55 protein-coding genes (1 of these 55 cut by a window edge) are annotated in these 56,248 nt (G+C 71.5%); 32 read left to right on the top strand and 23 right to left on the bottom strand.

Annotated elements, in window-relative coordinates; all coding sequences use genetic code 11:
* From ACIHAD_RS38175 to ACIHAD_RS38155, 5 genes are all read left to right on the top strand, one after another.
* Positions 1-14, top strand: partial view of a thiolase C-terminal domain-containing protein gene (locus ACIHAD_RS38175; protein WP_397359620.1) — the final stretch only. It extends 1,159 nt beyond the left edge of the window; the window shows 14 of its 1,173 coding nt (coding positions 1,160-1,173); the start codon falls outside the window, past its left edge; it ends in the stop codon at positions 12-14.
* A 3-nt stretch (positions 15-17) separates the two neighbouring features.
* Positions 18-461, top strand: a complete 444-nt coding sequence (locus ACIHAD_RS38170; protein ID WP_397359619.1) for a Zn-ribbon domain-containing OB-fold protein — start codon at positions 18-20, stop codon at positions 459-461.
* An 847-nt stretch (positions 462-1,308) separates the two neighbouring features.
* The gene (locus ACIHAD_RS38165; protein ID WP_352319883.1) at positions 1,309-2,061 is read left to right on the top strand and encodes a GntR family transcriptional regulator; all 753 of its coding nucleotides are present in this window, start codon (positions 1,309-1,311) and stop codon (positions 2,059-2,061) included.
* 199 nt (positions 2,062-2,260) lie between these two features.
* Complete coding sequence (locus tag ACIHAD_RS38160) at positions 2,261-2,863, top strand: GNAT family N-acetyltransferase (protein ID WP_397359618.1); 603 nt, start codon at positions 2,261-2,263, stop codon at positions 2,861-2,863.
* A 181-nt stretch (positions 2,864-3,044) separates the two neighbouring features.
* Positions 3,045-3,725, top strand: coding sequence for a copper homeostasis protein CutC (locus ACIHAD_RS38155; RefSeq protein WP_397359617.1), 681 nt, complete (start codon positions 3,045-3,047; stop codon positions 3,723-3,725).
* 19 nt (positions 3,726-3,744) lie between these two features.
* Here the strand turns inward: ACIHAD_RS38155 and ACIHAD_RS38150 are convergent, their stop codons facing one another.
* The 5 genes from ACIHAD_RS38150 to ACIHAD_RS38130 all read right to left on the bottom strand — a co-directional run bounded on the left by ACIHAD_RS38150 (position 3,745) and on the right by ACIHAD_RS38130 (position 10,049).
* Entirely contained in the window at positions 3,745-4,857 is a 1,113-nt protein-coding gene (locus ACIHAD_RS38150; protein WP_397359615.1) for a DUF6986 family protein, read from the bottom strand.
* Between the two features lie 8 nt (positions 4,858-4,865).
* The gene (locus ACIHAD_RS38145) at positions 4,866-6,188 is read right to left on the bottom strand and encodes an FAD-dependent oxidoreductase (RefSeq protein WP_397359613.1); all 1,323 of its coding nucleotides are present in this window, start codon (positions 6,186-6,188) and stop codon (positions 4,866-4,868) included.
* A 189-nt stretch (positions 6,189-6,377) separates the two neighbouring features.
* On the bottom strand, positions 6,378-7,895 hold the full coding sequence (locus ACIHAD_RS38140) for an AMP-binding protein (RefSeq protein WP_397359612.1): 1,518 nt from the start codon (positions 7,893-7,895) through the stop codon (positions 6,378-6,380).
* 16 nt (positions 7,896-7,911) lie between these two features.
* Positions 7,912-8,985 carry a hypothetical protein gene (locus tag ACIHAD_RS38135; protein WP_397359611.1) on the bottom strand — a complete coding sequence of 358 codons (1,074 nt, stop codon included), beginning with the start codon at positions 8,983-8,985 and terminating at the stop codon, positions 7,912-7,914.
* Positions 8,982-10,049: an LLM class flavin-dependent oxidoreductase gene (locus ACIHAD_RS38130; RefSeq protein WP_397359610.1), complete on the bottom strand. Its 1,068-nt coding sequence runs from the start codon at positions 10,047-10,049 to the stop codon at positions 8,982-8,984. Before ACIHAD_RS38130 ends, ACIHAD_RS38135 begins: the two co-directional genes overlap by 4 nt.
* 101 nt (positions 10,050-10,150) lie before the next feature.
* On the opposite strand from ACIHAD_RS38130, the gene ACIHAD_RS38125 reads away from it, so the two are divergent.
* Positions 10,151-10,624 carry a hypothetical protein gene (locus ACIHAD_RS38125; RefSeq protein WP_397359609.1) on the top strand — a complete coding sequence of 158 codons (474 nt, stop codon included), beginning with the start codon at positions 10,151-10,153 and terminating at the stop codon, positions 10,622-10,624.
* A gap of 6 nt (positions 10,625-10,630) precedes the next feature.
* Here the strand turns inward: ACIHAD_RS38125 and ACIHAD_RS38120 are convergent, their stop codons facing one another.
* Entirely contained in the window at positions 10,631-11,644 is a 1,014-nt protein-coding gene (locus tag ACIHAD_RS38120; RefSeq protein WP_397359608.1) for an acyl-CoA dehydrogenase family protein, read from the bottom strand.
* A 134-nt stretch (positions 11,645-11,778) separates the two neighbouring features.
* Between ACIHAD_RS38120 and ACIHAD_RS38115 the strand changes: the two genes are divergently transcribed.
* Both ACIHAD_RS38115 and ACIHAD_RS38110 read left to right on the top strand, forming a co-directional pair.
* On the top strand, positions 11,779-12,450 hold the full coding sequence (locus ACIHAD_RS38115; RefSeq protein WP_397359607.1) for a hypothetical protein: 672 nt from the start codon (positions 11,779-11,781) through the stop codon (positions 12,448-12,450).
* 117 nt (positions 12,451-12,567) lie between these two features.
* Positions 12,568-14,310 carry a proline--tRNA ligase gene (locus tag ACIHAD_RS38110; protein ID WP_397359606.1) on the top strand — a complete coding sequence of 581 codons (1,743 nt, stop codon included), beginning with the start codon at positions 12,568-12,570 and terminating at the stop codon, positions 14,308-14,310.
* 47 nt (positions 14,311-14,357) lie between these two features.
* On the opposite strand, the gene ACIHAD_RS38105 is transcribed toward ACIHAD_RS38110, so the two are convergent.
* Together ACIHAD_RS38105 and ACIHAD_RS38100 are read right to left on the bottom strand one after the other, a co-directional pair.
* Positions 14,358-14,834, bottom strand: a complete 477-nt coding sequence (locus tag ACIHAD_RS38105) for a ferritin-like domain-containing protein (protein WP_397359605.1) — start codon at positions 14,832-14,834, stop codon at positions 14,358-14,360.
* Positions 14,831-15,334 carry a hypothetical protein gene (locus ACIHAD_RS38100; RefSeq protein ID WP_397359604.1) on the bottom strand — a complete coding sequence of 168 codons (504 nt, stop codon included), beginning with the start codon at positions 15,332-15,334 and terminating at the stop codon, positions 14,831-14,833. Before ACIHAD_RS38100 ends, ACIHAD_RS38105 begins: the two co-directional genes overlap by 4 nt.
* 284 nt (positions 15,335-15,618) lie before the next feature.
* On the opposite strand from ACIHAD_RS38100, the gene rimP reads away from it, so the two are divergent.
* The 8 genes from rimP (at position 15,619) to truB (ending at position 23,443) form a co-directional block, all read left to right on the top strand.
* Complete coding sequence (rimP, locus tag ACIHAD_RS38095) at positions 15,619-16,104, top strand: ribosome maturation factor RimP (protein WP_397359603.1); 486 nt, start codon at positions 15,619-15,621, stop codon at positions 16,102-16,104.
* A gap of 12 nt (positions 16,105-16,116) precedes the next feature.
* Positions 16,117-17,121: a transcription termination factor NusA gene (nusA, locus tag ACIHAD_RS38090; protein ID WP_397359601.1), complete on the top strand. Its 1,005-nt coding sequence runs from the start codon at positions 16,117-16,119 to the stop codon at positions 17,119-17,121.
* Positions 17,105-17,404, top strand: coding sequence for a YlxR family protein (locus ACIHAD_RS38085; RefSeq protein ID WP_357694418.1), 300 nt, complete (start codon positions 17,105-17,107; stop codon positions 17,402-17,404). The genes nusA and ACIHAD_RS38085 overlap by 17 nt, the downstream gene beginning before the upstream one ends.
* Before the next feature lie 125 nt (positions 17,405-17,529).
* A complete protein-coding gene (infB, locus tag ACIHAD_RS38080; protein ID WP_397359600.1) occupies positions 17,530-20,634 on the top strand; it encodes a translation initiation factor IF-2 in 3,105 nt (1,034 codons plus the stop codon).
* A 120-nt stretch (positions 20,635-20,754) separates the two neighbouring features.
* Complete coding sequence (locus ACIHAD_RS38075) at positions 20,755-21,051, top strand: DUF503 domain-containing protein (protein ID WP_357694667.1); 297 nt, start codon at positions 20,755-20,757, stop codon at positions 21,049-21,051.
* 39 nt (positions 21,052-21,090) lie between these two features.
* A complete protein-coding gene (gene rbfA / locus ACIHAD_RS38070) occupies positions 21,091-21,531 on the top strand; it encodes a 30S ribosome-binding factor RbfA (RefSeq protein ID WP_397359599.1) in 441 nt (146 codons plus the stop codon).
* Positions 21,528-22,589 (top strand): bifunctional oligoribonuclease/PAP phosphatase NrnA, encoded by a 1,062-nt coding sequence (locus ACIHAD_RS38065; protein WP_397359598.1) that lies wholly within the window; start codon positions 21,528-21,530, stop codon positions 22,587-22,589. Before rbfA ends, ACIHAD_RS38065 begins: the two co-directional genes overlap by 4 nt.
* Positions 22,571-23,443, top strand: a complete 873-nt coding sequence (gene truB, locus ACIHAD_RS38060) for a tRNA pseudouridine(55) synthase TruB (RefSeq protein WP_397359597.1) — start codon at positions 22,571-22,573, stop codon at positions 23,441-23,443. The genes ACIHAD_RS38065 and truB overlap by 19 nt, the downstream gene beginning before the upstream one ends.
* 54 nt (positions 23,444-23,497) lie before the next feature.
* Here the strand turns inward: truB and ACIHAD_RS38055 are convergent, their stop codons facing one another.
* Positions 23,498-24,517 carry a TRM11 family SAM-dependent methyltransferase gene (locus tag ACIHAD_RS38055; protein ID WP_397359595.1) on the bottom strand — a complete coding sequence of 340 codons (1,020 nt, stop codon included), beginning with the start codon at positions 24,515-24,517 and terminating at the stop codon, positions 23,498-23,500.
* A gap of 102 nt (positions 24,518-24,619) precedes the next feature.
* On the opposite strand from ACIHAD_RS38055, the gene ACIHAD_RS38050 reads away from it, so the two are divergent.
* From ACIHAD_RS38050 to ACIHAD_RS38015, 8 genes are all read left to right on the top strand, one after another.
* The gene (locus tag ACIHAD_RS38050; protein ID WP_397359594.1) at positions 24,620-25,546 is read left to right on the top strand and encodes a bifunctional riboflavin kinase/FAD synthetase; all 927 of its coding nucleotides are present in this window, start codon (positions 24,620-24,622) and stop codon (positions 25,544-25,546) included.
* Between the two features lie 183 nt (positions 25,547-25,729).
* Positions 25,730-25,999: a 30S ribosomal protein S15 gene (rpsO, locus tag ACIHAD_RS38045; RefSeq protein ID WP_360679882.1), complete on the top strand. Its 270-nt coding sequence runs from the start codon at positions 25,730-25,732 to the stop codon at positions 25,997-25,999.
* Positions 26,000-26,395: 396 nt separating this feature from the next.
* Entirely contained in the window at positions 26,396-28,729 is a 2,334-nt protein-coding gene (locus tag ACIHAD_RS38040; RefSeq protein ID WP_397359593.1) for a polyribonucleotide nucleotidyltransferase, read from the top strand.
* 46 nt (positions 28,730-28,775) lie between these two features.
* Entirely contained in the window at positions 28,776-30,083 is a 1,308-nt protein-coding gene (locus ACIHAD_RS38035) for a M16 family metallopeptidase (RefSeq protein WP_397359592.1), read from the top strand.
* 155 nt (positions 30,084-30,238) lie between these two features.
* Positions 30,239-30,976: a 4-hydroxy-tetrahydrodipicolinate reductase gene (gene dapB / locus ACIHAD_RS38030; protein ID WP_397359591.1), complete on the top strand. Its 738-nt coding sequence runs from the start codon at positions 30,239-30,241 to the stop codon at positions 30,974-30,976.
* Between the two features lie 146 nt (positions 30,977-31,122).
* Positions 31,123-31,596: a GNAT family N-acetyltransferase gene (locus tag ACIHAD_RS38025; protein WP_397359590.1), complete on the top strand. Its 474-nt coding sequence runs from the start codon at positions 31,123-31,125 to the stop codon at positions 31,594-31,596.
* 9 nt (positions 31,597-31,605) lie between these two features.
* Positions 31,606-32,268 carry a TenA family protein gene (locus tag ACIHAD_RS38020; protein WP_397359589.1) on the top strand — a complete coding sequence of 221 codons (663 nt, stop codon included), beginning with the start codon at positions 31,606-31,608 and terminating at the stop codon, positions 32,266-32,268.
* The gene (locus ACIHAD_RS38015) at positions 32,259-33,794 is read left to right on the top strand and encodes a PucR family transcriptional regulator (RefSeq protein WP_397359588.1); all 1,536 of its coding nucleotides are present in this window, start codon (positions 32,259-32,261) and stop codon (positions 33,792-33,794) included. The genes ACIHAD_RS38020 and ACIHAD_RS38015 overlap by 10 nt, the downstream gene beginning before the upstream one ends.
* Here ACIHAD_RS38015 and ACIHAD_RS38010 read toward each other — a convergent pair.
* Positions 33,781-34,017 (bottom strand): glutaredoxin domain-containing protein, encoded by a 237-nt coding sequence (locus ACIHAD_RS38010; protein ID WP_397359587.1) that lies wholly within the window; start codon positions 34,015-34,017, stop codon positions 33,781-33,783. The genes ACIHAD_RS38015 and ACIHAD_RS38010 overlap by 14 nt on opposite strands.
* A gap of 129 nt (positions 34,018-34,146) precedes the next feature.
* Here ACIHAD_RS38010 and ACIHAD_RS38005 point away from each other — a divergent pair, with 129 nt between their 5' ends.
* Genes ACIHAD_RS38005 through ACIHAD_RS37985 form a run of 5 tightly spaced genes read left to right on the top strand, consistent with a single transcriptional unit; the run spans position 34,147 to position 41,180 of the window.
* The gene (locus ACIHAD_RS38005) at positions 34,147-35,766 is read left to right on the top strand and encodes an ABC transporter substrate-binding protein (protein ID WP_397359586.1); all 1,620 of its coding nucleotides are present in this window, start codon (positions 34,147-34,149) and stop codon (positions 35,764-35,766) included.
* Positions 35,766-37,637 (top strand): prolyl oligopeptidase family serine peptidase, encoded by a 1,872-nt coding sequence (locus ACIHAD_RS38000; RefSeq protein ID WP_397359585.1) that lies wholly within the window; start codon positions 35,766-35,768, stop codon positions 37,635-37,637. The genes ACIHAD_RS38005 and ACIHAD_RS38000 overlap by 1 nt, the downstream gene beginning before the upstream one ends.
* A complete protein-coding gene (locus ACIHAD_RS37995) occupies positions 37,637-38,590 on the top strand; it encodes an ABC transporter permease (RefSeq protein ID WP_397359584.1) in 954 nt (317 codons plus the stop codon). The genes ACIHAD_RS38000 and ACIHAD_RS37995 overlap by 1 nt, the downstream gene beginning before the upstream one ends.
* Before the next feature lie 29 nt (positions 38,591-38,619).
* The gene (locus tag ACIHAD_RS37990; RefSeq protein ID WP_397359583.1) at positions 38,620-39,429 is read left to right on the top strand and encodes an ABC transporter permease; all 810 of its coding nucleotides are present in this window, start codon (positions 38,620-38,622) and stop codon (positions 39,427-39,429) included.
* 2 nt (positions 39,430-39,431) lie between these two features.
* Positions 39,432-41,180 carry an ABC transporter ATP-binding protein gene (locus tag ACIHAD_RS37985; RefSeq protein WP_397359719.1) on the top strand — a complete coding sequence of 583 codons (1,749 nt, stop codon included), beginning with the start codon at positions 39,432-39,434 and terminating at the stop codon, positions 41,178-41,180.
* Positions 41,181-41,192: 12 nt separating this feature from the next.
* On the opposite strand, the gene ACIHAD_RS37980 is transcribed toward ACIHAD_RS37985, so the two are convergent.
* The 10 genes from ACIHAD_RS37980 to ACIHAD_RS37935 all read right to left on the bottom strand — a co-directional run bounded on the left by ACIHAD_RS37980 (position 41,193) and on the right by ACIHAD_RS37935 (position 51,144).
* The gene (locus tag ACIHAD_RS37980; protein WP_397359582.1) at positions 41,193-41,768 is read right to left on the bottom strand and encodes a helix-turn-helix domain-containing protein; all 576 of its coding nucleotides are present in this window, start codon (positions 41,766-41,768) and stop codon (positions 41,193-41,195) included.
* Positions 41,769-41,803: 35 nt separating this feature from the next.
* Complete coding sequence (locus ACIHAD_RS37975; protein ID WP_397359581.1) at positions 41,804-42,649, bottom strand: alpha/beta fold hydrolase; 846 nt, start codon at positions 42,647-42,649, stop codon at positions 41,804-41,806.
* A gap of 7 nt (positions 42,650-42,656) precedes the next feature.
* On the bottom strand, positions 42,657-43,382 hold the full coding sequence (locus tag ACIHAD_RS37970; protein WP_397359580.1) for a GAF and ANTAR domain-containing protein: 726 nt from the start codon (positions 43,380-43,382) through the stop codon (positions 42,657-42,659).
* A gap of 91 nt (positions 43,383-43,473) precedes the next feature.
* Positions 43,474-44,472, bottom strand: coding sequence for an adenosine deaminase (locus ACIHAD_RS37965; RefSeq protein WP_397359579.1), 999 nt, complete (start codon positions 44,470-44,472; stop codon positions 43,474-43,476).
* 2 nt (positions 44,473-44,474) lie between these two features.
* Positions 44,475-46,214: an adenine deaminase C-terminal domain-containing protein gene (locus ACIHAD_RS37960; protein WP_397359578.1), complete on the bottom strand. Its 1,740-nt coding sequence runs from the start codon at positions 46,212-46,214 to the stop codon at positions 44,475-44,477.
* On the bottom strand, positions 46,211-47,560 hold the full coding sequence (locus ACIHAD_RS37955; RefSeq protein WP_397359577.1) for a purine-cytosine permease family protein: 1,350 nt from the start codon (positions 47,558-47,560) through the stop codon (positions 46,211-46,213). Before ACIHAD_RS37955 ends, ACIHAD_RS37960 begins: the two co-directional genes overlap by 4 nt.
* A gap of 107 nt (positions 47,561-47,667) precedes the next feature.
* Entirely contained in the window at positions 47,668-48,543 is an 876-nt protein-coding gene (locus ACIHAD_RS37950; protein WP_397359576.1) for a 1,4-dihydroxy-2-naphthoate polyprenyltransferase, read from the bottom strand.
* 12 nt (positions 48,544-48,555) lie between these two features.
* Positions 48,556-49,164 carry a GNAT family N-acetyltransferase gene (locus ACIHAD_RS37945; protein ID WP_397359575.1) on the bottom strand — a complete coding sequence of 203 codons (609 nt, stop codon included), beginning with the start codon at positions 49,162-49,164 and terminating at the stop codon, positions 48,556-48,558.
* Between the two features lie 44 nt (positions 49,165-49,208).
* Positions 49,209-49,715: a CGNR zinc finger domain-containing protein gene (locus ACIHAD_RS37940; RefSeq protein WP_397359574.1), complete on the bottom strand. Its 507-nt coding sequence runs from the start codon at positions 49,713-49,715 to the stop codon at positions 49,209-49,211.
* Between the two features lie 25 nt (positions 49,716-49,740).
* Positions 49,741-51,144 (bottom strand): PLP-dependent aminotransferase family protein, encoded by a 1,404-nt coding sequence (locus ACIHAD_RS37935; RefSeq protein ID WP_397359573.1) that lies wholly within the window; start codon positions 51,142-51,144, stop codon positions 49,741-49,743.
* A gap of 130 nt (positions 51,145-51,274) precedes the next feature.
* On the opposite strand from ACIHAD_RS37935, the gene ACIHAD_RS37930 reads away from it, so the two are divergent.
* From ACIHAD_RS37930 to ACIHAD_RS37920, 3 genes are all read left to right on the top strand, one after another.
* A complete protein-coding gene (locus ACIHAD_RS37930; protein WP_397359572.1) occupies positions 51,275-52,291 on the top strand; it encodes a DMT family transporter in 1,017 nt (338 codons plus the stop codon).
* A 94-nt stretch (positions 52,292-52,385) separates the two neighbouring features.
* Positions 52,386-53,408 (top strand): hypothetical protein, encoded by a 1,023-nt coding sequence (locus ACIHAD_RS37925; RefSeq protein ID WP_397359571.1) that lies wholly within the window; start codon positions 52,386-52,388, stop codon positions 53,406-53,408.
* 9 nt (positions 53,409-53,417) lie between these two features.
* A complete protein-coding gene (locus tag ACIHAD_RS37920; protein WP_397359570.1) occupies positions 53,418-53,816 on the top strand; it encodes an ASCH domain-containing protein in 399 nt (132 codons plus the stop codon).
* A gap of 214 nt (positions 53,817-54,030) precedes the next feature.
* Here ACIHAD_RS37920 and ACIHAD_RS37915 read toward each other — a convergent pair whose 3' ends face one another.
* The 3 genes from ACIHAD_RS37915 to ACIHAD_RS37905 all read right to left on the bottom strand — a co-directional run bounded on the left by ACIHAD_RS37915 (position 54,031) and on the right by ACIHAD_RS37905 (position 55,895).
* Positions 54,031-54,351, bottom strand: coding sequence for a GntR family transcriptional regulator (locus tag ACIHAD_RS37915; RefSeq protein ID WP_397359569.1), 321 nt, complete (start codon positions 54,349-54,351; stop codon positions 54,031-54,033).
* A 42-nt stretch (positions 54,352-54,393) separates the two neighbouring features.
* A complete protein-coding gene (locus tag ACIHAD_RS37910; RefSeq protein ID WP_397359568.1) occupies positions 54,394-54,870 on the bottom strand; it encodes a GntR family transcriptional regulator in 477 nt (158 codons plus the stop codon).
* 731 nt (positions 54,871-55,601) lie between these two features.
* Positions 55,602-55,895, bottom strand: a complete 294-nt coding sequence (locus tag ACIHAD_RS37905; RefSeq protein ID WP_397359567.1) for a hypothetical protein — start codon at positions 55,893-55,895, stop codon at positions 55,602-55,604.
* Positions 55,896-56,248: the final 353 nt, after the last annotated feature.

Here is a 56,248-nt window from a genome sequence, read left to right as displayed (position 1 = left end):
TCAGGAGGTCGTGACCCATGACCCGCGGTCCCCGTCCCGAGCCCGACCGCGACTCCGCCGAATGGTGGGAGCGCCTGGCGCGGGAGGGGTTCGCCGTGCAGCGCTGCGACGGCTGCGGGACCGCGCGCTTCCCGGCGCGGGCCTTCTGCCCGTCCTGCCGGGGCGAGGCGTGGCGGTGGCTGCCCGTGCCGGCCGAGGGCGTGGTGGAGAGCTGGATCGTCAACCGGCAGCCGTTCATGCCGGGCGCGGGGGAGCCGTACGTCGTGGTGATGGTCCGGCTGGACGCCGTCCCCGGCTGCCTGGTGCACGGGAACTGGCGCGGCGCCGCTCCCGAGCCGGAGCCCGGCCAGCGCGTACGGGGGGTCCGCACGCGGGTCGACGACCGGCTGACCCTGCTCGACTGGGAGCCCCTGAGCGGGGATCTGGATGCCCATTCGCCCGAGCGCACATCCTCCCGCTGATCGATCTTGGTCCGGGGTTTCGATTGGTACCGGAAATTCCCACCAGTCCCACCATTGCGAAGGTGCCCCCAGGTTGGCCCGCGAGGGTTGATGATGAAGCTGAGGCGTCAAACATGGAGGCGACCCGGACGTGGCGGCGTACGTGTGCGGTAGCGACTCGGCGACAGCCGTGACCCCGAGGTCACGACCGCTGACCCCTGCCGCCGGCCCGGGCCTGAGCCGGGTGGCGCGCAGCCCTCCGGACGCGAGGGTGGTACGGCGGCGGTACGGCGGCGGAAGAGGGTCCCTCGGAGGAAGGCGCGTCCTGGCGGGCGTGGGGGACCCGCCAGGACGCGCTTCCTGCCCCGTGAGCGGCGACGCCAGGACTCCGGCGAGGGATGGAGTCCTAGGTCGTGAGTTCGCGCACGGAGTCGGTGGGGGTGTGCGAAGGCACGTGCCGCCGGTGACGAGCGGTGATGCGTCGAGCCGAACCGATCGGGTCATCAATGGGGTGCGTGACGGGGGCGCCACCCTCCTCGTTCCAGACAAAGGATCCGTCTATGCACCACATGGTCAGTTCAGTCGGCACCGAGAGCACGGACATTCCCTTTTCCTTGCTCTGGTTCGTGTGGGAGAACCCGTCGCGTCGCAACACGTAACGCAGTGAACGAGTTGCTTCACGAGGGTCCTGCCAGGGCAGGAACGGCGTGTCCGAGTGAACCGGCAACACTTGGCCTCCACCCCCTCACCGGCCTTTAGATGGATTTGTACCAACGAATGGATGATGGGCCGGTCGAGGGGCTTCGGTCAAGGGGTTGTGGCCTGCTAGAACCAGATCGTCTAAATTGTTGGAACAAAAGGGGTGAAAGTGGCAAGGTCGGTGCTGTATCAGCAGGTGGCGGCGGAGTTGCGTCGAGCCATCTACTCGGGTGTCCTCGGCCCCGGGGCACAGCTGCCGACCGAGGCGCAGCTCATGGAAGACCACGGGGTGAGCAGGAACACCGTCAGGCTGGCCCTCGGGGAGCTCGTGAACGAGGGGCTGGTCACGCGTACGCCGCGGCGTGGCACGGTGGTCCGCGACCGCAGGCCGCTGCTCATCTACCCGCAGCGCGAGCTGGAGCCGCAGCCCACCGGTGAACTGAAGGAGGCCTTCGCCTACGCCGTTGCGCAGGAAGGCCGGGCGCCCAGCCAGTACATTGAAGTGCTGACGGTTTCTCCCGTCGAGGAGATCGCCAGCAGGCTGGAACTGGCGGACGGGGAGTTGGCGGTCGTGCGCCGCCGTCTGCGATTCGTCGACGGCCAGCCGTACAACACCAACGACTCCTACTTCCCCCGTGACCTGGTCGCCGATTCCGAGATCGCCAGGCCCGGAGACATCGCACGAGGGGCGAACAGGGTCCTGGAAGAACTGGGCCATGCGCAGATACGCGTCGTGGACGACATCTGGGCCCGCATGCCCAACCAGGAGGAGGCCGAACGCCTCCAACTCGAACTCGGCACACCAGTCATGGTGTACGTCCGGGTCGGGTACGACGGGGCCGACATGCCCGTGCGTGTCGCTGTGTCGGTGCTGCCCGCCGACAAACATCTGATCAGATACGAGCTCGATCGTCGCCGCTGACGGGCTCGGTTGAAGGGGTGATCCCGCCGGCCGGGCGCAGCGAGAAAGCCGCCTCGCTGGCCTAGGGGAGTCGTGCATACTCCCCTAAATCGCCATTTATCCATATATATCGGGTTGAGGACCCATTTCGCCCCTGCGCGACATCGCGCCATCACGCTCTGTGTCGGCATGGGCACCCTACGCATCGAAGGGCTGTATTATGCACACAAACACCCTCCTTCACCCGCTCGCACTCCGGCGCGCGGAGCCCGCGGACCTTCCCGGCGTACTCAGGCTTCTCGCGGACACCGCCGAGTGGCTCTTCACGCAGGGAGTGCGGCAGTGGCCGCGGCAGGGATTCGGCCCCGAGCGGATCGAGCCGCTCATCGAGGAGCGGGTCCTGTACCTGCTCGACGACGAGCTCCGCTATCTCGACCCCGACGTCCAGGCCCCGCCCGTGGCCACCATCGCCATCGACGGCAACGCCGATCCGGAGTTCTGGACCCCGGCCGACGACCCGGGGGCCGCGCTGTACGTCCACAAGCTGGCCGTGGCGCGGCCGTGGTCCGGCAGCGGGCTCGGCGACGCGCTCCTCGACTGGGCCTGCTCGTCGGCCCGTTCCGCCGGGCTGCCCTGGCTCCGGCTCGACTGCGCCAAGGCCAACCCGCGGCTGCAGGAGTACTACCGCATGCGCGGCTTCCGGCACGTCCGTACGGTGGACCTGCCGCACCGCTCGTCCGGGGCCCTGTTCCAGCGGCCGTCGCGGGACCTGTCCACGACGGCCTTCCGTGACCTGACGGTCGCGGAGCTGATCAGCGCCTAGCGAACCCCCTGGCCGGATCCGGTCCGGAAGGGGGCCGGGTCCGGCCGCCCGCAGGAACCGCCGCCGGGCCTGCTCGTCGGTCCTCCGGCCAGTCGAGGGGGCCAAGATCATACCGCAAGGGTCCCAATGGGCACGTGCGTTTCCGGCGCAAGTGGACAGAGCACCATATAACCTCTCCTCCATGACCGGATCCCTCCTTGAGGTGATCGCGCTGAACGTGCGCGACGCCGTGGCCGCCGAGCAGGGCGGCGCCGACCGCCTGGAGGTCGTCGCCGACATGGCGGCCGACGGGCTCACCCCCGCACCGGAGACGGTCGCCGCGATCGCCGCGGAGTGCCCCCTGCCCCAGATGGTGATGCTCCGCCGCGAGGCCGGCTTCACCGCCGACCCCGACGTCCTGGACCGGCTGCGCCGCGACGCCAAGGCGCTCGCGCAGGCGGGCGCGGCCGGGTTCGTGTTCGGCTTCCTGGACGGCGCGGGCGTGGTCGATCTGGCGGCCACCGAGGCCCTCATCCACGCCGTCTCGCCGCTCCCGTGGACCTTCCACCGCGCGGTGGACCACGCCGCCGACGTGCAGGCGTCCTGGCGGGCCGTGCGGCTGCTGCCCAACCTGGCGACCGTGCTCACCTCCGGTTCCCCCCAGGGGGTCGGCGCGGGGCTGCCGACGCTGAAGTCCAGGGCCGAGGCCGGCGACGGGTCGATCATCCTGGCCGGCGGCGGGCTCAAGCCCGCCCATGTGCCCGACCTGCTGGACTACGGCATCCGCGCCTTCCACGTGGGCTCGGCCGTACGGGCGAGCTGGTCGGACCCGGTCGAGTGGCGGCTGGTCCGGCAGTGGCGCTCCCTGGTCGAGCGCGACTGAGTCCTCAGGGGCCCCGGGGTCAGGTGGACAGGGCCGCGTCGGCGCGGCGGAGGGCGGCGGCCAGCGCCTTGACGGTGGCGGGTTCGTCCATGACGCCGCCCCCGGAGGCCCGCCGCTCCTCCCAGGCCCGTACGCGCTCCCGGTAGGAGTCGTAGCGGGCCAGGTGGAAGGCGTAGACGGTGGCGAACCTGCTCACGAGCTGGGCCGGATGCATGTCCCAGCCCTGGTGGAAGCCGTGGGCCAGCGAATGGCCGACCAGCCGGGCGTGCCGGCCCCACAGGGCGTGGACGTCCTCGGCCCGGTCGGAGGCGGGCGCGGCGGCCAGCGAGCCGTCGGACAGCTCGACGCCGGTGCCCGCGAACGCCGTCTGCATGACGTGCCTGGCGTGGTCGCAGGCCGGATGGTCGAGCCGCTGCTCGTGCGGCGGCAGGCCGATGGCGGCGGTGTAGTCGAACACGCCGAAGTGCGCCGCGGCCAGCCGCCCGCCGAGCGATCCGGGCAGTTCGGGCCGCAGGAAGGGCAACGTCTGCGGCGCCTCGACCTGCATCTCGAAGCGCAGCCCGGACAGGCCGAGCCGCGCCTCCAGCCGGTCAAGGACGCCCGCGAACTGTCCGAGGTACTCCTCCATGAGCACCTTCGGGAACGTCACCGTGAACCCCGCCGGCAGCTCGCCCGCCCGCTCCAGCACCCCGGTCAGGAAGCCGCCGAGCGTGCGCACCGACCTCGCCGGGTCGCCGTCGGCGAACGACTTGACCCGCAGCCCCCACCGGCGCGGCAGGGTGCCGGCGGCGTGCAGGTCGGCCACGGCCCGCGCGGCCCGCTCGGCGTGCCCGTCCTCCTCCTCGTACGGGCGCACGCCGTAGCCGTCCTCGAAGTCGATCCGCAGGTCCTCGACCGGCTCGCGGTCCAGCTTGCCGAGCACCCGGTCGCGCACGTCGGGAGCGAACGCCTCAAGATGGTCCTTGGCCAGCGAGAACGCCTGCCCGCCCCACTCGGCGACGGTCGAGGCGGAGAAGCGGTCGGCGGGCACGTAGACGGTGTGGACCGGCTGCCAGCCCGGCTCGGCCACGGGGTAGCGGGCCTGCTGGACCGCGTGGACCTCGGCGAAGCCGGGCACGGGCTCATCGTTCACGTACGGGCTCATTCCAGGTGGGCGCAGGCGCGGAGCATGGTGTCGACACCGACCAGTTTGACGCGTTCGCCCCGGCCGAGCGATGCGGCCAGCTCACCCTCGGCCCGTTCGATGGCCAGCCAGTCGTCGTAGGTCACCGGCCGCACGCCGCGCTCCGCCAGCAGCGAGTCGACCGGCGGTCGCGACACCCGCGCGCCGCCCTCCGGGGACTCGCCCTCCAGGTCGGCCAGCAGCGTGCGGACCGTCTCGGCGGCGTCGGACTTGTTGGTGCCGATGACGCCGGTCGGGCCGCGCTTGAGCCAGCCCGCCACGTACTCGCGCGGGCGCACCCGGCCGGCCTCGTTGGGCACGGTCATCGTCCGCTCGGAGAACGGCACGCCGGGCAGCGGGACGCTCTGGTAGCCGACCGAGCGCAGGACCATGCCGACGGGCAGCGTCTCGTACTCGCCGGTGCCGACGACGCGGCCCTCCTCCGACAGGCGGGTGCGTTCCAGCCGCAGCCCCTCGACCCGGTCGGCGCCCAGGATCTCCACCGGCCGCAGCCAGAAGCGCACGTCGAGGCGGCGCGGCCGGCCCACCGGCTCGCGACCGGCCCACGACTGCAGGACCTTGATGTTGCCCTGGACCTGACGCGGGAAGTCGGCGCCGAGGACGGCCGCCTCGTCCGGGCGCACGCAGACGTCGGCGTTGGCCAGCTCGCCCAGTTCGCGCAGCTCCTTCAGGGTGAACTTGGCGTGCTCGGGCCCGCGCCTGCCGACCATGTGGATCGCCTTGACCTGGCTCTGGCTCAGGCGGTCGAGGACGTCGTGCGGCACGTCGGTGTGCCGTAGCTCCTCGGCGGTCTTGGCCAGCACCCGGACGACGTCGACGGCCACGTTGCCGACCCCGATCACCGCGACCTCGGAGCTGTCGAGCGTGAAGCGGCCGGGATCGACGTCGGGGTGGCCGCAGTACCAGTTGACGAAGTCGGTGGCCGCCACGCTGCCCGGCAGGTCCTCGCCGGGGATGCCGAGCCGCCGGTCGACCATCGCGCCCGTGCAGTAGACGACCGCGTCGTAGACGCCGAGCAGGTCCTCGACGGAGAGGTGGTCGCCCAGGGTGACGCCGCCGAGGAAGCGCACCTGGGGCAGTTCGAGCACCCTGCGCAGGTAGTTAGCGATCGACTTGATCGAGGTGTGGTCGGGCGCCACGCCGTACCTGACCAGCCCGTACGGCGTGGGCAGCCGTTCCAGGACGTCGACCTGGACGGGCTCGCCCGACTGTTTGACCAGTGCCTCGGCGGTGTAGATCCCGGCCGGGCCCGACCCGATGACCGCCACGTGCAACGCCACGCTGCCTCCTCATGCCGGTGAAGGTGCGACGCGGAGGACGCGTCCCTAGAGGTGCAACCGGCCCGTGTGCTCGATGTATCCCCGGTCGCCCGCGCGGATGAACCCGCGCGGATGAACCCGTCTCCCGTGAATACCGTCCCATCCGGATTCTCACCCACGCGGCCGCTCGTGGCAGCCCCTGAAACGCCGCTATCCGGGGACGGCCCGTAAACGCAGGGCGAGCTTGTCGATCTTGCCGTTGACGTTGACGGGCAGCGCGTCCACCACCTCGATGCGCGTGGGCACCTTGTAGTTGGACATGTTGGCCTTCGCCCAGGCCAGCAGCGCGGCGGCGGTGACGCGGGCGTCCGGCCGGGGCACCACGTACGCCACGCCGGCCTCGCCGGAGACCGCGTCCGGCACGCCGACCACGGCGGCCTGGGCCAGCGAGCCCTCGCGCAGCAGGAGCGCCTCGACCTCGGCGGGGGAGACGTTGAACCCGTTGACGATGTAGAGCTCCTTCTTCCTGTCCACGATGGCGAGGTTGCCCGCCTCGTCCAGCACGCCGACGTCGCCGGTGTGCAGCCAGCCGTCGGCGTCGATCACCTCGGCCGTCCTGGCGGGCTCGTCCCAGTAGCCGCGCATGACGCCGTAGCCGCGTTGCAGGATCTCGCCGCGCGTGCCGGGCGCGACCTGCCTGCCGTCGTCGTCCACGATCCTGATCTCGATGCCGGGGACGGCCCTGCCGGTGGTGTTCGCGACGACGTCGATGGGGTCGCCGGCCCGCGTCATGGACACGACCGTGCCCTCCATCAGCCCGTACGCGTTGATCATCCGTTCCAGGCCGACCCGCTCGACCAGCCGGGTGATCAGCGTGGCGGGCACGGACGCGGCCCCGCAGATGGCCACCCGCAGCGAGGAGACGTCCCGGTCGGCGCGGTCCAGCTCGTCCAGGATCCGGGCGAACAGGGTGGGCGGCCCGGCCAGGATAGTCACCCGCTCGGAGGAGATCAGCGACATCAGGGCGTCCGGCGAGAAGGACGGGATCGGCAACATCGTGGCCCGGCGCAGCACGCAGGCGACGAGCCCGGCGTTCAGCCCGAACCCGTGGTTGAAGGGCGCGATCACCGGATAGCGGTCGTGCTCGTCCAGCGTGACGATCTCCGCCCAGTCCCAGTAGCCGCGCAGGACCTGGGCGTGGTCGAGCATCACGCCCTTGGGCGTGCCCGTGGTGCCGGACGTGGACATGATCTCGCACAGGTCGCCGGGGCCGACCCCGAGCGCCCGTTCCTCGCCCGTCCGTACGCCCACCCCGCCCGCGTCCAGGTCGCCGGCCGTGCGGACGGTCACCCGGCCGTCCAGGGGCGGCAGCAGGCCGGCGAGCGGCGGATCGCCGACGATCACCACCTTCACCCCGGTACGGGCGATCAGCTCCGCCGCCTCGATGCCCTTGTACCGCGACGACAACGGCACGAGCACGGCCCCCGCGTCCCAGACGCCGAACGCGTGCCGCACCCAGGACGCCGAGTTCGAGCCCCAGATCGCCACCCGGTCGCCGGGCCCGACGCCGAGGGCGATCAGCCCGCGGGCCACCTCGGCGGCTCCCGCCCTGAGTTCCGACAGCGTGACGGGGACGCCGCCCTCGACGACCGCGATGGTGCCGGGATGGCGTTCGGCCTGGTCGCGCAGCATGCGGGGGAGCGTCCCCCAGTCGGGCATCGATGCCATCGGCTACTCCGTCGCGCTAGCTGAGGAGGGCTCTGTCCCGGCCGAGATGGTGGCCGCGCCGGTCGTCCACCGTGCCGGGCAGCGTGCCGGGGACGGGGGTCTCCAGGACGTCCTGGGCGATCCGCACGTCGATCGAGATCGGGGTCAGGGCCCGTACGGCCTGCTCGATCCTCGACCGCCACATGGGGTTCCTGATCAGGCTCTCCCGGCCGAACGACACGGTCAGGGCGGCGGCGTCCAGGGTGCCCTGGCGTTCGACCGACAGCTCCCAGCCGGTCACGCCGTCGACTTTCGACAGCGCCTTCTCGACCCGCGGCAACGCCAGCCACACGCCTCTGACCAGCACGTGGTCCCCCACGGTGTGCGCGGGCGCGGGCAGCTCGGAGCCGTCGGCCCTGGCCACCAGGCCGGTCCTGAGCACGGCGTCGCCCAGCGTCGGGTGCCCGGACGGCATGACGACCAGCTCGGCCAGCGCGGCCTCCTGACCGGCCCGGTCGTCCTTGGTCGGCGAGGCCAGGCCCAGCACGCCGTCCGCGAGTGGGGTGAGGGGCGCGTCCTCGGCGGTCCTGTACGCGAGCGCGCCGCCGCTGAACGGGCTGGCCAGCACCTCCGTGACCGCGCAGCCGAACTCGCCCGCCAGGTGCCCCATCGTGCGCTTGGAGGCGATCTCGCCGGTCAGGACGATGTGTTCGAGCCCGAGGTCGAGCGGGTCGAGGAGGAACTCCAGATGCAGGCGGGCCAGCAGGTCCATCGCGCCCGTCGGGGTGCTGACCAGCGTGGTCGCGCCGAGCGCGGTCAGCGCGTGGTGCAGGCGCATGCGGCCGCGCGGTCCGACCGCGGCGGCGGCCCGCGCGACGTCCGCGGCGGCGGCGGCCCACAGCGCGCCCGCCGGTTCGGCGAGCGCCACCACGACCCGGTCGCGTCCGCCGACCCCGGCCGCGCGCAGCGCCGCCCCGGTGAGCCCGGTCGCGGCCTCCCGCGGGCCGGCCGGGAACACGCTGGAGAGGTCGGGCGCCACGAACAGCAGGCCTTCGGCGGAGCGTCCGGCCGCGGCGAGGTCGTCGCGGGTCAGCCAGCGGGCGGCCGTCAACGGGCCACCTCGTCCATGAACAGCGTCATCGACTCGCAGACCCTCTCGTGGGCCAGCCCGCCGACCTGCGCCTGGATGATCAGATCCGTGGCGCCCGCCTCGGCGATCCTGGCCAGGGCCTTGCGCGAGCCCTCCACGTCGTCCACCACGACCATGAGGTGCTCGCGCAGCGTGGCCATGGCCTCCTCCGGCGGCATCCCGGCGGCGAGCTGGCCCAGCACGCGGTGGGTGGCGTGCCGGGCGTCGTAGTAGTCGGGCGGGGTGACCAGGTTGACCTGGCGGCGGATGTACCACAGGACGGCGTCGGCGGCGGTGGCGGTGGCCTCGTCCCGGGTGGGGGCGGCGAACCAGGGGATCATCAGGGCGATCCGCCGGGAGTCGGGATCGAAGCCGCTCTCGGCCAGGCAGTCCCGATATCTCGTGATGTCGGCGGCGACGTCGTCGATGCCCTTGAGCATCGTCATGCCGAGCAGGTTGTAGCCGTGCCGGGCGGCGGCCAGGTAGCCCTCCAGCGAGGTGGAGGCCACCCACACGGGCGGGTGCGGCTCCTGGGCCGGACGCGGGTAGACGGCCACGTCGGGGATCTCGAAGAACTCGTTCGACCTGCTGACCGGCTCGCCGTCGGCGCGCCAGATGGCCAGGGTGGCCTCCAGCGAGTCCTCCCAGATCTGCCGCGACTTCTCGAACGGCCGCTGGAACGCCTGGTACTCCAACGGGGAGGCGCCGCGTCCCGTGCCGAACTCGACCCGGCCGCCGCTCAGCACGTCGAGGGTGGCGACCCGCTCGGCGGTGCGGATGGGAGACTGGAAGGGCAGCAGCATCACGCCGAGCCCGAGGTGGATGCGCTCGGTGCGCTGGGAGATGGCCGCGAGGACCAGGTCGGGGGCGGAGGAGTGGGAGAAGCCCCTGGTGAAGTGGTGCTCGACGAACCAGGCCGTGTCGAACCCCAGCCGATCGCCGAGGACGACCTGCTCGATCACGTTCTGGAACGCCTGTCGCTCGACCTCGCGGGTGCGGCCGCGTACCTCCAGTTCGTACCCCAGGCTGATCCGTAGGGACGTCATCGCGCCTCCGGCGAAAGTAGTGAACCAAGCGCTCGCTTGGTAGAGACTATCAGGGCCGAAGACTTGCGGGAAGGGCGCGCCGCCGATCAGAGTGGTTGCTCGTGAGGCGAAAGCGCGCGCTGCGGCGGTCGAAGGACGGCACGTTCCACGACCATGGCGACGACGATCCCTCACTCTCCGGCGCGCGCGGTTACGAGGCGTTCGGCCGGGTGATGGCCGCCCTCGCGACCGAGGCCGACTTCATCGAGTCCTGCCGTGACCTGACGTGGTGGCGCGGCGCCGACCGGAGCTGGCACATCGAGTGGCGCGACGGGCCGTACGCCTCGGAGGTGGCCGCGCTGCTCGCCGAGCAGGCGGGCGACGACGGCGAGGCGCCGCCCACGGCCGCCGGCCACGCGGGCGCGGGCTCGGCGGTGCTGGAGGTGATGGGCGTGCGGTTCGAGCTGCGCGCGATCGACCCCATGGGCCGGGCGCGGGTGCGCGCGCGTCCCGGGTTGTGGCGCCTGGCCGAGGCCCTCGACACCACCCGCCGCACCAACACCCGCCATCCGTGGGAGGAACTGCTCGGCGGCTGAGCCGCGCTACGCCTGGCCGAAGACGTGCGGGGCCAGGCGGGCGCGGTGCGCCTGCGGCGGGCAGAGGAGCTGGGCGTCGGACGCGGCCCGCTTGAGATACCGGTGCGCGGGATGTTCCCAGGTCACCCCGATCCCGCCGTGCACCTGGATGTTCTCGCCCGCCGCCGTCAAAAACGCCTCCGCGCAGTACGACCCCGCGACGGCGGCGAAGACGTCCGACTGTGTTGCCGACTGTGTTGCCGACTGTGCTGACGGCTCTGCCGCCGACTCCGCTGTCGACTGTGCCGCCGCGCGTGCCGCCGAGCGGGCGGACTCCACGAGCAGCAGCACGTCGGCCAGCTTGTGCTTGATCGCCTGGAACGAGCCGATCGGCCGGCCGAACTGCCGCCGCGACCGCGCGTACTCGGTGGCCATCTCCAGGCAGCGCGCCGCGCCGCCGGTCTGTTCAGCCGCCAGCGCCGCGATCCCGAGGTCCCGTACGCGGGCCCACGACGTCCCCGGGCCCAGCCGCCGCGCGGGCGCGCGGTCGAAGACGAGGGAGACCAACGGCCGGGTCTCGTCCATGGTCGGGTACGCCGCCCGCCGCGTCGGCACGGCCTCCACCAGGTGTCCGCCGGCGTAGGCGAGCACGACCTCGCCCTCCAGCGCGTACGGCACCGCCCCCGAGAGCCGGTCGTCCGCCAGCAGCAGGTCCCCGTCGCCCGGGAGCACGACGGTCGCCGTCGCCGCCCCCGAGGCCAGCTCCGGCAGCAGCCGCGCCCGCGCCCGGTCGTCCCCGTCGGCCATGAGCGCGCCGACGGCCATCACGGCCGACTGCAGGAACGGGTGGGGTGACAGCGCGCGTCCCAGCTCCTCGGCCACGGCCGCCGTCTCCTGCGGGCCGCAGCCCGCGCCGCCGTACCGCTCGGGCACGAGCAGCCCCGCCGCGCCCACGTCGCGCGCGAACGCCTGCCACGTCGCGTCCGGCCGGTCGGCGAGGTAGGCGCGGACGACGGCGCCGAGCTCATCGGAGAGTGTCACCCGAGCATCTTAAACCAAGCGATTGCTTGTCTTAGATACGGATGTCCGAAATTTGCCTTTTTTGGATGGATACATAATCTGGATGCGGTCATCCCTAGACATTTCCGGGGGAGGGATTTGACCAGGGGATGAAGATGAACCGCACCGCGACCGAGTACGCCGACTTCGCCGAATGCGACCGGCGTCTGCGCCGCATGGAACACCACGTGCTGGCGGCCTTCCTGGCCGGACTGGCCGTGGGCCTGATCGGCATGCTCACCGCCGGCAAGGGCCCGGCCTGGCTCGGCCAGCTCTACGACCCGTACGCCTACCTGACCCTCGCGCTGGTCGTGGGCGCCACCGCGTCGGGGTTCGGCTGGGCGCTGCTGACCACGTTCCTGGCGGCGGTGTCCACCCTGGTCGCGGCCATGGGCGCGGGCGCGCTGCGCGGTGTGGACGGCTTCGACATCATCGGCGGCGGCGTCGCCGGGCTGAACTGGACGGTCGGCCTGCTCGTCGGCCTCGGCCTGCTCGCCTACGTCACCCGCAGGAGGGACGCCTGGGGCGACCTGGCCGCGGGCGCGATCGGCGCCCTGCTGATCGCCGACGTCGTCGACCGCGCGACCCCCGGGTTCATCGACAGCGAGCCGGCGTTCTGGCCGGGACCCGCCACGGTGGTCGCGCTGCTGGCCGTCGCCCTGGTCGCGGTGCTGCGCAGGAACAGGCGGGCACGCGTGCGCGCGCTGGCCGTCTCGGCCGTCTTCGCGGGCCTGTTCTCGGTCGGCCTGGCCGTCCTGGTGGGCGGCTGGCTCCCCCTCTCGGCCTGACCGGACGCCCCGGCGATCCCGCCCCTCAGCCGGACGCGCCGGTTAACGCCGAGCGGCAGAGCTCCCCGAGTCGATAGCCTGTAGTCCTTCACATCCAGGCCCGAGCAAGGAGTAGCCGTGTTGCTGCGTATGTCGTCGTTGTTTCTTCGCACCCTGCGGGACGACCCGGCAGACGCGGAAGTGCCGAGCCACAAGCTCCTCGTCCGCGCCGGCTACGTCCGCCGCGTGGCGCCCGGCATCTACTCGTGGCTGCCCCTCGGCAAGCTGGTGCTGGAGAACGTCACCAGGATCGTCCGCGAGGAGATGAACCGGATGGGCGGTCAGGAGGTTCTCTTCCCCGCCCTGCTGCCCCGCGAGTACTACGAGGCCACCGGCCGCTGGACCGAGTACGGCGACACCCTGTTCCGGCTCCAGGACCGCAAGGGCGCCGACTACCTCCTCGGCCCCACGCACGAGGAGCTCTTCACCGACATGGTCAAGGGCGAATACTCCTCGTACAAGGACTACCCGGTCACGCTCTACCAGATCCAGACCAAATACCGCGACGAGGCCCGGCCCAGGGCCGGCATCCTGCGCGGCCGCGAGTTCCTGATGAAGGACTCCTACTCCTTCGACCTCGACGACGACGGCCTCAAGCGCTCCTACGAGCAGCACCGCGAGACCTACATCCGCACGTTCGACCGGCTCGGCATCGAGTACAAGATCGTGTTCGCCACCTCGGGCGCGATGGGCGGCTCGGCCTCCGAGGAGTTCCTGGCGCCGACCCCCACCGGCGAGGACACGTTCGTGGCCTGCCACTCCTGCGGCTACGCCGCCAACGCCGAGGCCGTCACCACCACCGCGCCGGCCGTCCGCGACCTCGACGGCGCCGCGCCGATGCGGGTCCTCGACACGCCCGACACCCCGACCATCGACTCCCTGGTGTCCTACGTCAACGAGCGCCACGGCCTGTCCGTCACCGCCGCCGACACGCTGAAGAACGTCGTCGTCAAGGTCACGACCCCCGGCTCCGGCAAGGTCGAGACGCTGATCATCGGCGTGCCGGGTGACCGCGAGGTCGACTTCAAGCGCCTGGAGGCCGCGCTCGTGCCCGGCGAGCCCGCCATCTTCGAGGCCGCCGACTTCGCCGCCCACCCCGGTCTCGTACGCGGCTACATCGGCCCGCAGATCCTGCGCGAGCTCGGCATCCGCTACCTCGTCGACCCCCGCGTCGTCACCGGTACCTCCTGGGTCACCGGCGCCAACGAGCCCGGCAAGCACGCCGCCGACGTGGTCGCCGGGCGCGACTTCGTCCCCGACGGCACGATCGAGGCCGCCGAGGTGCGCGTGGGCGACCCCTGCCCCCGCTGCGGCTCCCCGCTGTCCATCGACCGCGGCATCGAGATCGGCCACATCTTCCAGCTCGGCCGCAAGTACGCCGACGCCGCCGGCCTCGACGCCCTCGGCCCCGACGGCAAGCCCGTCCGCATCACCATGGGCTCGTACGGCATCGGCGTCTCCAGGGCCGTGGCCGTCATCGCCGAGCAGGCCCACGACCAGCTCGGCCTGGTGTGGCCGCGCGAGGTCGCGCCCGCCGACGTGCACATCGTCGGCACCGGCAAGGAGAACCAGGTCGAGGCCGCCCTTGAGCTGGCCGGTGAGCTGGAGGCCCAGGGCCTGCGGGTGCTCGTCGACGACCGCGCCCAGGTCTCGCCGGGCGTCAAGTTCAAGGACGCCGAGCTGCTGGGGCTCCCGACGATCGTGGTGATCGGGCGCGGGCTCTCGCAGGGCGTCATCGAGCTGCGCGACCGGGTGACCGGCGTCAAGGAGGAGATCCCCCTCGCCGAGGCCGCCACGCGCATCCTGGCCGCCTGCCGCTGACGCGCCCGCCGCGGGGCCGGGCCACTGTCCCGGCCCCCGTGGCGCGGTCAGCCGCCGGAGCGTGAGGGTGACGGCGTGGGAGGCGGGCCGCTGCCCGGCATGCCGGGGAAGGCCGCGGGCGGAGACGGCTGGAAGGCGTAGGCGCGGGTCGCCGACTCCTGCATGGCCAGCGCGGCGTATTTGCGCAGCGCCGCGTCGCGGGCGGCGGCCAGCTCCAGATAGGCGGCCGTGACGCCGTTCTCCACCTGTGCCGCCAGCCGGGCGGCCTGCGCGCCGCCGGTGGGCACGTACGGCAGCGCGTAGGAGGGCTGCGACTCGCTCGGCCTGCCCCCGCGGCTGGTGATCAGGTTGCGGAGCTGGTCGCGGTGGGCCCGGTGGGCGTCGTACGCGGCGCCGGTCAGGTCGCGCAGGGCGCCGGTCGTACGCGCCCCCAGGAGCCCGTAGGCGAACACGGCGGCGTGCTCGGCGGCCAGAGCCTTGCGCAGCTTCTCGATGTCGTCCCCGTCCATCACGACCCCGTTCACGACGACTTCGGCAGTGACACGGCGTGGACCGCCTCGCACGCCCCGATGCTGGCGATGAGCTGGGCCACACCGGGGGACAGGCCGGCGAGCTGACGGGGGCGCTGCGCGGCGGCCCGGCGCTCGACGTCCCGCAGCCGCGACAGCGAGGGCTTGGGGGACTTCGACGGCGTGGCGCCGGGCGAAGCGCTCGGCGAAACCGGCGAGGAGGGGGCCGGCGAGGAGGCGGGTGGCGCGCCCGCGGGCAGGTATTTGCGCAGCTCGGCCAGGTGCGCCTGGTGGCGGGCGCGGAAGGGCTCCAGGGACTCGGCGCCGCCCGCGATCAGCGCCGAGTAGAGGGCGACCGTGCGTTCCTTGTCGGCGATCACCTGCCGCAGCAGGACGGTCTCGGGCGAGTCGGGCTCCGGAGCGGCGGGCTCGGCCGGGCCTGAGGCGCTGCAGGCCGTCAGGGCGGCCGCTCCGCCCGCCAGCACGGTTCGCCTGGAGAGGTGACGCGGGCGCACGGGCTTGGACCTCCGGTGACTACGGACCCGGTGACGACGGACCCCGCTGACCGGGGTGCCGCCGGAGACGGCTCCAGGTGACTGCGGGCGCAGATAGCATCGTACGGGCTGGTGCCCGGGATCGCCGTCAGGCGACGCTCCGCCACTCGACCACGACGAGTGGCGCTCTCTTCGTGCCTCCGTACAGATAGGGTGTCAACTGTCGTCGCTGGCTGCGCAGCCAGACGGCGGAGAGCCAGTGGCGAGGTCCGCCCGGCTGAGACATGACAATAGGGGAGGTCGATATGGGCAGCGCATCATCCCGCGACCACCTGATGAAGCTCCTGGAGCCTGTGGTCGCCGCGGAGGGCCTCGATCTGGAGGACGTCACGGTCACCCAGGCCGGCAAGAGGCGGTTGCTGCGCGTGATCGTCGATCGCGACGGCGGCGTGAGCCTCGACGACATCGCCGACGTGAGCCAGGCCGTCTCCACCGCGCTCGACGAGGACGACGTGATGGGGCAGTCCGCCTACACGCTTGAGGTCTCCTCACCGGGCGTCGACCGTCCGCTCACCGAGCCGCGCCACTGGCGCCGTGCCGCCAAGCGGCTGGTGAAGGCCGAGACGAGAGACGGCGCCGTGGTGGAGGGCCGCATCCTGGCGGCGGACGAGAGCGGCGTCGACCTCGACGTCGCCGGCTCCGCGCGCCGGCTCGATTATCAGGACCTGACCCGGGGCCGGGTGCAGGTGGAGTTCCGCCGGATCGACGACGTCGACGGCGACGAAGGCTAAGGGGGAAGCCTCGTGGACATCGACATGAGCGTCCTGCGCAGCCTGGAGCGGGAGAAGGACATCTCCTTCGACCTGGTCGTCAAGGCGATCGAGGACGCGCTGCTGATCGCCTACATCCGCACCGAGGGCGCGGCGCCCAAGGCACGCGCCCAGCTCGACCGCGGCAGCGGCCACGTCACGATCTGGGCGGCCGAGCTCGACGACGAGGGCGGCGTCGTCAGGGAGTTCGACGACACTCCGGGCAACTTCAGCCGGATCGCCGCGACCACCGCCAAGCAGGTCATCCTGCAGCAGCTCCGCGACGCCGAGGACGAGATCAACTTCGGCGAGTTCGCCAGCCGCGAGGGCGAGCTGGTCTCGGGCGTGATCCAGCAGGGCAAGGACCCGCGCGTGGTGCTGGTCGACCTCGGCAAGATCGAGGCCATCCTGCCGCACGCCGAGCAGGTCCCCGGCGAGGACTACGTGCACGGCGAGCGCATCCGCGCCTACGTGGTGCAGGTGAAGAAGGGCCACAAGGGGCCATCGGTGACGTTGTCGCGCACCCACCCCGGCCTGGTCAAGAAGCTCTTCGCGCTGGAGGTGCCCGAGATCGCCGACGGCACCGTGGAGATCGCCGCGGTGGCCCGCGAGGCCGGCCACCGTACGAAGATCGCGGTCCGGTCGCGCAAGCCGGGCGTCAACGCCAAGGGCGCCTGCATCGGCCCGATGGGCTCGCGCGTCCGCAACGTGATGACCGAGCTGCACGGCGAGAAGATCGACATCATCGACTGGTCCGAGGACCCCGGCGACTTCGTGGGGAATGCGCTGTCACCGGCACGTGTTTCCCATGTCGAGGTGCTCGATCTCGAAGGACGGGTCGCAAGGGTGACGGTCCCCGATTACCAGCTTTCGCTGGCCATCGGTAAGGAAGGGCAGAACGCCCGGCTTGCCGCCAGGCTCACCGGATGGCGCATTGACATCCGGCCTGACACACAAGCCGAGGATGCTGCCGGTTCCGTAGATGCGTCAACACGGTAAGCTGGAATATGGTGGCCACGCGGCCCCACAGCGCACCTGTGTGGGCTGCAGGGTTCGCACGGCTAAGTCCGAGCTGCTCCGTCTGGTGCGGATCGAGGACCATGTGGTCCCTGATCTGCGAGGACGGCTTTCTGGCCGCGGTGCATCGCTGCATCCGTCCTTGAGCTGTCTGGAGCTCGCCGAGCGCCGCCGAGCGTTCCCGCGCGCGTTCCGCGTGCCGGGGCCGCTTGACGTCGCAGGTGTGCGGGCACACCTGGAGGGAGAATCACGAAATGTCATGTAGGACGCCGAGTTGATGGGCGGAGTCAGATTGCTATGAGCGCCTGATGAGCACGCGGCGATGAAGACGTCAAGTTAACGACGGTCCGGACGGCACAGCCAGCCTCCCGGGCCGAGTAAGGGAGTGCAGTGGCGAAGGTCCGGGTATACGAGCTCGCTAAGGAGTTCGGCGTAGAGAGCAAGGTCGTCATGGCCAAGCTCCAAGAGATGGGGGAGTTCGTCCGTTCGGCGTCCTCGACCATCGAGGCGCCGGTGGTCCGCAGGCTCACCGAAGCTCTGGGCGCATCGAAGGGTGGGCCCTCCAGGGGCGGCGGTTCGTCGTCCAACAGGCCGCAGCCACCCAAGGCTGCGCCCCGTCCGGCCGAACAGCAGGCCGGCAACGGCGCCGCGGAGGCGCCGACCCCAACTACTCCGCGTCCAGGCCCGGCTCCGAGGCCCGGCCCGCGTCCCAGCCCGGCGACCGGCGCTCAGCCGCGTCCACCGGTGCCTATGCCCCACCAGCCGCAACAGCAGCCCGAGGCGGCGCGCGGCGAGACCTCCGGGGCTCCGCAGGCCCGCTTCGAGAGCGCGGCCGGTTCCGGCGCGCCCACCCGTCCGACTCCGGGGCCGCGTCCGGGTCCCGCCGCCCGTCCGGGTCCCAAGCCCGGTCCGGCGCCTCGTCCCGGGCAGCCTTCCGGTGGCGGCGGCGGTCAGCAGCAGGCTCCGCGTCCGGGTGCGCCCGCAGGCGGCGGCCCGCGTCCGGGTCCCGGTCCCAAGCCGGGTCCGCGTGGCCCGCGTCCGGGTAACAACCCGTTCTCGTCCAACGCCAGCGGCATGGGCCAGTCCCGTCCGCCGCGTCCCGGCGGCAACCGCGACGGTGGCGGCCCCGGTCAGCGTGAGCGTCGTGAGGGTCCGCCGCGTGACGGCGCGGCCCCCCGTCCGCCACGTCCCGGTGGCGAGGCCGGTCCGCGTCCCGCGGGTCCGCGTCCCGGTCCGCCCGGTGCGGCCGGTCCGCGTCCGGGTCCCGGCGCGGGTGGTCCCCGTCCGGGTGGGCCGCGTCCCAACCCGATGATGATGCCGCAGGGTCGTCCTGCCGGTCCGGGCGGTGGCCCGCGTCCCGGTGGTGGCGGCGGTGGCGGTCGTCCCGGCGGCGGTGGCGGCGGTGGCCGTCCCGGCGGTGGCGGCGGTCGTCCCGGTGGTGGCGGCGGTTTCGCCGGTCGTCCCGGTGGCGGCGGCGCCGGTCCCCGTACCGGCACCGGTGGTCCCGGTGGCGGCGGCGGTGGCTTCGCCGGTCGTCCGGGTGGCGGCGGCCGTGGTCGCGGCGGTGGCACGGCGGGCGCGTTCGGGCGTCCCGGCGGCCGTCCCGCGCGTGGTCGTAAGAGCAAGCGTCAGAGGCGCCAGGAGTTCGACAACATGTCGGCGCCGGCGATCGGCGGTGTGCAGGTCGCTCGCGGCAACGGCGCGACGATCCGCCTGCCGCGCGGCGCTTCGCTGTCCGACTTCGCCGACCGCATCGGCGCGAACCCCGCCTCGCTCGTGCAGATCATGCTGCACCTCGGCGAGATGGTGACCGCGACCCAGTCGGTCAACGAGGAGACGTTGCAGCTCCTCGGCGCGGAGCTCGACTACAACATCCAGGTCGTCAGCCCGGAGGAGGAGGACCGCGAGCTTCTCGAGGCCTTCGACATCGAGTTCGGCGAGAACGAGGGCGACGAGGACGACCTGGCCGCGCGTCCGCCGGTCGTGACCGTCATGGGTCACGTCGACCACGGTAAGACCAAGCTGCTCGACGCCATCCGCAAGACCAACGTGGTGGCGCGCGAGGCCGGTGGCATCACCCAGCACATCGGTGCCTACCAGGTCGCCGCGACGCACGAGGGCGAAGACCGGAAGATCACCTTCATCGACACCCCGGGTCACGAGGCGTTCACCGCCATGCGTGCCCGAGGCGCCAAGTCCACCGACATCGCGGTGCTGGTGGTCGCGGCCGACGACGGTGTGAAGCCGCAGACGATCGAGGCGCTCAACCACGCCCAGGCGGCCGACGTGCCGGTCGTGGTCGCGGTTAACAAGGTCGACAAGGAGGGTGCCGACCCCAACAAGGTCCGCGCCCAGCTCACCGAGTACGGCCTGGTCGCCGAGGAGTACGGCGGCTCGACCCTGTTCGTCGACATCTCGGCGAAGAACGGCACGGGCATCGACAACCTCCTCGAGGCCATCCTGCTCACCGCCGACGCCGAGCTCGACCTGCGGGCCAACCCGACGATGGACGCCCAGGGCATCGCGATCGAGGCCCACCTCGACAAGGGCCGCGGCCCCGTCGCGACCGTCCTGGTCCAGCGCGGCACGCTGCGCGTGGGCGACTCGATCGTGTGTGGCGAGGCCTTCGGCCGCGTCCGCGCGATGCTCGACGACAACGGCGACCCGGTCGAAGAGGCCACGCCGTCCCGTCCGGTCCTGGTGATGGGTCTGACGGCCGTGCCGAGCGCCGGTGACAACTTCATCGTCGTCACCGACGACCGGATGGCCCGCCAGATCGCCCAGCAGCGCGCGGCGCGCAAGCGCAGCGCCGACATGGCGAAGTCGAGCCGTCGTCGCACCCTCGAAGAGCTGTTCAGCGACCTTGAGAAGGGTCGCGTCGACGAGCTCAAGCTCATCATCAAGGGTGACGTGTCCGGTTCGGTGGAGGCCCTGGAAGACGCCCTGCTCAAGATCGACGTCGGCGACGAGGTCAGGCTCCGTGTCCTGCACCGCGCGGTCGGCGCCATCACCGAGTACGACGTCAACCTGGCCGTCGCCGACGACAACGCGGTCATCATCGGCTTCAACGTCCGCCCCGAGCCTCGGGCGCGCGACCTGGCCGAGCGCGAGGGCGTCGACATCCGCTACTACTCGGTCATCTACCAGGCGATCGAGGAAATCGAAGCGGCGCTCAAGGGCATGCTCAAGCCCGAGTTCGAAGAGGTCCAGATGGGCACCGCCGAAGTCCGCGAGGTCTTCAAGGTGCCGAAGATCGGCAACGTCGCCGGTTCGCTGGTCCGCTCCGGCACGATCGTCCGCAACAGCAAGGCCAGGGTGATCCGCGATGGCGTCGTCATCGCCGACAACCTGACCGTCTCGTCCCTGCGTCGCTTCAAGGAAGACGCGACCGAGGTCCGCGAGGGCTTCGAGTGCGGTATCGGTGTCGGTTACAACGACATCCGGCTCGACGACACGATCGAGACGTTCGAGATGCGGGAGAAGCCGCGGGTCTGACCCGCGGCCGGGCGCCCGGCGGAACCTCCGCCGGGCGCCTCTCGCACGCCCGGGCCCCCTCCCCACCGCAGTGGACCGGTCGTGCTTCCACCCCACCAGGCCAAGCGGTGGTTTCACACGATGTATGTGGGTGCTCTGACCCTGGACATCCTGCTCGGCGACGTGCGTTCGCTGAAGCAGAAGCGCTCTGTCGTCCGGCCTCTGATCGCCGAGTTGCAGCGACGTTATCCGTCCATCGCGGTGGCCGAGACCGGTCATCTTGACCTGCATCGCAGGTGCGAGGTCGGCGTCGCGGTGATCTCCGCCTCGGCGGGTAACTGCAAAGAGGTGATGGACGCCTGCGAGCGGATGGTGGCCTTCCGCCCTGACATCGAGTTGCTGTCAGCCAGACAGCGCCTCTACAACGACGAAGATTGAACGACAGCACGGCCAGGTCGTGCGTGAGGGGGAGCGAACATGGTGGATGCCGCACGAGCGCGCAAGCTCGCCGACCGCATCCAGCAGATCGTCGCCGAGATGCTGGAGCGCCGGATCAAGGACCCGCGCCTGGGCTTCGTCACCGTGACCGACACGCGGATCACGGCTGACCTGCGTGAGGCGACGGTGTTCTACACGGTGTTCGGCTCCGACGCCGAGCGGTCCGACAGCGCGGCGGCCCTCGAAAGCGCCACGGGCATCATCCGCGCCGAGGTGGGCCGCCAGACCGGTGTGCGCTTCACCCCGACGTTGACGTTCAGGCACGACCCGCTGCCCGACAGCGCCCGCCAGCTCGACGACCTGATCAACGCCGCCAGGGCGCGGGACGCCGAGGTGGCGCGCCGGGCCGAGGGCGCGGCCTACGCCGGCGAGGCCGATCCCTACAAGAAGCCCGATGAGGGTGAGGACGACCAGGGGTGACGTCGCACGTGCGCGCCCGAGCCGAGCAGCCCTCCCAGGAGGCCGCGGACATCCCCAAGGCCGAGGCCTTGGGCATCCCCAAGGCCGCCTGGGAGCGCACGATCCAGCTCATCGACCAGGTCGACGAGGTCGCCCTGGCCTGTCACGTGTCGCCCGACGGCGACGCGCTCGGCTCGATGCTGGCCGTCGGTTACGTGCTGCGCTCGATCGGCAAGCGGGTCGTGGCCTCCTTCGGTGACCAGTACTTCGCGGTCCCGCGGATCCTGCGGTTCCTGCCGGGGCAGGAGATGTTGTGCCCGCCGGCCGACTATCCCGAGGCGCCGGCGCTGATGATCACCTTCGACTCGTCCACGTTCGAGCGGCTGGGCCTGCTCAGTCCCAACGCGGCCAGGGCCGAAGAGGTCATCGTCATCGACCACCACCCGTCCAACGCCGGGTTCGGCACGCACAGCCTCATCGATCCGCGGGCGGCGGCCACGGCCATGCTGGCCGAGCAGCTCATCTACCGGCTCGGCGGCAGCCTCGACCGGGACATCGCCACCTGCCTGTACACGGGCCTGGTGACCGACACGGGGTCCTTCCGCCACGCCTCGACCACGCCGGCCGTGCACCGGATGGCGTCCCGGCTGGTGGCCACCGGCCTGCACACCGACGAGATCGCCCGCGAGTTGTGGGACCGTTCGCCGTTCGGCTACCTCAAGGTGCTGGCCAGGGCGCTCGACCGGGTGCAGCTTGAGGGCTCGCTGGTCTGGACGTACGTGCCGCGGGTTGACCGGGCCGCCTACGGGCTGCCGTACTCGGAGATCGAGGGCATGATCGACGTCGTCCGGCGTACCGACGAGGCCGAGGTCGCGGTCGTGCTCAAGGAGGACGACAACGGCGACTGGCAGGTGTCGACCAGGTCCAAGGGCGGGGTCGACGTGGCGGCCGTGTGCGCCGCGCTGGGCGGCGGCGGGCATCACAACGCGGCCGGGTTCACCTCCTACGACAGCGTGGAGGAGACCATGGCCAAGTTCAGACGAGAGCTGGGGAAGGCTGGATGGCCGAGAGCGGTCTGATCATCGTCGACAAGCCGGGCGAGTGGACCTCGCACGACGTGGTGGCCCGGATGCGGCGCATCGCGGGCACCCGCCGGGTGGGGCACGCCGGCACGCTCGACCCGATGGCCACCGGCGTGCTGGTGGTCGGCGTGGAGAAGGCGACCCGGCTGCTCGGGCACCTGGCGCTGACCGAGAAGGTCTACGAGGCCACGATCCGGCTGGGCGTGTCCACCAACACCGACGACGCCGAGGGCGAGACCGTGGCCACGGCGTCGGCGTCGGAGGTGGGCGCGGCCGAGGTGCACAAGGGCGTCGAGGCGCTCACCGGTGCCATCATGCAGGTGCCGCCGCAGGTCAGCGCCATCAAGGTCAACGGGCAGCGGGCGTACAAGATGGCCCGCGCGGGCGAGGAGGTCACGCTCGCGGCCCGGCCCGTGACCGTGTACGGCTTCGACGTGCTCGACATCAGGGCCGCCGGCGACGTCGTGGACGTCGACGCGGTCGTCACCTGCTCCAGCGGCACCTACATCCGGGCCCTGGCCCGCGACCTGGGCGCCGCGCTCGGCGTCGGCGGCCACCTGACGCGCCTGCGCCGGACCCGGGTCGGCCCCTACGACCTGTCGCTGGCCCGGAGCGTCGACCAGCTCGCCGAGGAGTGCGTGGTGCTGCCGATCGGCGAGGCGGTGGCGGCGGCGTTCCCGCGCCGGGACGTGACCGCCGAGGAGGCGCGCGTGATCGGCCACGGCGGCCGGCTGCCCGCGGCCGGGCTCGGCACCGGGCCGATCGGCGTGTTCGGGCCGGAGGGCGAGCTGCTGGCGCTGGTGGAGGAGCAGGGCCGGATCGCCAAACCGCTGGCCGTCTTCGCCGGCTGAGCGCCGCTGTCGATCTGGCCGGAACCGGGCCCCGCCTGCCGGGCGGGGCGGCGGTCAGGCGGGTTTGCGGGCGACCAGGATGTCGCGGATGATCGCCTGGTCGACCCAGTGCTCGAAGTCGGGGTAGTCGACGACCTCCAGGCCCGCGCCGGTGAGGATCGCGGCCAGCTCGGTGCTCTTGCCGCCGTAGGTGTTCCAGGAGATGCCCATCGCGCCGCCGGGACGCAGCAGCTCGGCCCAGACCGGCACGGCCTGCCTCAGCAGCTCCAGCGGGCTGCGGGACAGGCCGCCGCCGCCCTTGCTGCCGTGCTGGACGCCGTAGGGGGCATCGGTCACGACGACGTCGAACGTGTGGGGCTTGAAGAACTCGCGGCTCTTGAGAGTGTCGGCGTTGACCACGGCGAGCCGCTGGACGTCGCCCTCCTTGACGGCCTCCTTAGACAGCCCGAACGTGACGTTGAGCCGCCGCCCCACCAGCGCCCGCGCCCGCCGCACCGGCACGGTCTCGGCGGTGTGCTTGAGCCGCTTGTTGCGCAGCCAGGTCTTGATGAAGTTCGTGTACGCCTCGAAGTCCTTGCCGTCGACGTCGAGGCCGTAGGCGTCGTAGCCGTACATGAGGGCCTGGTTGAGGGTGGTGCCGCGGCCGCACATCGGGTCGAACACCGACAGCCCGCCGGACAGGGGGCGGTCGGAGGCGAGCACGGTGACGTTGAGCAGCAGCTTGGTGAAGTGCTCGTTGGTCTTGCCGGCGTATTTCTGGATGGTGAGCAGGTCGCTGCTCAGGCGGTCGAGCGGGCGCATGGCCAGCGGCCGGAGCAGGCCGCCCTCGACGCCGAAGACCGCGTAGACGGAGGAGAGGTTGGACAGCAGCGCGACGTCGGCCCCGGAGAGCGGCTCGGCGGTCTCGAACGTGATGTACGGGACGCCGCCGATGGTGGTCTCCGCGCTGCTCAGCACGGTGTTCTCGATCGCGCGGTCGCTGAAGACGGACAGCTCGCCCCTGGTCAGGCGCAAGGAGCTCTCGCCGTAGACCCGGTTGAAGGCGGGCAGGATCAGGAGCGCGTATCGAGGCATGATGGCTCATCCTACTTGCGGGAATACCGCGCTCCGCCCCTCGATTGGAGGTGAGCGGCAGGTACATGGCAGGCTTGTGTCGGATTGATCTGCCGCGAACGAATGGGGCCTGGCGTGCGGGGTTCGAGAGGGTCTGTGGTGACCATCGGCGTGTACGACGGGGTCCATCGCGGGCATCGCAAGGTGGTCGAGCGGACGGTGGAGCTGGCCCGCGAGCGGGGGGCGCGCAGCGTGGCGGTGACGTTCGAGCCGCATCCCGACGAGGTGGTGCTGCCGGGCACCCGGCGGGCGCGGCTGACCACGCTCAAGCGTCGCGCCGAGCTGCTGGCCGAGCTGGGCGTCGACGACGTCGAGGTGGTGGAGTTCACGCTCGACCTGTCGCGGACGAGCCCCGACGACTTCGCGCAGAGCGTGCTGAGCGAACGCCTCGGGGCCGCGGTCGTCGTCGTGGGGGCGGACTTCACGTTCGGCCACGGCGCCGCCGGGGACGCCGGGACCCTGCGCGCACTGGGCGACAAATACGACTTCGAGGTCGAGGTGGTGCCCATGCTCGACGACGTCTCCTCGACCTCCGTGCGCGACCTGATCGTCGCCGGGGACGTCGAGGGGGCCGCCGCCGAGCTGGGCCGTCCCCATCGCGTCGAGGGCGTGGTCGTGCGCGGTTACCAGCGGGGGCGGCAGCTCGGCTTCCCGACCGCCAACGTCGAGACGCCGCAGCAGACGGCCATCCCGGCCGACGGGGTCTACGCGGGGTGGCTGGAGTGCGTCCCGGTGGCCAACCTGCCGGCGCCGTACGAGGGGGAGCGGTGGCCGGCGGCGATCTCGGTGGGGACGAATCCGACGTTCGAGGGCGTACCGCGTACTGTGGAGGCGTACGCGCTCGACCGCGACGACCTGGAGCTCTACGGGGTGCACGTGGCGGTGGAGTTCGCCGCCCGGCTGCGGGGCAACACCCGCTTCGAGTCGATCGAGGCGCTGATCGACCAGATCCACGCCGACGTCGACGCCGCCCGCCGCATCACCTCGTGACACCGGGCGGGGCCGTCGTCGCGGGCGCGAAACACTTGACTCCGATGGTAACCTTGCATGTCGGCTCTGTAACGGTGGCGCTGCTGCGCTGCCCATGACGGCCTTCACGCGGCGACTGTAGGCACGCACGGTCGTTCGCACTCTTCATTTCATTCGCGCGTGTCCGTAGATCGAAGGAGAGCCGTGTCCCTCGACACCGCTGCCAAGAAGACCATCATCAGTGAGTACGCGACAGTCGAGGGCGACACCGGTTCGCCCGAGGTGCAGATCGCGCTGCTCAGCAAGCGCATCAGCGAGCTCACCGAGCACCTGAAGACGCACAAGCACGACCACCACAGCCGTCGTGGCCTGCTTCTGCTCGTCGGTCGCCGGCGTCGTCTGCTGAAGTACCTGCAGAAGGTCGACATCCAGCGTTACCGTTCGCTCATCGAGCGACTCGGTCTGCGCCGATAACATGAAAGGGAGCGGCGCGGTACGCCGCTCCCTTCTCATATGGTCCCGCCCATGTGGGTAGGAGCACACGCGACCGGCGCGTCGTGGCGGCGAACCGCCGCGCCGTCGGCGTACAACTGAATATCCGAGACACACAGCCCCCGCGTCCGATTCAGCACCATGCGACCCGCGACGCCTGCGGGCCGGTCCTCGGTAGTGGCTTCCGGTAAGAAAGACCGGGCGCTTCGATCGAAGACCGGCGCTGCACCTTCTATGGGGAGACGAGCTGATGGACTGCCGCCACGGTGCCACCGGGCACGACGGGTGGGCGGCGGTCTGACGAGCGGGTCTTCCCATGGACACGAGGGTGCCGGTGAGAAAAGAGGGCGCGGGTGACCGACCACAAGGAGGTCCCCCGTGGAGGGTGTCCACACCGCTGAAGCCGTCATTGACAACGGCTCGTTCGGCACGCGCACGGTCCGGTTCGAGACCGGCCGTCTCGCGCGCCAGGCGGCGGGTTCCGCCGTCGCCTATCTCGACAACGACACGATGGTGCTCTCCGCCACCACCGCGTCCAAGAGTCCCAAGGAGAACTTCGACTTCTTCCCGCTCACGGTCGACGTCGAGGAGCGCATGTACGCCGCGGGCCGCATCCCCGGCTCGTTCTTCCGCCGTGAGGGCCGTCCGTCCGAGGACGCGATCCTGACCTGCCGCCTGATCGACCGGCCGCTGCGCCCGTCGTTCGTCAAGGGGCTGCGCAACGAGATCCAGGTCGTCGCCACGATCATGGCGCTCAACCCCGACCACCTCTACGACGTGGTGGCCATCAACGCCGCCTCGCTGTCCACGCAGCTCGCCGGGCTGCCGTTCTCCGGCCCGATCGGCGGCGTGCGGGTCGCGCTGATCGAGGGCCAGTGGGTGGCCTTCCCGACGCACCCCGAGCTGGAGCGGGCCACGTTCGACATGGTCGTGGCGGGCCGCGTGCTCGACGACGGCGACGTCGCGATCATGATGGTCGAGGCCGAGTCCACCAAGGACACGCTCAAGCTGGTCGCCGAGGGTGCGGTCGCGCCGACCGAGGAGACCGTCGCGCAGGGCCTTGAGGCCGCCAAGCCGTTCATCAAGGTGCTGTGCGAGGCGCAGTCCCGCATCGCGCAGGTCGCCGCCAAGGAGACCGCCGAGTACCCGGTCTTCCTCGACTACCAGGACGACGTCTACAACGCCGTCGAGGCCGCGATCAAGACCGAGCTGGCCGCCGCGCTGACCATCGCCGGCAAGCAGGAGCGCGAGACCGAGCTCGACAAGGTCAAGGCGCTGGCCGCCGAGCGGCTGCTGCCCGAGTTCGAGGGGCGCGAGAAGGAGATCTCCGCCGCGTTCCGCTCGGTGATGAAGAAGCTCATGCGCGAGCGGGTCGTCAACGACGGCGTCCGCATCGACGGCCGTGGCACCAAGGACATCCGCGCCCTGTCGGCCGAGGTCCACGTGGTGCCCCGGGTGCACGGCTCGGCCCTGTTCGAGCGCGGCGAGACCCAGATCATGGGCATCACCACGCTGAACATGCTGCGCATGGAGCAGAACATCGACACGCTCAACCCCGAGCGGACCAAGCGCTACATGCACAACTACAACTTCCCGCCGTACTCCACCGGTGAGACGGGTCGCGTGGGCTCGCCCAAGCGTCGCGAGATCGGTCACGGCGCGCTGGCCGAGCGGGCGCTGATCCCGGTGCTGCCCGCGCGCGAGGAGTTCCCGTACGCCATCCGCCAGGTCTCCGAGGCCCTCGGCTCCAACGGCTCGACCTCGATGGGCTCGGTCTGCGCGTCCACGATGGCGCTGCTGGACGCCGGTGTGCCGCTCAGGGAGATGGTCGCCGGCATCGCGATGGGCCTGATCAGCGAGGGCGGCAGCTACGTCACGCTGACCGACATCCTCGGCGCCGAGGACGCCATGGGCGACATGGACTTCAAGGTCGCCGGCACCAAGGACGTCATCACCGCCCTGCAGCTCGACACCAAGCTCGACGGCATCCCCGCCTCCGTGCTGGCCGGCGCGCTGAAGCAGGCCAAGGGCGCCCGTCTGGCGATCCTCGACGTGATGCAGGAGGCGATCGACTCCCCGGCGGAGATGAACCCGACCGCGCCGCGCATCATCACCATCAAGGTCCCGGTAGACAAGATCGGCGAGGTCATCGGCCCGAAGGGCAAGATGATCAACCAGATCCAGGACGACACGGGCGCCGAGATCACCATCGAGGACGACGGCACGATCTACATCGGCGCCACCGACGGGCCCTCGGCCGAGGCCGCCCGTACGGCGATCAACAGCATCGCCAACCCGCACATGCCCGAGGTCGGCGAGCGTTACCTGGGCACGGTCGTCAAGATCGCGGCCTTCGGCGCGTTCATCTCGCTCATGCCCGGCAAGGACGGCCTGCTGCACGTCTCCCAGATCCGCAAGCTGCACGGCGGCAAGCGCATCGAGAACGTCGAGGACGTCATGGGCGTCGGCGAGAAGATCCAGGTCGAGATCGCCGAGATCGACGGCCGGGGCAAGCTCTCCCTCGTGCCCGTCGAGGTCATCGAGAAGGAGGCCGCCGAGAAGGAGGCCAAGGCTCCGGCCGGCGCCGAGGACGGCGAGGCCCCCGAGCCCGAGGCCGACTCCGCCGCGGAGGAGAAGTCGGAGCGGCCGCGTCGCACCCGGACCCGCGTGCGCACCAGCCGCCCCAACGAGGGCGACGACCGCAACTCGTGACCGGGCAACCACAGATCTCGGCACCCCCGAAGCAGGAGGCCTCGTGATGACCACCACGCTGCACCCCGGCAAGGACGGCGCCGGGGTCGTCAGGCGCACCGTCCTGCCGGGCGGGCTCCGAGTGGTGACCGAGACCATGCCGACCGTGCGTAGCGTCGCGGTCGGCATGTGGGTCGGCATCGGCTCGCGTGACGAGGCCCCCGAGCACATGGGGGCCACCCACTTCCTCGAACACCTGCTGTTCAAGGGCACTCCCACGCGGGACGCGATGGAGATCTCGGCCTCCGTCGAGGGCATCGGCGGCGAGATCAACGCCTTCACCGCCAAGGAGTACACCTGCTACTACGCGCGGGTCCTCGACGAGGACCTGCCCGTGGCGGTCGACGTGCTCGCCGACGTGGTGACGAGCTCGCTGGTGACCGAGGAGGACGTCGAGTCCGAGCGCGGGGTGATCCTGGAAGAGATCGCCATGCACGACGACGACCCGTCCGACGTGGTGCACGAGCAGTTCGCGGCCGCGCTCTACGGTGACTCGCCGATCGGCCAGCCCATCCTGGGCACGGTCGAGTCGATCAACGCCCTGGGCCGCGACCGCATCGCCGAGTACTACCACCGCTACTACCGGCCGCGTACCACGGTGGTGTCGGTGGCCGGGAACGTGCGGCACGAGGAGGTCGTCGAGCTGGTCGCCCGCGCGTACGAGCGGGCGGGCGCGCTGGAGGGCCCCTACGAGTTCGCCCAGCCGCGCACCAGCGGGCCCGGCGCCGAGACCCGCTCCGGGGTCAGGGTGCTGGACCGGCCGACCGAGCAGGCCAACCTGGTGCTCGGCACGACCGGCATGTCCAGGACCGACGACCGCAGGTTCGCGCTCGGCGTGCTCAACGCCGCGCTGGGCGGCGGCATGTCCTCGCGGCTCTTCCAGGAGATCAGGGAGAAGCGCGGGCTGGCCTACTCCGCCTACAGCTACACCTCCGCGTACGCCGACACCGGGCAGTTCGGGATTTATGTGGGCTGCCTGCCCTCGAAGATCGACGACGTGCTCAAGATCTGCCGGGACGAGGTCTCCCGGGTGGTGGCCGAAGGGCTCACCGCGGACGAGATCATGCGCGGCAAGGGGCAGATGCGCGGCGGGCTCGTGCTCGGGCTGGAGGACACCGGGTCGCGCATGTCGCGGATCGGGAAGAACGAGCTGGTGTACGACGAGCTGATGTCGGTGGACGAGGTGCTGGCGCGGATCGAGGCGGTCACTCCCGACGAGATCGGGGAGGTCGCCCGGGACGTCCTGAACCGGCCGCTGACGTTGGCCGTCATCGGGCCGTACGGGGACAAGGACTTCTCCGAGGCCATCGCCTGACCCTCCGTTCGGGCTGAGGGCCTTGCGAGGGGGCTTTGGGGCCTTTGTTGGTTTGGGGTGGGGGAGTGCCTTTTAGGTGCTCCCCCATCTGTTTGAGGGGGCGTGGGGTCCTGGGGGTGCTTGGGAGGGGGAGGCGGTCGTAATAGGGTTGGGCTGTGATCAGGGTTGGTGTGCTGGGCGCGCGTGGTCGCGTGGGCGTCGAGGTGTGCAAGGCGGTCGAGGCGGCGGGCGACCTGGAGCTGGTGGCCGCGCTCGACAAGGATGATCCCGTCGAGGGGCTCGAAGGCGCCGAGGTGGTGGTCGACTTCACCCATCCCGACGTGGTCATGGGCAACCTGGAATGGGCCATCGCCCACGGCGTGCACCCGGTGGTGGGCACCACGGGGTTCGACGCCGGCCGGCTGGAGACCGTGCGCGGGTGGCTGGAGCGTTCGCCGGGCGTCAACTGCCTGATCGCCCCCAACTTCGGCATCGCGGCCGTGCTGATGATGCACTTCGCGCAGCGGGCGGCCCGCCATTTCGAGTCCGTCGAGATCATCGAGCTGCACCACCCGAACAAGGCCGACGCCCCTTCGGGCACCGCCCGGCGTACCGCTGAGCTGGTGGCCGAGGCGCGCGGGAAGGCCGGGCTCGGCGGGATGCCCGACGCCACCAGCACCGCCCTCGACGGCGCCCGCGGCGCCGACGTCGGCGGCGTGCACGTGCACGCGGTGCGCCTGTCCGGGCTGATCGCCCACCAGGAGGTGCTGCTCGGCGGCGACGGCGAGATCCTCACCATCCGGCACGACACGATGAGCAGGTCGGCGTTCACGCCGGGCGTGCTGCTGGGCGTGCGCCGGGTGCGCGAGCTGCCCGGCCTCACCGTGGGCCTGGAGCCCCTGCTCGACCTGTGACTGCTGCACGACGTGCCCATGACCGCAAGGGAATGGGGTCATGGGCACGCCGTGAGGAGAGGGTCCCGGCTCCGCACAGCCGGGCCTACGATCATCAACACTAATACGAGCGGCGTTGTCCGCCCGAAACATGAGACCGTGTCGTCATGGTGCGATGGGCTGACCCGGACGAGCTCCCCGGGCTGATCTCCGTGGAGCTGGCCGCCGACAAGCTGTTCGAGCAGGCCGGCATCGTCTTCCCGCCCGGCACGACCATGGTCGAAGAGGTGGAGGACGCGGCGTCGGTGCTGGTCGAAGGAGACCCGCCGGCCGGGTTCGCGCTGATCGGGTGGGTCGACGGCAACCTGCACCTCGACCAGCTCGCCGTGCACCCGGACAGCATGCGGCAGGGCATCGGCGGCCGGCTGGTGGAGGCGGTGGCCGACCACGCGCGGGCGGTCGGGGCGCCGGCTGTCACGTTGACGACGTTCCGCGACGTGCCCTGGAACGCCCCCTGGTACGAACGGCACGGCTTCGCGGTGCTGCCCGAGTCCGAGTGGGGCCCGGAGCTGCGCGAGCTGGTGGAACACGAGCGCGAGCTGGGCATCGAGGTGGCGCCTAGGGTCGTGATGCGCCGATAGCCTGAACGGGTGAGCCGGTTTCGTGATGAGTTGTGGCAGGTCGTCGGCGGTGTGTACGACCAGATCCTGGCCCACCCGTTCCTGTCGGGGCTGACCGACGGCTCCCTGCCGCGGGAGGCGTTCCGCCACTACGTGGTGCAGGAGGCGCACTTCCTGCCCGACTACGCCAGGGCGCTGGCGGCGTGCGCGGCGCGCTCGCCCGAGCCGTCCGGTGTGCAGCGTTTCGCCCGCGACGCCGCCATGACCGTCGAGGTCGAGCACAGCCTGGTGGTGGAGCTGCTGGCCGCGTTCGGGCTGGACGAGGCCGACGCGCGCAAGACGCCCGCCGGGCCCACGACGGTCGGCTACACGTCGTACCTGGTGCGCACGTGCTCACTGGGGACGTTCCCCGAGGCGCTGGGGGCGATCGTGCCCTGCTACTGGATCTACGCCCGGGTGGGCGAGACCCTGCTCGGCCGTTCCTCTCCCGACCCGCTCTACGCCTGGTGGATCGACACCTACGGCGGCGAGGGCTACCAGGAGACCGTGGCCGGGGTCCTCGACCTGCTCGACGGGCTCGCGCCGAGCGGCGAGGAGCGGCTGCGGCTGCTCGACCGCGCCCTGACCACGGCCCGCTACGAGTGGATGTTCTGGGACGCGGCCTGGCGCCGGGAAGGCTGGCCATGCGGCTGAGGGACCTCCTCCAGGCCGACCAGCTCGCCCTGAAGGTGCTGACCGGGCACGACCTGCTCGACCGGCGCGTACGCGGTGTCGCGACGACCGACCTGCCCGACCCCGCCATGTTCGTCAAGACGGGCGAGCTGGTGCTCACCGAGCTGACCTGGCACACCGGCCCTGACTCCTCCCGCGACTTCGTCACCAGACTCGGGGACGTGGCGGCGCTGGTCGCGGGCACCGCCCTCAAGGTGCCGCCGGCCGACCTCATCGACGCCTGCGCCGAGGCCGGGCTGCCGCTGCTCACCCTGCCGGTGGACGTGCCGTTCAGCCAGGTCACCGAGCACGTGCTGCGGGCGCTGATCGCCGAGCTGGGCACGCCGCCGCGGCCCGCGTACGCCGCCCGCAGGCGCCTGGCCAGCACCCTGGTGGACGGCGGCAGCCTCACCAAGCTCGTCACGGCGGTGGCGGGCGAGCTCGACGTGCCCTGCTGGGTGCTCTCGCCGACGGGCCGGGTGATCGTCGGCTCCCAGCCGCTCGGCGCGGCGGCCCGGCTGCGGCTGGCGCACACGTTCCTGACCGCGCGTTTCCTGCCGGGGATGGTGACCCAGGAGGACGGCACGGCGCTGTCGGTGTTCCCGGTCAGCAAGGGGGCGCCGCACCGGATCGCCAACTGGTTCCTGGCCTACGCGGGCGAGCAGGTGCAGGGGGAGAACGAGGACCTGATCGTCGAGCTGGCCGCGCTCGTGGCGCTGGAGCGTTCGCGGCTGGAGGCGGCGCAGCGGATCGAGCGGCGGGTGCTCGACCAGCTCCTGACGCTGCTGGAGTCGGGTGACGCGGCGCTGCCGGGCGTGGTCTCGCGCCTGCACACGCTGCACGTGGAGACCGAGCACGGCCTGCTGGCCGTCGCCCTGTCGGCACGGCTGGACGGCGGCGGCGACGAGGTCGCCGTGCCCGTGCTGGACGAGCTGCTGCGGCCGCTGGCACCCGGCATCGTCACGGCCACCGGCGCTGCCGGGGCGGTCGCGCTGGTCCCGCTGGCGGGCAACACGGCCGAGGAGCTGACGGCTCACCTGCTCAGGAGCGCGCGCACCCTGGAGGCGGGGCTCGGCCAGGGCCGCATCACGCTCGGGGTGAGCAGCGTGACGACCGGCCCGGCGGCGCTGAGCAGCCTCATCGAGGAGGCCAGGCACGCGCTCACGCTGGCCGCGCTGAGCGGCGACCGGGTCAGCGTGATCACCGGCGACGACGTCAGCTCCCACCGCACGCTGCTGGCCGCCATCCCGGGGGAGCTGCGCCGGGCGTTCCGGTCGCGGCTGCTGGGGCGGCTGGAGTCGTACGACGCGGCCAACCAGACGGACCTGCTGGAGACGTTGCAGGCGTACCTGGAGCAGTCGGGTTCCTGGGCGGCCACCGCCGAACGCCTGCACGTGCACGTCAACACGCTGCGCTACCGCATGCGCCGGATCGAGGAGCTGACCGGCAGGTCGCTCAACTCCTGGGACGAGCGCGTCGACTTCATGCTGGCGCTCAGGATGCGCTGAGACGCGCCCGCACCTCCTCCACACCGGGGTTGACCAGGGCGGAGCCGTCCGGGAAGACGACCGTGGGGATGAGCCAGGAGCCGCCGTTCAGCTCGGCGATGAGGTCGACGGCGCCGGGGGTCTCGTCCACGTCGATCTCGGTGTACGGGATGTCGGCGCGGGAGAGCTGCGCCTTCAGCCGGTGACAGTGGCCGCACCAGGGAGCGCTGTACACGGTGATCATGTATTCCCGATTCGATAGGTGGGTTTGACTGGTGGCGCAGGCGCCGAATACTCTCATGTGCCAACTGGAGTTTACCGGTAGACACTGCAGCTAGGCGGGTTAACCGGTCGCGTGAAAGTAGGTCCCCCGGTGGCCGATCTGCCTGTTTCCCGGCGTTCTGTCCTGCGGTCCGCCGCCTTCGCGGGGGCACTCGCCGTGCTGCCCGGCCTGCTGTCGGCCTGCGGGACGCCCGAGCCCGCGGGTACGGGCGCCAAGAAGAGCCTCGACGTGCTGCGGGTCGCGCTGCCCTCCTCCATCGGCTCGCTGGACGCGGCCAAGGAGGCGGGCATCATGAACTACGTCGTCGCCCTCCTGGTGCAGGAGTCCCTGGTCGGCGTAGGGCCGGACGGCAGCCTCCAGCCGTCCCTGGCCGAGTCCTGGGCCAGGAAGGACGCCACCACCTACGTCTACAAGCTGCGCGGTGGCGTGACCTTCTCCGACGGCAGCCCGCTGACCGCCGCCGACGTGGTCGCCAGCCTGAACCTGCACGCGAAGAAGGGCTCGACCACCGCCTTCGCCTACGCCTACGCCAACGTGGACTCGATCGAGGCGACCGGCGACGCCGAGGTGACGATCAAGCTGAAGAGCCCCGACGCGGCGTTCGCGTGGGTGCCCACGCCCGGCACGCTGCTGGTGACCAGCGCGAAGTTCATCCAGGCCACCGGCGAGCGCATCGGCACGCCGGAGGGCAGGCTGCTGGGGACGGGGCCGTACAAGGTGGCCGAGTTCGCCCCCGACTCGCACGTCACGCTGGAGCGCAACGACGCCTACCGGGGCGGCCGGCCGGCCTTCCGGCAGATCAGGATCGACTTCATCCCCGAGGAGTCCACCCGGCTGCTGGCCATGCGCGGCGACAACGTGGACGTCGCGCTCAACGTGCCCGCCGAGCAGATCGACCAGTGGAAGGCGGTGCCCGGCGCCCAGGTGCTGACCGCCGGCGACCGTTCGCTGGTCACGCTGGCCTTCAACACGGCCAAGAAGCCCTGGGACGACGTCCACGTGCGCCGGGCCGTGGCCCACGCCGTGGACCGGGAGGGCATCGTCAGGAGCGTGCTGCGCGGCCACGGCAAGGTCGCCACCGCCGTCCCGGACCCGGCCCAGTGGGGCGGCGTGCTGGACCAGGCCGAGGTCACCGCCCTGTACGCGTCCATCCCCCAGTACGGCTTCGACCTGGCCCAGGCCAAGGCCGAGCTGGCGAAGTCGGCCACGCCGCAGGGGTTCGCCGACACGCTCACGTACCCCGGCAGCGGCCCGCAGCTCGGCCGGGCGGCGCTCACCCTGGCCGAGAACCTCAAGACCATCGGCATCACGCTGGAGGTCAAGGAGGTGCCGCTCGAACAGTGGATCGCCGACCTCGGCAAGCACGGCTCCGGCGTCTACCTCGGCTGGTACTTCGCCACCACCGGCGACCCGGCCGAGTACGTCCAGCAGCTCCTGCACGGCGGCGCCACCGGCGAGAACGGCACCAACATCGCCGAGTACGACAACGCCGAGGTGACCGGCCTGCTGGACCGGGCCAAGGCGAGCACCGACGACGCCGCCCGGGGCAAGCTGCTCGGCCAGGCGCTGGTCAGGGCGGCGGCGGACGTGCCGTACCAGCCGTTGTGGTGGGGCGAGGCGGCCACCGCGTTCGGCAAGGCGGTCGCCGCCGAGGGCTTCGGGCCCTACTTCTTCGTCGGCCCGTGGGCGACGAAGGTGGCCGCGCGCTGATGACCCACCCCACCGACGCCCCCCAGGCCGCGAAGCGGACGCGTGACCCCATCGACGTGCACCAGGCGCTGGCCGGGGTGCGCTATCCCGAGTCGGTGTCGCTGCACCCCGACGGCGACCGCGTCGCCTGCGTGATCGACGGCGTCGCGCACGTCGTCACGCTCGACGGCGCCATCGAGAGCGCGGGCGACTGCCAGGGCCCGGTCCGCTGGCTCCCCGACGGACGGTTGTTGCGCACGCCGTCCCCGTCCGAGCTGGCCGTCGAGGGCTGGCGGGCCCGCGTGGACGGCGAGATCGAGGACCTGATCCCCGGCGCGGACGGCACCGTCCTGGTCCGGCTGGCCGACCCCGGCAGCGACCGCGACGGCAGCCACCTGGGCCTGCGCGTGCACGACCCGTCCGACCCCTTCGTCCTCACGCCGGGCGGGCGGTTGCGCCGCCTGGCCTGGTTCGAGCTCGGCGACGACCGTCCGCGCGAGATCGCGCTGCCCGGCCTGACCGTGTGGGACGCCGACTGGCGCGACCACCGCGCCCTCGCGGTGACCTCGGAGGACGAGACCCCCGCCGGGTACTACCGGCCCAGGCTCGACCTGGTCGACAACGGCGAGGTGCGGACGTTGCACCGCACGTCCTGGCAGCTCAGCCGGCCCCGGCTGGCCCCGGGCGGGCGGGCCGCCGTGGTGGTCGAGGGGCTGTCGATCGTCTCGGGCCGCGTCCTGCGGGCCGACCTGGTCACGGGGAAGGTCGCGTACCTGGGCGAGGTGGACGACGTCACCGACCTCGGCTGGCTGGACGACGAGACCCTCTGGTTCACCGGCTGGTCGGGCACCGGCGTGCACGGCGGGGTGCTCGGCGCCGCCGACGGCCGCGTGCTGAGCCGCTGGACGGCCCGAGGGACGCTGGGCGGCCGCGACGGCCAGCCCTCGCTGTCCGTGGACCGCACCGGCACGGTGGCCGCGGCCTGCTGGGAGAGCCCCGAGCTGCCCCCCGAGGTCGCCGTGGCCCTCCTGAAGGAGGGCGAGTGGCGCCAGGTCACCGCGCTCAACGCCGGCCTGGCCGAGCTGGCGGTGCGCCAGGAGGAGATCACCTGGACGGGCCGCGACGGCCTCCCGATCGGCGGCCTGCTCCTCACCACCCCCGAGAACGGGGAGGGGCCCAGGCCGTTGGTCGTCATGGTGCACGGCGGCCCCACCTGGTTGTGGTCCAGCTCGTTCGCCCCCGCCGAGTCCAACCAGCTCGCCGTGCCGCTCGCGCACGCCGGGGCCGCCGTCCTGCTGCCGAACCCCAGGGGCAGCAGCGGCCGCGGCCAGGACTACGCCCGCGCGGTCATCGGCCAGGCCGGCGAGGCGGACCTGGACGACGTGCTCGCCGGCGTGGACCACCTGGTCGCCACCGGCGTCGCCGACCCGGACCGCGCCGCGGTCATGGGCCTGAGCTACGGCGGCTACCTGACCGCCTGGGCCGTCACCCGCACGAGCCGCTTCCGCGCCGCCGTCGTCATGTCCGGCGTGAGCGACTGGCTGAGCTTCTCGACCGCCAGCAACCTCGCGGGCGGCTTCGACCCGCTCTACCACGCCGGGGCCGACCCGGCCACCCCCGAGGGACGCGAGCGCCTGGCCGCCCGCTCACCGGTCCACCACGCCGCCAAGGCCGCCAAGGCCGCCACCCCGACCCTGATCCTGCACGGCGAGCGCGACCGCACCACCCCTCCCGGCCAGGCGGAACAGCTCTATCGTGCCTGGTCGGCGGCGGGCGTGAGCACTCAACTGGTCCTCTACCCTCGGGAGGGTCACGAGCTGGTCGAGCCCGCCCACCGCAGGGACGCGGCCGAGCGCGTGATCGGCTGGCTGACCGGGGGCGGGGTGTTGTGATGGGCTGGGCCGGGTTCCTGCTGCGCAGGTCCGCGGGCACCGCCGCCGTCGTGCTGCTGCTGTCGGCGGGCGTGTTCGGCCTGCTCTACCTGGCCCCGGGCGACATCCAGCAGACCCTGCTCGGCACCCGTCCGGCCACCGCCGACACGATCGCCGCCCTGCGCGTCCGCTACCACCTCGACGACCCCGTCGCCGTCCAGTACCTGCGCTGGCTCGGCGGCGTGCTCGGCGGCGACCTCGGCACCTCCATCAGGACCGGCCAGCCCGTCGCCGCCATGCTGGGCGAACGCCTGCCGCGCACGCTCGTCCTGACCGGCTACGGCACGCTCCTGGCCGCGCTGGCCGGCCTGCCGCTGGGCGTGCTCGGCGCGCTGCGCAAGGGCCGGGCGAGCGACCGCCTGGTGGTGACGGCCGGGGTGGTGGGGCTGAGCGCGCCGCCGTTCGCGGTCGGCCTGCTGCTGCTCGTGGTGTTCGCGCTGGGGCTCGGCTGGTTCCCCGTCTACGGCACGGGGGAGGGGTTCGCGAGCGAGTTGTGGCACCTGACGCTGCCCGCCGTCGCGCTGGCGGCCGGGGCGGCCGGGATGTTGCTGCGCTTCAGCAGGGCCGCGCTCGTGCGCGAGCTCGACCAGGACTACGTGGTCTTCGCCCGCGCCCGCGGCCTGAGCGCGCCCGTCGTGCTCGGCTACGCCATGCGCAACTCGCTGGTGCCCGTCCTGACCGCGGCCGGGCTCGTCGTCACCGGCATGCTCGCCGGTACCGTGCTGGTGGAGGTCACGTTCGCGCTGCCGGGGCTCGGGTCGCTGCTGGTCGACTCGGTCACGTTCAAGGACGTGCCGGTGGTGCAGGCGCTCGCGCTGCTGCTCACCCTGCTGATCGCCGCCGTCAACCTGCTGGTGGACGTCGCCTACTCGGTGGCCGACCCCCGCGTACGGCTCGGCGGGGGCGCGGCGTGAGCCGGCCGGGCCGCACGCGGGGGCGGGCCGTGCTCCGCCGGTTCCCGCTCGCGGTGCCGCTGGCGCTGGCCGTGCTCGTGCTCGTCGTGGCCGCAGCCGCGTTCGCCCCCTGGCTGGTCCCCGGCGCCACCGCCCAGGACCTGATGACCGGCATCTCCATGCCGGGCCCCGGCCACCCGCTCGGCACCGACGACCTGGGCCGCGACGTGCTGAGCCTGCTGGTCGCGGGGGCGCGCACCGCCGTGCCCGGGGCGTTCGCCGTGGCGGCCGGTTCCATGCTGATCGGCAACCTGCTCGGCCTGGCCGCCGGGTACGTCGGCGGCTGGACCGACACCCTGGTCATGCGCTGGGCCGACCTGATGTTCTCGCTGCCCGCGCTGCTGGTCGCGATCGTCGTGGCGGGCGTGCTCGGCGGCGGTTACGGCCTGGCCGTCGCCGTGCTGGTCGTGCTGTTCGCGCCCACCGACACGCGGGTGGTGCGCGGCGCGGTCCTGGAGCAGCGGCACCGGCCCTACGTCGAGGCGGCCCTGCTCAAGAACCTGTCGTCCTGGCGGATCATGACCCGGCACATCTGGCCGAACATCGTCCCCGTCAGCCTGGCCTCGGCCTTCCTGAACTTCGCCTTCGCCCTGGTGTCGCTGTCGTCGTTGTCGTTCCTCGGGCTGGGCGTGCCCGCCGGCTCGCCCGACTGGGGGCGCACGCTGGCCGACAACCGCACCCAGCTCCTGGCCAACCCGTGGGCGGTCATCGCGCCCGGCCTGGCCGTGATCGTCACCGCCGCGGCGCTCAACCTGGTGGGCGACTGGCTGCACGAACGCTTCGAGCGGAGGGCGCGGTGACCATGCTGCGGGTGACGGACCTGACCGTACGGCAGCCGGACACCGGCCGTACGCTGCTGTCGCAGGTGTCCTTCGAGGTCGCGGCCGGTGAGTCGGTGGCGATCGTGGGCGAGTCCGGCTCGGGCAAGTCGCTGACCGTCCGGGCGCTGCTCGGACTGCTGCCCGCCGGGCTGGAGTCCGGCGGGCGGGTCGAGATCGACGGGCGGCGGGTCGACGACGACCCCGGAACCAGGCGGCGGCAGCGCGGCGGCACGGTGTCGCTGCTCATGCAGGACCCGTTCACGCTGCTCAACCCCCTGCGCAGGGCCGGGAAGCAGATCGCCGACGCCCTGCCCGAGGGCGCCGACCCCAGGACCGAGGTGCCGAGGCTGCTGGCCGAGGTGGGGCTGCCGGGCGAGGTGGCGGGCCGGTACCCGTTCCAGCTCTCCGGCGGCATGCGGCAGCGGGTGGGCCTGGCCTGCGCGCTGGCCGCCGCGCCGCGGATCCTGGTGGCCGACGAGCCGACCACCGCCCTCGACGCCACCACGCAGCGGGAGGTCCTCGCCCTCATCCGCCGCATCCAGCGCGAACGGGACATGACGTTCCTGCTCATCACCCACGACCTGCGGCTGGCGTTCTCGATGTGCGACCGGGTCGTGGTCATGTACGCGGGCCGGGTCATGGAGGTCGGGCGGGCCGCCGAGCTGCGGGAGCGGCAGCGGCATCCGTACACGCGGGCGCTGCTGGCCGCCGAGCCGCCCGCCGACCGGCGGCTGCCGGTCATCCCGTCCGTGCCGGGCTCGGTGCCGGCCCATGACACGGTGGCCGGGCGTTGCGGGTTCGCCGACCGGTGCGCGTACGCGGTGGAGGAGTGCCGCGCGGGCGTGCCCGCCCTGGTTCCCGTGCCGGGCGGGCAGGCGCGCCTGTCGGCCTGCGTACGGGCCGCCGCGCTGCCCGAGGCGCCGCCGCCCCCGCCGGGCGTGCCGTCGCCGCCGCGCACCGCCGCAGAGCCGCTGCTGGAGGTCGTGGGCCTGCGCAAGACGTACGCGGGCGGGTCGCGACCGGCCCTGGCGGGCGTGGACCTGACCGTGGCGCCGGGCGAGGTGGTGGCCGTCGTCGGCGAGTCCGGGTCGGGCAAGACCACGCTGGCCCGCTGCGTCACCGGCCTGGAACGCCCCGACGCGGGCGTCATCACTCTTGACGGGCTCGACTGCTCCGATTACCCCCGCATGTCCCGTCAGGCCGTGCGCCGGGCCCGCCGGACGACGCAGATGATCTTCCAGGACCCGTACTCGACGCTCAACCCCGCGCGTACCGTCGGGGCGACGCTCAAGGAGGCGCTCGCCGCCGAGGGACGCCCCACGGACGTCGGCGCGCTGCTGCGCCTGGTCGGCCTCGACCCCGCCCTCGCCCGCAAGCGCCCGGCCGGCCTGTCGGGCGGCGAGCGGCAGCGCGTGGCCATCGCGCGGGCCGTGGCCGGCGAGCCCCGCCTGCTGGTCTGCGACGAGCCCGTCTCCGCCCTGGACGTCTCCGTGCAGGCACAGGTGCTCACCCTGCTCGCCGGGCTCAGGGAACGCCTCGGCATGGGCCTGCTGTTCATCACCCACGACCTGGCCGTGGTCCGCCAGCTCGCCGACCGCCTGTACGTGCTGCGCGCCGGGGAGTGCGTCGAGACCGGCGACGTGGACCGGGTGCTGGACGCCCCCGCGCACCCCTACACCCGCGAGCTGCTGGCCAGCGTGCCCGACGGAAGCAGCCGCTGGCCCGGCTGAGCGCCCCCCGGCCTAGTCGTAGGAGATCAGCGTGAGCACCCGGCAGCCGTGCTCGCCGGTCGCGTAGACGTGGTCGACCTCGGCCCCGAACCGGACCGCGTCACCCTCGCCCAGCCGCACCGACCACGTGTCGCTCTCGACCGTCACCTCGCCGGACACCACGTAGGCGTGCTCCACGGACCCGTGCCCGTGGGCGCTCCTGGCGCTGCGCGTCATCGGCGGCAGATCGCCCTCGGCCAGCTCGAACCGCCGCCGGTCGGGCGTGGCGAACAGGCTGCGCACGGTCGTGTCGCCCACGGTCACCGGCATGCCCTCGCCCCTGCGCAGCACCTCGGGCTCGGCCAGGTGCGTACGGGTCAGCTCGGCGAACGTGAGCTCCAGCGCCGCCGCCAGCCGCGTCAGCACCTCGATCGTCGGGTTGGCCACCCCGCGCTCGATCTGCGAGATGAGCGCCTTGCTCACCCCGGTCAGCTCGGCCAGCTCGCGGACGCTGAACCCGCGGGCCAGCCGCGTGCCGCGCAGGTTGCCGGCCAGCGCGCCGCGCACCCCGGCGGCCTGCCCGTTGGTCACCGCGAGTTCCTGCCGCACGTGGTGAGTCCTTCCTGTCCCGACGTCCACCCCCATCATGCCCTGCGCGTCAGGCCGCCTCGTCCAGGAAGCCCGTCCAGGAAGGCCGACACCGCGGAGACGAACGCGCCCGGGTCGTCCACCCACGGGAAGTGCCCGGCGCCGGGCATCGTCACCAGCCCGGCGTCGCGGAACAGGCCGGCGAAGGGCCGCGCGTACAGGCGGCAGGGGTGGGCGTCCAGGTCGCCGGTCAGCAGCAGCACCGGCGCGTCCAGCGTGGCCAGCCCGGCCCTGACCTCCTCGGGCGTCACCGGGGACGGCGCGTAGAAGCCGTCGGCCGCGGCCTCGGCGCACTCGTCCTCGGCCCCGGCCGCGTGCGCCGCGGCCCGTTCGGTCCAGGGGCCGTAGAAGAAGCGGTGGCGCTCCACGCCCTCGTCCGCCCGGAACGCGGCCAGGGCGGCGGAGTACCACGGCTCGTCCCTCCGCAGCTCCACGCCGGCCTGCCAGTCCTGCTCCGTCGGCGCGAAGCCCACGGCGACCGGCGAGGGCGCGACCAGGCACAGGGACCTCAGGCGGGCCGGGTGCAGACCGGCGTAGCGGACGGCCACGTTCGCGGACGCCGAGTGCGCCAGCAGGTCCATGCGTGCCAGCCCCAGATGCTCCCGCAGCGCTTCGACGTCCTCGGCCAGCCGGTCCCACCGGTACGTCCCGGGATCCGCCGGGATCGCCGAGTCGCCGCTGCCCCGGCCGTCCAGCAGGATCAGCCGCCGGGGCAGCCCGCCGAGGTCACCCATGTAACGGGAGGCGCGGGCGGGGCCGCCGGGCAGGCACACCAGCGGCTCGCCCGTCCCGTTCACGTGGTAGGCCAGCTTGGTCCCGTCGTGCGCGAGAAAGGAGGGCATGCAGTGATTATGCCGGGTGTCCCCGATCGCCGGGCGGCGGCGGATCCTCGAACCGGGGCCGCTGCGGCGGGCCGCCGCTCACCGACCGGACGATCGTCGCCGCGACGTGGTGCACCTTGAGGTTGCGGTCCTGGGACACGTTGCGCAGGATCTCGAACGCCTGGCGCGCGGTGCAGCGGCGCTGCGCCATGACGATCCCGAGGGCCTGGTCGATGACCGGGCGCGTGCCGAGCGCCTCCTTGAGCTGCGCCGCCACCTCCCGCGTGCGGGCCGCGTCGATCGCCACGTCGAACAGCTCGCCGACCAGCGCGGCGCTCACCTCGGCCGCGACGTGCGTCTGCGCGGCGAAGCCGGCCACGCCGGCCGAGTAGAGGTTCAGCGTGCCCAGCAGCCGCCCCTGCGAGATCAGCGGCTCGGCGTGCAGGCTGCGGACCCCGTGCGGCCCCGGGGAGAAGGAGCCCCAGCGGGCCTCGTCCGCCGCGAGGCCGGCCGCCGTGACCGGCCGGCCGCTCTCGATCGCGTCGAAGCTCGGCCCCCGCCCGGCCGCCGACTGCAGGCCGTCGAGCACTCTGGCCCGGGCATGCGCCCACGCCGCCGAGCGGATGCCCCGCTCGGTGCACAACGTCACGCTGACCAGCGGAGAGTCGGGCATCGCACGGGCGGCGACGACGACGCTCCGCGCCAGTGCCCGTTCGAACTCGTCGATTCCGGCCGGAACAGCGGTCCTGTTCAACAAATCCCTCGCGCTCGGCTGCGGCCCACGCCTGCGACCAGTCAGCCTGCCCCTCCAGCGGGGTTCTAAGCCCGCCCGCCGGGGGAATTCCTCAGGAGAGGTAGGCGTCGACCTCGGCCAGGTAGGCGTCCTTCAGGTGGCGCGGCAGCCAGGTGATCTCGAAGGCGTTGCGTTCGAGCTGGGCCAGCTCCTCCCGGGTGAGCTGCAGCTCCTCCTGAAGCGCCACGAGGTTCTCGCTCACGTACCCGTTGAAGTACGCCGGGTCGTCGGAGTTGACCGTCACCCGTACGCCGAGCTCCATGAGCTTGCGGATGCCCTCGGACTTCATGGAGTCGGTGACGTACCCGTTGGAGATCGGGCAGCAGGTCAGGCCGATGCCGCGGGCCAGCACCAGGTCGACCAGCCGCTGGTCCTCCAGGATGTTGACGCCGTGGTCGACGCGGTCGACGCCGATCTCCTCGATCGCCTGGCGGATGTGCTCGATCGAGTTGTCCTGGTCGACGTCGCAGTGCATGGTCAGCAGGTAGCCCTCCTGCCGGGCCCGCTCGTACACGGCGGCGAACTTGGCCGGCGGGTTGCCCTTCTCGTCGGAGTCCAGGCCGATGCCGGCGATCCACTCCTTGTACGGCAGCGACTCCAGCAGCGTCGCCATCGCGTACTCGGCCTGGAAGTCGCGCAGGAAGCACATGATGAGCTGGGCCCGCACCCCGAGTTGCCGGTCGGCGTCGATCAGCGCCCGCCGCAGCCCGCGGATCACCACGTCGAACGGCACCCCGCGCGAGGTGTGCGCCTGCGGGTCGAAGAAGATCTCGGCGTAGCGCACGTTCTGCTCGGCGGCCTTGCGCAGGTAGGCCATGGCCAGGTCGTAGAAGTCGGGCTCGGTGCGCAGCACCTGCATGCCCTCGTAGTAGACCGTGAGGAAGGACGGCAGGTCGTCGAAGGAGTAGGCGGCCCGCATCTCCTCGACCGAGGCGTAGGGCAGCGCGAGGCCGTTCCGGCGGGCCAGGTCGAACTTGAGCTCCGGCTCCAGCGTGCCCTCGATGTGCAGGTGCAGCTCGCACTTGGGCAGCCCGGCGATGAAGTCCTTCATGATCAAACCTCCGTGAGGATGGGGTCGACGACCTCGAGCCGTACGCAGTCGATCAGCCCGAGGTCGGTGACGGCGTAGTCGGGGATCGCGGTGATCGACAGGAAGAACAGGTACATGAGCGGCGCCGGCAGCGTGCAGCCCAGCTCGCGGGCCAGGTCGTCCAGCCGCTCCTCCAGCACCGCCATCTCGGCGGCGGGCAGGTCGGAGACGATGCCGCCGACCGGCAGCGGCAGCAGCGCCCGCACCTCGCCGTCCACCACCACGGCCTGGCCGCCGCCCTGCTCGGCGACGGTGTTGACGGCCAGCGCCATGTCCTGGCGGGAGGCGCCCACGCAGATGATGTTGTTGTCGTCGGGGGCCGCGCTGGTGGCGATCGCGCCGGCCCGCAGGCCCATGCCGCTGACCATGGCGACCGGCTTGTTGCCGGTCTTGCCGTAGCGCTCGACGACCGTGACGAGCAGCGCGTCCTGCTCCACGGACGGCTCCACGACGCCGTTGACGACCGGCAGCCGCACGTCACGCCTCCTGCGGACGAAGACCTGCTCGGTGAACCCGAGGGTCAGCACGGTCGCCCGGTCGCCCTCGGCGCGCAGCACCAGGTCGTCGGCGGTGACCGGGCCGATCGGGAACGGCCGCACCGGGCCGCGCTCGGGGGCGGGCGTCGGCGTGACCATCCGGCCGTCCCTGGCGGCGGGCACGCCGTTCGCGATCACCTCGCGGACCCGGAAGTCCTCCAGCGAGTCCACGATCAGCACGTCCGCGAACCGGCCGGGGGACAGGCTGCCCACCAGGTGGTCGATGCGGTACATCTCCGCGCAGTTCACCGTGGCCATCTGGATCGCCGTCACGGGGTCGACCCCCGCCGCGACCGCCATCCGGACGAGCTTGTCCATGTGGCCGCCCGCCAGCACGTCGGCGGCGTGCACGTCGTCGGTGCAGAACGCCAGCCTGCGGGAGCCGGCCAGGGCCACGGCCTTGATGTTCTCGTCGAGGAAGTGGGCGACGGACGACTCACGGATGATGCCGTACATGCCGCGGCGCAGCTTCTCCAGCATCTCCTCGTGCGAGTACGACTCGTGGTCCAGCCGCACCCCGGCCGCCGCCAGCCCGCTGATCCGGCGCGGGTCGGACAGCGGCGCGCAGCCGAACACCGGCAGCCGCCGCTCCCGCGCCAGGTCGAGGGCCTCCATGACGGCGGGGTCGGAGTGTTCCACCATCTCCTGGACGGTCTCCCAGATCCCCACACATTCCGGCCATTCGTGGGCGACCCTATGCTCGGCCGGACCGAACGGATGCCCGACGGTCGACTCCGGCACGGTGTAGGGCGCCTTGGCGGGTGCACCCCACCAGATTCGCATGCCGGTCGCCGCCGACTCGTCCAGGAAACGCCGTACGCCCGGCAGTCCCTCGGCCACGAGGATCTGGTCCAGCCCGGACACCACGCTCGTCGTGCCGAACGGCACCACCAGGTCGGCGAAGCTGGTGACCGACAGCTTGCTGCACTCGATGTGCAGGTGCCCGTCGATCAGGCCGGGGACCAGGTAGCCGCCCCGGGCGTCGATGACCTCGGTGTCCGGGCCGCGCTCCAGCACCGGTTCGACGGCGGCGATCCGGCCGCCCACGATGCCGATCTCGGCCGGGTAGAGCTCGCCGGTCAGCACGTTGACGAGCGTGCCGTTCGTGATGATCGTGTCCGCGGGCCGCCGCCCGTACGCCACGTCCAGCAGGTCGCGGTCCATCATGCCTCCACAGTCCGTACGGCGGGCCGCGGCACGAGCAGCGCGTACGCCGCGCCCGCCACCAGGAAGCCCGCGAAGATGCTGAAGTCGCTGCCGCCCGTCGCCTCCGACAGCGGCCCGACGAAGACGGCCGAGTTGATCCACAGAGCCGCCGCCACCATGCCCAGGACCTGCGCGATGATCGCCGGCCACCGGACCTGGCCGGGCGCGTGCTCGTCGAACAGCGCCTCGGCGTCGTAGCGTCCCTTCCTGCGCAGCCAGTCGGTGAGGTAGACCCCGGCCCAGGGCGCCAGCCAGATGATCAGCAGCGCGAGGAAGTTGTTGAGCATGGTGTTGAAGTTGTTCGAGGTCACCGCCACGAACGTGATGATCACGCAGAGCACGAGGTCGCCCACGACCGCCACCCAGCGCTTGACCTTGATCCCGGCCGCCTGAAGATTCAGCCCCGAGGAGTACAGGTCGGTGGTGTTGACCGCGAACAGCGACACGATCGCCAGCAGCAGGTACGGCACCACGAACCACTGCGGCAGCGCGCTCGGCAGCCCCGAGATCGGGTCGGTGTTGTCCTTGACCACGGTCGCCACGGCCGCGCCGAGCACCATCAGCAGCACGTACGGGACGAACCCGCCGAGGGCCGCGTAGCCGAAGACCGCCTTCTTGGAGGAGTTCGCCGGCAGGTAGCGGGAGTAGTCGCCGCCCAGCGGCCCCCAGGACAGGCCGCCCGCCGACATGATCATCGCGATCGCCATCGTGAACGTGGCGAAGTCCGCCGACCCGCCGCCGCCACCGAGCTGCACCTTGGGCGCGATCAGGATCGCCATCAGGCCGAACAGCACGACGAACACCCAGGTGAAGTACTTCTGCGCCTTCATCACCGCGGCGTGCCCGATCAGCGGCAGCACGAGCTGGATCGCCGCCGCCACCAGGATGACCACGATCTTGAGCCCGAGCCCCTGGTCGCTCACCCCCGCCTGCTCCAGCAGCGACAGCGCCGCGAACGTGATGAGCACCATGCCGCCGGCCTCGAAGCCCACCATGTTCAGCCAGCCGAAGAAGCTGAGCGCACGGGCGCCCTTGGGGCCGTAGGCGGCCCTGGAGACCGCCATGGTGGAGGTGCCGGTGGCCGGACCCTGGAGGCTGGTCAGGCCGACCAGCGGGAACGACAGCAGGTTGCCGATGACGATCGCCACGACCGCCTGCGTGAAGCTGAGCTGGAACGCCGCCACGATCGTGATGCCGTAGACGAGGGTGAAGATGCCCATCGTCGTCCCGGACCAGAGGAAAAGCAGGTCACGCGGGCGGCCGTACCTTTCGCCGGCCGAGACCAGTTCGATCCCGCGTTGTTCCATGGCCCCTCCTGAGGGTCGCTGGTGTGTGCGCACACAGTGAACCGTAGGGGGATGACCTGGTGATTTATCCAGACATACGAGCGTGCCGGGAGTCAGTTGTGCCCTGGCTACAAAGTGATCGCCAAGCCGACCGCGAACAGCAGGCCGTACGCCATCTGGAGCTTGCCCGTCTGCTGCAGGACCGCGATCAGCGCAGGCCCGACGGCCCTGCCCAGGACGGTCCTGATCGGCGTGACCGCGAGCGGCGCGGCCAGCGCCGCGAGTGCCGCCCACGGCGTGACCGCGATCATCGCCAGCGCCACCACGAACGGCACCACCTGGCACACCACGTACAGCGCCCGGGTGCGCTCGGCGCCCAGCACCACGGCCAGGGTGCGCTTGCCCGACGTGCCGTCCGTCTGGACGTCGCGCAGGTTGTTGACCACCAGCATCGAGCACGACAGCAGCCCCACCGGGATCGAGGCGAGGAAGGCCGTCCAGCTCAGCTGCTCGGTCTGCACGTACGCCGTGCCCATGACCGGGACCACGCCGAAGAACACGAAGACGGCCAGCTCGCCGAGACCGCGGTAGCCGTACGGGCGCTTGCCGCCGGTGTAGAACCAGCCCGCGGCGATGCACGCGACCCCCACCAGCAGGATCCACCACGCCCGCGTCACGACCACCAGCACGAGCCCGAGCACCGCCGCGAGCGCGAAGCTGCCCAGCGCCGCCGTCAGGACCTGCCGGGGCGTGGCCGCCCGCGAGCCCACGAGCCGCATCGGGCCGACGCGCTGGTCGTCGGTGCCGCGGATGCCGTCGCTGTAGTCGTTGGCGTAGTTGACGCCGATCTGCAGCGACAACGCCACGAGCAGCGCCAGGACCGCGCGCCACCAGACGAGTCCGCCGTCGCCGATCGCCACGCCCGTGCCGACCATGACGGGGACTACGGCGTTGGGAAGGGTGCGCGGGCGCGCGCCCGCGATCCACTGACCGGGGGTAGCCATGCTGTCGAACCTCTAGCTGATATCCGTGGTGAGCCTGACCATGCGGATCGGACGGCCCATGTCGAGGACGCGTTCGGCCATGTCCTCGCCCCAGCCGGCCGACTCCAGGAAGCCGAGCACCGCGTAGTTGTCGGCGAACACCCAGGTGACGATCTGGCGGAAGCCGTCCTCACGCAGGTAGTCGACGGTGGCGTTGAGCAGGCGGCTGCCGTGGCCGCGGCGGACGAAGTCGGGATCGACCAGCAGCGTCAGCATCTCGGCGACCCTGCCGGGATCCAGGTCGGGGTCCTCGGCCGGGGCGTGCGAGGCCAGCCCCACCACGCGCTCGCCGCCGCGCGGGGTCGTCAGCGCCGCGCTGCCGCCCGCGCCCAACGCGGGGAAGCCCTCGGTGTCGAGGATGGTCTCCACCGCGACCAGCACCCGGTGCATGGGGCTGGGCGGGGCGACGATCGCCTCGTCCCACTGGCGCAGCCACATCTTCTCGGCCGCCGGCCCCGTCATCTGCTCGAGTGGGCCTTCCGGGAGGAACTCCCGATATCCGTAGCGCCAGGCGCGGACCTGAGTATTCGCAACCTGGAGAACATCCTCGCGCCGGGCCGCCCGGACGCCTACGTCTGCCATCTCGGCCCGCTCCTTCGCCTGCCGTTCGTGCCACAAGGCACGAGTTACACCGTATCGGTGTTTGAGCCTTGGAGACGACGCGAACCCCGCTTCCTCGCCCGGTAAGCGCGTGTCTTGGTGCGGTTACCGCATACCCGCATCGAACACCATGAGCGCGAACGATTCCTCGACGTGTCGATGAACGCCCGCTGACATGTTCCCTCCGCGCACACCTTGAGCCGATCCCAGGAGCCGCCGACCGACGCGGCGGCGATCGCGGCCAGCCCCGCCCGCACCCCTTCGCCCGCCGGGACGAGCTCCGGCCGCCCGGCGCCCGCCACCACCAGCAGGGGAAGGGCGGGCAGGCCGGACGGTTCGCGCCTGAGCGCGGCCCGCAGGCCCTCACACAGGGCCAGGGCGGTGCCAAGATCGTCGTCGCCGGCACGGTCGCCAGGGCCGGCCAGGCCGCGCTCGCGCAGCCACAGCGCCACCTCGGCGGGGGAGGACAGCTCGTCCGCGTCGGCGTCGTAGGTGTTCACGAAGTCGCGTACGAGCTCCGCGGAGAACGGCATGCCCGACACCCTACCGGGCATCCGATCATGGGACCTGTGCGTCCAGCGCCCGTCCGAGCCTTCGCACCCCCTCGGTCAGGACCGTCAGGTTGGCGGCGGCCATGTGCGTCACCCTGATCCGCGGGCCCGGCGGCTCCGACGGGTAGTACATGCGTCCAGGGCTCACCAGCGTCCCGTGCCGTCTGGCCGCCTCGACCAGCGCGTTCTCGTCCACCTCCGGGGGCAGCCGCAGCCACAGGTGCAGGCCGCCGATCGGCATCAGGTGCACCTCCGCCCCGAGGACGTGGGCCGCCAGCGCCGCCGCGAGCGCGTCCCGCCTGGCCACGATCTCGGCGTGAACCGTGTTCAGATGCCTGCCCCAGGCCGACGAACCCACGAACTCCAGCGCCGTCTCCTGCAACGGCCGCGCCACGAAGAACGACTCGACGAGCTGGCTGGCCCGCAGCCGGTGCGCGGCCGGCCCGCGGGCCACCACCGCCGCCACCCGCAGGCTGGGGGAGGCGATCTTGGTCAGCGAGCCCACGTTGACGACGGTGCCGTGCGCGTCCATGGAGGCCAGTGACGGGGGAGCGGCGGGGGTCAGGTAACGGGCGTAGTCGTCCTCGATCACGAACGCCCCCGCAGCCCTGGCCACCTCCAGCACCTGCGCGCGCCGGTCCGGGGGCAACGTCGCGCCCGTGGGGTTGTGCAGCGTGGGCTGGCAGAAGAACACCCGCGCGCCGGTGACGGCGAACGCCTCGGCCAGCAGGTCCGGCCGCACGCCGTCGCGGTCCATCGGCACGGCCGTGGCCCGCAGCCCGGCCGCCTTGGCCGCCGCCAGGGCTCCCGGGTAGGTGGGCGTCTCGACCAGCACCGGCGTACCGGGGGCCGCCAGTGCCCTGAACGCGTGCGTCAGCGCCGCCTGGCCGCCGCTGACGATCAGCGCGTCCGCCGCCGTCACGTCGCCCCCGGCCTGCCGGGCGAACCAGCCGCGCAGCTCGTGCAGGCCGTTGACCGGCGGCACGGCCCAGACGTCCGGACGGCGTACCGCCCGCGCCGCCGCCGCCGCGAGTTGCCTGTCCGGCCTGAGCCCCGGGTTCAGGTAGCCGCCGGTCAGCGGCACCACCTCCTCGGGCGGCTGGGCGAGCAGCGCCGCCACCGGCCCGTCGTCGACCACCCGGTCGCCGAGGGCGACCGTCTGCCAGGACAGGTCCACGGGGTCCTGGCCGCGGACGGCCTGGCGCGGCGCCACGAACGCGCCACTGCCCGGACGCGACACCACCCGCCCTTCGGCGGCGAGCTGCCCGATGGCGCGCGAGACCGTCACGGGGCTGACGTTGTGCCGCCGCATGATCTCCCGACTGGACGGAAGCCGCGCACCGGGCCCCAGACGTGCGGCCTCTTCCCGCAATATCGCAGCAATCTGGGCGATACTGCTATCATGATTCATGAAGGACAAGGATAGCGCTATCACCCCTCCCTCAGTAGCACTTCCACCCCCCACCCAACCTCCCCCCACCCCCTCCAAGGGCTCCACCCCCACCACCCCCGAGGGGCCCGTCCCCTCCCCTCCCAGCACCATGAGCGAGACCGCCACCCCACCCGCCACCTTGGAGGGGCCCGGCAGCTCCGAGGGGCCCAGCGATTCGCCCGCCACCCCCAAGGGGACCAGCACCTCGACCAGGGCCGGTGGTCTTCGCGGTGCCCCCTCAAGAACTGGTGGGGCCGCCGCGCGCGCCCGGCAAGGGACGATCCTGGCCTTCCTCGGCGTCCTGGCCTTCTCCGGCAGCTTCCCCGGCACCGTCTACGCGATGCGAGGCCTCGACCCGTGGCTGGTCGCCATCGGCCGCGCCGCCGTGGCCGGCGTCATCGCCCTGATCTGCCTCAAAGCCGCCCGCCTCCCCCTCCTGCCACCCCGCCCCCACTGGCCCGCGTACGCCGTGATCTCCCTGGGCGTCGTCTTCGGCTTCCCGGTTTTCAGCAGCCTCGCCCTCGACCTGGGCGCCAGCACCTCCCACGCCGCCGTCGTCATCGCCCTGCTCCCCGCCGCCACCGCCGCCACCGCCGTCGTACGGGCAGGCGAACGCCCCCGCCCCCTGTTCTGGGCCGCCTGCGCCGCCGGCGCCGCCGCGATCATCGCCTTCACCCTCACCCGAGGCCAGGACGGCGCCGCCTGGCCCGACCTGCTCCTGCTCGGCGCCCTCCTGTCAGCCGCGCTCGGCTACACCGAAGGCGGCCGCCTGACCAGGACGACCCCCGGCTGGCAGGTGATCAGCCGCGCCCTCGTCCTCTCCCTCCCGCTGACCGCAGTGATCACCGCGATCCTGACCGTCACCACCCCCGTGACACCGACCGCCCCCGCCCTCGCCGGCTTCGCCTACGTGGCCCTGATCTCGATGTTCCTCGGCTTCATCCCCTGGTACGCCGGTCTGGCCAGAGGCGGCATCGCCAGAGCCGGCCAGACCCAGCTGGCCCAGCCGCTGCTGACCCTCGTCTGGGCCTGGGTCCTGATGGGCGAGCGTTTCGGCCCGGCCACCGTGGCCGCCGCGCTCGCCGTCCTGGCCTGTGTCGCCGTCACGCAGCGCACCCGCGCCTAGGACGAACCTGGAGAGGCAACGTACGCACCGGGCCGCGGCGATGCTTGCATGGCGTAACGCCCCCACGCAGGATGGGAGCGGAGGTGTCACAACCATGGCGGACCTCACGATCCCGGAGGGCGGATTCTGGCCCGCGCCGGAGATCCCGCAGCCCAACATCTACCCGATGGAATGGCGCGTGGAGACGGAGAAACTCGCGGCCATCTACGAGAAGTCCAAGCGCAAACTCTGGAACCCGGCCGACCTCCCCTGGGACGGCCTGAACCCGGAGGACTTCACCCGCGAACAGCGCCTGGGCATCATGTACTGGTTCGCCGTCCTCGCCAATTTCGACGCCTCGGGCCCGGCCGTCTTCGCCCGCGCCACCATCCAGGCCTTCGAGAAACACGAGGAGGACCCGGTCAGGAAGTGTTTCTTCTCCATCACCCGCGACGAGATGAACCACGAGGAGTGCTGCCAGCGCACCATCGCCCGGCTGTGGCCCGGCGGCCCGCTCGACTGGACCCCCGAAGACGACCTGGAAAAGGCCGCCCACAACAACATCGGCTGGCTCTACCACAACGGCGGACGCTACTGGACCGGCTACACCAGCGCCGTCGGGAGATACTCGCTCCCGGTCCTGTTCACGAGTTTCATGATGGGCGAGATGGCCGCGTCCACGCTGTTCAGAGGCATGGCCACGGGCACCCGGCATCCGGTCTTCGGCGAGATGTTCCAGCGCATCGGCCTCGACGAGTCCCGCCATCTGCAAATCTGCATGACCATTCTGGAGAACGAATGGCCGGGCCTGACCGACGAGACGCGCGGCCTCATCACCCGTCAGCTCCGAGCCGGTTTCGTCTTTCTCTCCATGATTCTCTGGGAGCCGCCGGAAGGTTTCTGGGAACTGCCTCCGTACTTCCTCGACAACCACCGCGTCCTCATGGACCACGCCAGGGAAGCGGGGCTGGGCGTGCTCTCGTACGAGGAGCAGAAGGAGAACTGGCGCGTGGCCATGGCGAAGGTCCGCGCGATCGTCGAACGGTGGGGCATTGCCTTCCCGGCCATTCCCGAACTGGACCTGGAAGGCGTCGAGGTGAACTTCATCGACCCGGAGGAGATCATCCCCGTCTTCTAGGATGCGCATATGTGGCCCCGCATCGACGGACGCGGAGTCCTCGCCCTCGGCACGCCCGGCAAAGTGCGTACCCTGCTGACCGACCTGACCCTCTCGGGCGCGAAGACCGCCACCGCCGGCCTGCTGCCCCTCGACTACGAGGCGGAGGGTGAGGAGGTCGAACACGTCGGCGAACACCTGATCCTCGTGAACGACGCCGGCGAGAAGGCCGCCACCATCGAGATCACCTCAGTGGCGCTGGTGCCCTTCGCCGAGGTGCCGTGGGAGTTCGCCGAGGCGGAAGGCGAAGGGTTCACCTCGATCCGGCACTGGCGGGAAGTCCATCACCGCTACTGGTCATCCTTGGGCCACGAGGTGAACGACACCTCCACGATCGTCTGCCTCCACTACCACGTCCTGCCCTCATGACCCCCACCGCACAGCACCCTCAAGCCGCCCTCGCCCCACCCCCAGCCCCACCCCCAGCCCCACACCCCCGAGCTACCGCCTTTCCGCTCCCGCCCTGCACCGGTCCCGCCTCTCATTCCCAGCCCCGCCCCAGGCTCGCCGTGCATCAAGCCCCGCCTCAGCCTCGCTGTGCACCGGCCCTGTCCCGGCGCCGCCCTGCACTTCCGCGCTGCCGTCACTCTCGTGTCGGCACCTCCGGCGACACCGGCCCAACCCGGCTCTCACGATCCCCACCGCCGCCCCCGCTGGCCCCCGAACCACCGCCCCCGCCCCCGACGACGAACGTCCCCTTCCCCTTGACCGTGTGCACAAGCTGCCGCCTCCGCAACTCCCGCACCACGTTCCTGACGGTGGACCGCGCCACGTCGAACTCGGCCTCCATGGCCAGCTCGCTCATCACCGCCTCGCCGGCCCGTAGTTCACCCCGCAGAATCTGACCCTGGATCATCTCGGCAATCTGCACATAGATCGGCACAGGCCCGTCTCGGTCGAGCATGCTCACACCTTAGACGTCTGGATACAAGCAGATGAGCAAACCTCAATCTTGGGGCCACGACTCTTCGGGCGACACGTAACTCCCACGCTGCGGCACGGTGTAGATCCACCCCTGCTCCCGCAACAACGCCATGGCCCGCCGCACCGTCTCCCGCGCCACGTCGTACTGCTGCACCAACGCCGTCTCACCCGGAATCGGCCGCTTGGGCTGGAACTGCCCCGCCTTGATCTGGTCAGCCACATCCGACGCGATCTGCCGATAGAGCGGCTCTTTCCGCTGCTTACGCGGCGCTTCGTCAGGTACGCCGACGAACGTCCCCTCGCCCTGGACCGTGTAGATGAGCCCTTCCTCGCGCAACACGTGGATGGCCCGACGGGCTGTCGTCCGCGCAACCCCGAACTCGCTCTGAATGTCGGCCTCGCTCGGCACGGGATGCCCGGACGCGAGCCCTTCGACCCGCCGCCGAAGGATCTCCGCGATCTGCACGTAGATATGAGTGTCGCCGTCGTAGTCCAGCACATCGGCAAGATAGACGAACCTGTACGAGCCCGCCCATATCCTCCTGCCCAATAAGGCAGAGTCCTCTTTCCAGACGGACGAGCGGATACAACCAGACGTATGCTCGGAACATGGCCGAACTCCCCACGCACTACGAAGACTGCTTCGGCATCCACCTCCCCGACCCCAATCCACACTGCATATGTATCCGCTGGTATCCCGTGCGCGCAGCCCGCGAACGCGTCCGGGTTCAGGCCTACACCTGCGCCTGCCTGCCCACGTCCTACGAGCTCTGCCAAGTCGGAGGCCAATACTTCATCCGCCGAACCTGCCGAACCCGCCGCGGCGTCTACGTGGACGAGAGCCTCCGAGGCTCCGCAACCAGGGTCTCTCTGCTGTGGAGGAGCTTCCTGGCCTGCGACTCCACCTCCATGCAGGAAGGCGTTGTATCGGCTCTGCAATCACCGCCGGCCCCGCACCCGACTCCTCGGAAGCCGCTTCAGGTCAGCTGCCTCGTTCCACGGTGACTCCATCTGGCCGCTGATCAAGCGCCACGCACCTGATCCCACCGATGAAGGTTCGCGGGTCAGTCTTCTCTCAAAGCTGGCCTGTCCTGCATCGTCACCGCTGGTCGCTGGCTTCCGTTCGTATGATGGGCAGATCTCTGCATGGCGCCAGGAACCTCTCGAGGTACCAGCCCAGATCGACGAACTCCGGCATGCGGGCGATAGTGCGGTAATCCAGCAGGGGAATCAGAGAGACCGACGTTCTTTCTCTTCGTGGAACAGCACGTTCGCGCGAGTTTTCCCGTCGGGCACCCTGGCGGTTATGCCTACCGCCTCCCCGGCCTCATAGCAGGTGCGCATGGCGCGCTTCGCCCTGGCCAAGCCGCCCTGTGGCATGTGCTTCCAGTCGTAGTCGGTCATGTACCAGATGACATCTTCTTCGCGGAGCAGTTCCCAGCCCGCCCGGGTGAGCCGATCGAGGATATCCACAAAGTCGATGTCGTGTTCGAACTCTAGGCTGATGGCTACGTCGCGGCTCATATCTCTTCGTTCCGGATTAACGGAAGGGGACGCTCCGGATGAGCGATTCTGCGGCGGATCGCTGAGTCTTCCAGCTGGATGGCGCAAGGCAGTAGCTGGTTGGCGTTGGGGTGAATCGGCGCTGAGGCCTCGCCAACCTGATTGTGTAGGTCATCACGGGTCCGCCAGGAGCGGGTTGGCGTGAGAAGAGGCTCCCGATGAGGCAGTAGTAGCGAAGATCCGATGCCCCAACCTGGAGCTTCTTTGCTGTCTTATCGTGGTTGCGTCCACGGAAGTGGTGTACGAGTTTGACCTGGTCAACAGGTGTGGCGCCGTGAAATGAGTACGGCCATCGCGTGATCCTTCGTAGCAAC

The organism is Nonomuraea sp. NPDC052265 (genome assembly GCF_044547985.1).
Classification (GTDB): Bacteria; Actinomycetota; Actinomycetes; order Streptosporangiales; family Streptosporangiaceae; genus Nonomuraea.
The sequence above is the reverse complement of the archived record's forward strand: the minus strand, read 5'-3'. Positions and strand labels throughout refer to the sequence as shown.

Excerpts from the sequence above, each read along its gene's own strand:
- ACIHAD_RS38170 (WP_397359619.1), top strand. The coding sequence starts at position 18 with ATGACCCGCGGTCCCCGTCCCGAGCCCGACCGCGACTCCGCCGAATGG.
- ACIHAD_RS38160 (WP_397359618.1), top strand. The coding sequence starts at position 2,261 with ATGCACACAAACACCCTCCTTCACCCGCTCGCACTCCGGCGCGCGGAG.
- ACIHAD_RS38155 (WP_397359617.1), top strand. The coding sequence starts at position 3,045 with ATGACCGGATCCCTCCTTGAGGTGATCGCGCTGAACGTGCGCGACGCC.
- ACIHAD_RS38140 (WP_397359612.1), bottom strand. The coding sequence starts at position 7,895 with ATGGCATCGATGCCCGACTGGGGGACGCTCCCCCGCATGCTGCGCGAC.
- ACIHAD_RS38130 (WP_397359610.1), bottom strand. The coding sequence starts at position 10,049 with ATGACGTCCCTACGGATCAGCCTGGGGTACGAACTGGAGGTACGCGGC.
- ACIHAD_RS38115 (WP_397359607.1), top strand. The coding sequence starts at position 11,779 with ATGAACCGCACCGCGACCGAGTACGCCGACTTCGCCGAATGCGACCGG.
- rimP (WP_397359603.1), top strand. The coding sequence starts at position 15,619 with ATGGGCAGCGCATCATCCCGCGACCACCTGATGAAGCTCCTGGAGCCT.
- ACIHAD_RS38085 (WP_357694418.1), top strand. The coding sequence starts at position 17,105 with ATGCGTCAACACGGTAAGCTGGAATATGGTGGCCACGCGGCCCCACAG.
- ACIHAD_RS38075 (WP_357694667.1), top strand. The coding sequence starts at position 20,755 with ATGTATGTGGGTGCTCTGACCCTGGACATCCTGCTCGGCGACGTGCGT.
- rbfA (WP_397359599.1), top strand. The coding sequence starts at position 21,091 with ATGGTGGATGCCGCACGAGCGCGCAAGCTCGCCGACCGCATCCAGCAG.
- truB (WP_397359597.1), top strand. The coding sequence starts at position 22,571 with ATGGCCGAGAGCGGTCTGATCATCGTCGACAAGCCGGGCGAGTGGACC.
- ACIHAD_RS38055 (WP_397359595.1), bottom strand. The coding sequence starts at position 24,517 with ATGCCTCGATACGCGCTCCTGATCCTGCCCGCCTTCAACCGGGTCTAC.
- ACIHAD_RS38050 (WP_397359594.1), top strand. The coding sequence starts at position 24,620 with ATGGGGCCTGGCGTGCGGGGTTCGAGAGGGTCTGTGGTGACCATCGGC.
- ACIHAD_RS38035 (WP_397359592.1), top strand. The coding sequence starts at position 28,776 with ATGACCACCACGCTGCACCCCGGCAAGGACGGCGCCGGGGTCGTCAGG.
- ACIHAD_RS38025 (WP_397359590.1), top strand. The coding sequence starts at position 31,123 with ATGGTGCGATGGGCTGACCCGGACGAGCTCCCCGGGCTGATCTCCGTG.
- ACIHAD_RS38015 (WP_397359588.1), top strand. The coding sequence starts at position 32,259 with ATGCGGCTGAGGGACCTCCTCCAGGCCGACCAGCTCGCCCTGAAGGTG.
- ACIHAD_RS38010 (WP_397359587.1), bottom strand. The coding sequence starts at position 34,017 with ATGATCACCGTGTACAGCGCTCCCTGGTGCGGCCACTGTCACCGGCTG.
- ACIHAD_RS38000 (WP_397359585.1), top strand. The coding sequence starts at position 35,766 with ATGACCCACCCCACCGACGCCCCCCAGGCCGCGAAGCGGACGCGTGAC.
- ACIHAD_RS37995 (WP_397359584.1), top strand. The coding sequence starts at position 37,637 with ATGGGCTGGGCCGGGTTCCTGCTGCGCAGGTCCGCGGGCACCGCCGCC.
- ACIHAD_RS37985 (WP_397359719.1), top strand. The coding sequence starts at position 39,432 with ATGCTGCGGGTGACGGACCTGACCGTACGGCAGCCGGACACCGGCCGT.
- ACIHAD_RS37975 (WP_397359581.1), bottom strand. The coding sequence starts at position 42,649 with ATGCCCTCCTTTCTCGCGCACGACGGGACCAAGCTGGCCTACCACGTG.
- ACIHAD_RS37965 (WP_397359579.1), bottom strand. The coding sequence starts at position 44,472 with ATGAAGGACTTCATCGCCGGGCTGCCCAAGTGCGAGCTGCACCTGCAC.
- ACIHAD_RS37960 (WP_397359578.1), bottom strand. The coding sequence starts at position 46,214 with ATGATGGACCGCGACCTGCTGGACGTGGCGTACGGGCGGCGGCCCGCG.
- ACIHAD_RS37955 (WP_397359577.1), bottom strand. The coding sequence starts at position 47,560 with ATGGAACAACGCGGGATCGAACTGGTCTCGGCCGGCGAAAGGTACGGC.
- ACIHAD_RS37950 (WP_397359576.1), bottom strand. The coding sequence starts at position 48,543 with ATGGCTACCCCCGGTCAGTGGATCGCGGGCGCGCGCCCGCGCACCCTT.
- ACIHAD_RS37945 (WP_397359575.1), bottom strand. The coding sequence starts at position 49,164 with ATGGCAGACGTAGGCGTCCGGGCGGCCCGGCGCGAGGATGTTCTCCAG.
- ACIHAD_RS37940 (WP_397359574.1), bottom strand. The coding sequence starts at position 49,715 with ATGCCGTTCTCCGCGGAGCTCGTACGCGACTTCGTGAACACCTACGAC.
- ACIHAD_RS37935 (WP_397359573.1), bottom strand. The coding sequence starts at position 51,144 with ATGAATCATGATAGCAGTATCGCCCAGATTGCTGCGATATTGCGGGAA.
- ACIHAD_RS37930 (WP_397359572.1), top strand. The coding sequence starts at position 51,275 with ATGAGCGAGACCGCCACCCCACCCGCCACCTTGGAGGGGCCCGGCAGC.
- ACIHAD_RS37925 (WP_397359571.1), top strand. The coding sequence starts at position 52,386 with ATGGCGGACCTCACGATCCCGGAGGGCGGATTCTGGCCCGCGCCGGAG.
- ACIHAD_RS37920 (WP_397359570.1), top strand. The coding sequence starts at position 53,418 with ATGTGGCCCCGCATCGACGGACGCGGAGTCCTCGCCCTCGGCACGCCC.
- ACIHAD_RS37915 (WP_397359569.1), bottom strand. The coding sequence starts at position 54,351 with ATGCTCGACCGAGACGGGCCTGTGCCGATCTATGTGCAGATTGCCGAG.
- ACIHAD_RS37905 (WP_397359567.1), bottom strand. The coding sequence starts at position 55,895 with ATGAGCCGCGACGTAGCCATCAGCCTAGAGTTCGAACACGACATCGAC.